The 42,943-nt window shown below is 66.0% G+C and carries 63 protein-coding genes and 1 tRNA gene (1 of these 64 cut by a window edge); 18 read left to right on the forward strand and 46 right to left on the reverse strand.

Going from position 1 to position 42,943, the window contains the following annotated elements:
- The 21 genes from N5D20_RS13390 to N5D20_RS13485 all read right to left on the reverse strand — a co-directional run.
- Positions 1–124, reverse strand: partial view of a terminase TerL endonuclease subunit gene (locus N5D20_RS13390; RefSeq protein WP_279914475.1) — the 5' portion only. 1,580 nt of this gene lie to the left of the window's left edge; 124 of the gene's 1,704 nt are visible here — the first part of the coding sequence; the start codon lies at positions 122–124; the stop codon falls past the left edge of the window.
- Positions 117–545: a hypothetical protein gene (locus tag N5D20_RS13395; protein ID WP_279914476.1), complete on the reverse strand. Its 429-nt coding sequence runs from the start codon at positions 543–545 to the stop codon at positions 117–119. Before N5D20_RS13395 ends, N5D20_RS13390 begins: the two co-directional genes overlap by 8 nt.
- Positions 546–688: 143 nt before the next feature.
- Positions 689–1,057 carry an HNH endonuclease signature motif containing protein gene (locus N5D20_RS24725; protein ID WP_343239048.1) on the reverse strand — a complete coding sequence of 123 codons (369 nt, stop codon included), beginning with the start codon at positions 1,055–1,057 and terminating at the stop codon, positions 689–691.
- The gene (locus N5D20_RS13400) at positions 1,057–1,338 is read right to left on the reverse strand and encodes a hypothetical protein (protein WP_279914477.1); all 282 of its coding nucleotides are present in this window, start codon (positions 1,336–1,338) and stop codon (positions 1,057–1,059) included. Before N5D20_RS13400 ends, N5D20_RS24725 begins: the two co-directional genes overlap by 1 nt.
- 1 nt (position 1,339) lies before the next feature.
- Positions 1,340–1,822 (reverse strand): hypothetical protein, encoded by a 483-nt coding sequence (locus N5D20_RS13405; protein ID WP_279914478.1) that lies wholly within the window; start codon positions 1,820–1,822, stop codon positions 1,340–1,342.
- On the reverse strand, positions 1,819–2,274 hold the full coding sequence (locus N5D20_RS13410) for a hypothetical protein (RefSeq protein ID WP_279914479.1): 456 nt from the start codon (positions 2,272–2,274) through the stop codon (positions 1,819–1,821). The genes N5D20_RS13405 and N5D20_RS13410 overlap by 4 nt, the downstream gene beginning before the upstream one ends.
- Positions 2,271–2,759, reverse strand: a complete 489-nt coding sequence (locus N5D20_RS13415; RefSeq protein ID WP_279914480.1) for a glycoside hydrolase family 104 protein — start codon at positions 2,757–2,759, stop codon at positions 2,271–2,273. The genes N5D20_RS13410 and N5D20_RS13415 overlap by 4 nt, the downstream gene beginning before the upstream one ends.
- A gap of 90 nt (positions 2,760–2,849) precedes the next feature.
- On the reverse strand, positions 2,850–3,704 hold the full coding sequence (locus tag N5D20_RS13420) for a hypothetical protein (protein WP_279914481.1): 855 nt from the start codon (positions 3,702–3,704) through the stop codon (positions 2,850–2,852).
- 2 nt (positions 3,705–3,706) lie between these two features.
- On the reverse strand, positions 3,707–4,414 hold the full coding sequence (locus N5D20_RS13425; RefSeq protein ID WP_279914482.1) for a hypothetical protein: 708 nt from the start codon (positions 4,412–4,414) through the stop codon (positions 3,707–3,709).
- The gene (locus N5D20_RS13430; RefSeq protein WP_279914483.1) at positions 4,411–4,824 is read right to left on the reverse strand and encodes a hypothetical protein; all 414 of its coding nucleotides are present in this window, start codon (positions 4,822–4,824) and stop codon (positions 4,411–4,413) included. The genes N5D20_RS13425 and N5D20_RS13430 overlap by 4 nt, the downstream gene beginning before the upstream one ends.
- Positions 4,825–5,028: 204 nt before the next feature.
- Positions 5,029–5,355, reverse strand: a complete 327-nt coding sequence (locus N5D20_RS13435; protein WP_279914484.1) for a hypothetical protein — start codon at positions 5,353–5,355, stop codon at positions 5,029–5,031.
- Positions 5,355–5,564: a hypothetical protein gene (locus N5D20_RS13440; protein ID WP_279914485.1), complete on the reverse strand. Its 210-nt coding sequence runs from the start codon at positions 5,562–5,564 to the stop codon at positions 5,355–5,357. Before N5D20_RS13440 ends, N5D20_RS13435 begins: the two co-directional genes overlap by 1 nt.
- A complete protein-coding gene (locus N5D20_RS13445) occupies positions 5,564–5,908 on the reverse strand; it encodes a Lar family restriction alleviation protein (RefSeq protein ID WP_279914486.1) in 345 nt (114 codons plus the stop codon). Before N5D20_RS13445 ends, N5D20_RS13440 begins: the two co-directional genes overlap by 1 nt.
- The gene (locus N5D20_RS13450) at positions 5,905–6,408 is read right to left on the reverse strand and encodes a hypothetical protein (protein ID WP_279914487.1); all 504 of its coding nucleotides are present in this window, start codon (positions 6,406–6,408) and stop codon (positions 5,905–5,907) included. Before N5D20_RS13450 ends, N5D20_RS13445 begins: the two co-directional genes overlap by 4 nt.
- Positions 6,401–6,784, reverse strand: a complete 384-nt coding sequence (locus tag N5D20_RS13455) for a Ref family recombination enhancement nuclease (protein WP_279914488.1) — start codon at positions 6,782–6,784, stop codon at positions 6,401–6,403. The genes N5D20_RS13450 and N5D20_RS13455 overlap by 8 nt, the downstream gene beginning before the upstream one ends.
- Entirely contained in the window at positions 6,784–7,002 is a 219-nt protein-coding gene (locus N5D20_RS13460; RefSeq protein ID WP_279914489.1) for a hypothetical protein, read from the reverse strand. Before N5D20_RS13460 ends, N5D20_RS13455 begins: the two co-directional genes overlap by 1 nt.
- A gap of 189 nt (positions 7,003–7,191) precedes the next feature.
- A complete protein-coding gene (locus N5D20_RS13465; protein ID WP_279914490.1) occupies positions 7,192–7,824 on the reverse strand; it encodes a hypothetical protein in 633 nt (210 codons plus the stop codon).
- Positions 7,760–8,635 carry a helix-turn-helix domain-containing protein gene (locus N5D20_RS13470; RefSeq protein ID WP_279914491.1) on the reverse strand — a complete coding sequence of 292 codons (876 nt, stop codon included), beginning with the start codon at positions 8,633–8,635 and terminating at the stop codon, positions 7,760–7,762. Before N5D20_RS13470 ends, N5D20_RS13465 begins: the two co-directional genes overlap by 65 nt.
- A 22-nt stretch (positions 8,636–8,657) precedes the next feature.
- Positions 8,658–8,969, reverse strand: a complete 312-nt coding sequence (locus N5D20_RS13475; RefSeq protein WP_279914492.1) for a winged helix-turn-helix domain-containing protein — start codon at positions 8,967–8,969, stop codon at positions 8,658–8,660.
- A complete protein-coding gene (locus tag N5D20_RS13480) occupies positions 8,966–9,409 on the reverse strand; it encodes a phage regulatory CII family protein (RefSeq protein WP_049469831.1) in 444 nt (147 codons plus the stop codon). Before N5D20_RS13480 ends, N5D20_RS13475 begins: the two co-directional genes overlap by 4 nt.
- A gap of 207 nt (positions 9,410–9,616) precedes the next feature.
- On the reverse strand, positions 9,617–10,108 hold the full coding sequence (locus tag N5D20_RS13485; RefSeq protein ID WP_279914493.1) for a helix-turn-helix domain-containing protein: 492 nt from the start codon (positions 10,106–10,108) through the stop codon (positions 9,617–9,619).
- 82 nt (positions 10,109–10,190) lie between these two features.
- On the opposite strand from N5D20_RS13485, the gene N5D20_RS13490 reads away from it, so the two are divergent.
- Complete coding sequence (locus tag N5D20_RS13490; RefSeq protein WP_279914494.1) at positions 10,191–10,853, forward strand: helix-turn-helix transcriptional regulator; 663 nt, start codon at positions 10,191–10,193, stop codon at positions 10,851–10,853.
- 1,188 nt (positions 10,854–12,041) lie between these two features.
- Here the strand turns inward: N5D20_RS13490 and N5D20_RS13495 are convergent.
- Entirely contained in the window at positions 12,042–12,482 is a 441-nt protein-coding gene (locus N5D20_RS13495; RefSeq protein WP_279914495.1) for a hypothetical protein, read from the reverse strand.
- A gap of 173 nt (positions 12,483–12,655) precedes the next feature.
- On the opposite strand from N5D20_RS13495, the gene N5D20_RS13500 reads away from it, so the two are divergent.
- The 12 genes from N5D20_RS13500 (at position 12,656) to N5D20_RS13555 (ending at position 17,202) form a co-directional block, all read left to right on the forward strand.
- Complete coding sequence (locus tag N5D20_RS13500; protein WP_279914496.1) at positions 12,656–12,868, forward strand: hypothetical protein; 213 nt, start codon at positions 12,656–12,658, stop codon at positions 12,866–12,868.
- Positions 12,865–13,128 (forward strand): hypothetical protein, encoded by a 264-nt coding sequence (locus N5D20_RS13505; RefSeq protein WP_279914497.1) that lies wholly within the window; start codon positions 12,865–12,867, stop codon positions 13,126–13,128. Before N5D20_RS13500 ends, N5D20_RS13505 begins: the two co-directional genes overlap by 4 nt.
- The gene (locus tag N5D20_RS13510) at positions 13,125–13,556 is read left to right on the forward strand and encodes a hypothetical protein (RefSeq protein ID WP_262222134.1); all 432 of its coding nucleotides are present in this window, start codon (positions 13,125–13,127) and stop codon (positions 13,554–13,556) included. The genes N5D20_RS13505 and N5D20_RS13510 overlap by 4 nt, the downstream gene beginning before the upstream one ends.
- 68 nt (positions 13,557–13,624) lie before the next feature.
- Positions 13,625–13,882, forward strand: a complete 258-nt coding sequence (locus tag N5D20_RS13515; protein ID WP_279914498.1) for a hypothetical protein — start codon at positions 13,625–13,627, stop codon at positions 13,880–13,882.
- Positions 13,882–14,124, forward strand: a complete 243-nt coding sequence (locus N5D20_RS13520) for a hypothetical protein (RefSeq protein ID WP_279914499.1) — start codon at positions 13,882–13,884, stop codon at positions 14,122–14,124. The genes N5D20_RS13515 and N5D20_RS13520 overlap by 1 nt, the downstream gene beginning before the upstream one ends.
- 87 nt (positions 14,125–14,211) lie before the next feature.
- A complete protein-coding gene (locus N5D20_RS13525) occupies positions 14,212–14,421 on the forward strand; it encodes a hypothetical protein (RefSeq protein WP_049427091.1) in 210 nt (69 codons plus the stop codon).
- Positions 14,422–14,477: 56 nt separating this feature from the next.
- Positions 14,478–14,912: a single-stranded DNA-binding protein gene (locus N5D20_RS13530; protein ID WP_279914500.1), complete on the forward strand. Its 435-nt coding sequence runs from the start codon at positions 14,478–14,480 to the stop codon at positions 14,910–14,912.
- Positions 14,912–15,244, forward strand: a complete 333-nt coding sequence (locus tag N5D20_RS13535; protein ID WP_279914501.1) for a hypothetical protein — start codon at positions 14,912–14,914, stop codon at positions 15,242–15,244. The genes N5D20_RS13530 and N5D20_RS13535 overlap by 1 nt, the downstream gene beginning before the upstream one ends.
- On the forward strand, positions 15,241–16,062 hold the full coding sequence (locus N5D20_RS13540) for a hypothetical protein (protein WP_279914502.1): 822 nt from the start codon (positions 15,241–15,243) through the stop codon (positions 16,060–16,062). The genes N5D20_RS13535 and N5D20_RS13540 overlap by 4 nt, the downstream gene beginning before the upstream one ends.
- Entirely contained in the window at positions 16,055–16,612 is a 558-nt protein-coding gene (locus N5D20_RS13545; protein WP_279914503.1) for a hypothetical protein, read from the forward strand. The genes N5D20_RS13540 and N5D20_RS13545 overlap by 8 nt, the downstream gene beginning before the upstream one ends.
- A complete protein-coding gene (locus N5D20_RS13550; protein WP_279914504.1) occupies positions 16,605–16,928 on the forward strand; it encodes a hypothetical protein in 324 nt (107 codons plus the stop codon). The genes N5D20_RS13545 and N5D20_RS13550 overlap by 8 nt, the downstream gene beginning before the upstream one ends.
- Positions 16,918–17,202, forward strand: a complete 285-nt coding sequence (locus N5D20_RS13555) for a hypothetical protein (protein ID WP_279914505.1) — start codon at positions 16,918–16,920, stop codon at positions 17,200–17,202. The genes N5D20_RS13550 and N5D20_RS13555 overlap by 11 nt, the downstream gene beginning before the upstream one ends.
- A gap of 5 nt (positions 17,203–17,207) precedes the next feature.
- Here N5D20_RS13555 and N5D20_RS13560 read toward each other — a convergent pair whose 3' ends face one another.
- Entirely contained in the window at positions 17,208–17,690 is a 483-nt protein-coding gene (locus tag N5D20_RS13560; protein WP_279914506.1) for a hypothetical protein, read from the reverse strand.
- 51 nt (positions 17,691–17,741) lie between these two features.
- On the opposite strand from N5D20_RS13560, the gene N5D20_RS13565 reads away from it, so the two are divergent.
- Together N5D20_RS13565 and N5D20_RS13570 are read left to right on the forward strand one after the other, a co-directional pair.
- On the forward strand, positions 17,742–18,032 hold the full coding sequence (locus N5D20_RS13565; protein WP_279914507.1) for a hypothetical protein: 291 nt from the start codon (positions 17,742–17,744) through the stop codon (positions 18,030–18,032).
- Positions 18,033–18,251: 219 nt separating this feature from the next.
- Complete coding sequence (locus N5D20_RS13570) at positions 18,252–19,304, forward strand: tyrosine-type recombinase/integrase (RefSeq protein WP_279914508.1); 1,053 nt, start codon at positions 18,252–18,254, stop codon at positions 19,302–19,304.
- A gap of 73 nt (positions 19,305–19,377) precedes the next feature.
- Here the strand turns inward: N5D20_RS13570 and N5D20_RS13575 are convergent.
- Positions 19,378–19,453: transfer RNA gene (locus N5D20_RS13575), tRNA-Lys, on the reverse strand.
- Positions 19,454–19,630: 177 nt separating this feature from the next.
- Here N5D20_RS13575 and N5D20_RS13580 point away from each other — a divergent pair.
- Positions 19,631–20,587 carry a DUF2268 domain-containing putative Zn-dependent protease gene (locus N5D20_RS13580; protein WP_197579535.1) on the forward strand — a complete coding sequence of 319 codons (957 nt, stop codon included), beginning with the start codon at positions 19,631–19,633 and terminating at the stop codon, positions 20,585–20,587.
- A gap of 202 nt (positions 20,588–20,789) precedes the next feature.
- Here N5D20_RS13580 and queC read toward each other — a convergent pair whose 3' ends face one another.
- From queC to aspS, 18 genes are all read right to left on the reverse strand, one after another.
- Positions 20,790–21,455 (reverse strand): 7-cyano-7-deazaguanine synthase QueC, encoded by a 666-nt coding sequence (queC, locus tag N5D20_RS13585; RefSeq protein ID WP_043400548.1) that lies wholly within the window; start codon positions 21,453–21,455, stop codon positions 20,790–20,792.
- 78 nt (positions 21,456–21,533) lie between these two features.
- On the reverse strand, positions 21,534–22,235 hold the full coding sequence (gene queE / locus N5D20_RS13590; protein ID WP_049435671.1) for a 7-carboxy-7-deazaguanine synthase QueE: 702 nt from the start codon (positions 22,233–22,235) through the stop codon (positions 21,534–21,536).
- Positions 22,236–22,411: 176 nt separating this feature from the next.
- Positions 22,412–23,230, reverse strand: coding sequence for a tol-pal system protein YbgF (gene ybgF, locus N5D20_RS13595; RefSeq protein ID WP_197579534.1), 819 nt, complete (start codon positions 23,228–23,230; stop codon positions 22,412–22,414).
- Positions 23,231–23,233: 3 nt separating this feature from the next.
- Positions 23,234–23,752, reverse strand: a complete 519-nt coding sequence (pal, locus tag N5D20_RS13600; RefSeq protein ID WP_005410748.1) for a peptidoglycan-associated lipoprotein Pal — start codon at positions 23,750–23,752, stop codon at positions 23,234–23,236.
- 64 nt (positions 23,753–23,816) lie between these two features.
- Positions 23,817–25,136: a Tol-Pal system beta propeller repeat protein TolB gene (gene tolB / locus N5D20_RS13605; RefSeq protein WP_032128528.1), complete on the reverse strand. Its 1,320-nt coding sequence runs from the start codon at positions 25,134–25,136 to the stop codon at positions 23,817–23,819.
- Positions 25,137–25,421: 285 nt separating this feature from the next.
- Positions 25,422–26,477: a cell envelope integrity protein TolA gene (tolA, locus tag N5D20_RS13610; RefSeq protein ID WP_054172361.1), complete on the reverse strand. Its 1,056-nt coding sequence runs from the start codon at positions 26,475–26,477 to the stop codon at positions 25,422–25,424.
- Positions 26,467–26,895 carry a protein TolR gene (tolR, locus tag N5D20_RS13615; protein ID WP_005410751.1) on the reverse strand — a complete coding sequence of 143 codons (429 nt, stop codon included), beginning with the start codon at positions 26,893–26,895 and terminating at the stop codon, positions 26,467–26,469. Before tolR ends, tolA begins: the two co-directional genes overlap by 11 nt.
- Before the next feature lie 24 nt (positions 26,896–26,919).
- Positions 26,920–27,699, reverse strand: a complete 780-nt coding sequence (gene tolQ / locus N5D20_RS13620; protein ID WP_006438802.1) for a protein TolQ — start codon at positions 27,697–27,699, stop codon at positions 26,920–26,922.
- Between the two features lie 10 nt (positions 27,700–27,709).
- Positions 27,710–28,141: a tol-pal system-associated acyl-CoA thioesterase gene (gene ybgC / locus N5D20_RS13625; RefSeq protein WP_071229045.1), complete on the reverse strand. Its 432-nt coding sequence runs from the start codon at positions 28,139–28,141 to the stop codon at positions 27,710–27,712.
- The gene (gene ruvB, locus N5D20_RS13630; protein WP_197579533.1) at positions 28,131–29,171 is read right to left on the reverse strand and encodes a Holliday junction branch migration DNA helicase RuvB; all 1,041 of its coding nucleotides are present in this window, start codon (positions 29,169–29,171) and stop codon (positions 28,131–28,133) included. The genes ybgC and ruvB overlap by 11 nt, the downstream gene beginning before the upstream one ends.
- A 410-nt stretch (positions 29,172–29,581) precedes the next feature.
- On the reverse strand, positions 29,582–31,501 hold the full coding sequence (locus N5D20_RS13635) for a potassium transporter Kup (RefSeq protein WP_019337542.1): 1,920 nt from the start codon (positions 31,499–31,501) through the stop codon (positions 29,582–29,584).
- 49 nt (positions 31,502–31,550) lie between these two features.
- The gene (ruvA, locus tag N5D20_RS13640; RefSeq protein ID WP_005410756.1) at positions 31,551–32,144 is read right to left on the reverse strand and encodes a Holliday junction branch migration protein RuvA; all 594 of its coding nucleotides are present in this window, start codon (positions 32,142–32,144) and stop codon (positions 31,551–31,553) included.
- A gap of 13 nt (positions 32,145–32,157) precedes the next feature.
- Positions 32,158–32,679: a crossover junction endodeoxyribonuclease RuvC gene (ruvC, locus tag N5D20_RS13645; protein WP_010481590.1), complete on the reverse strand. Its 522-nt coding sequence runs from the start codon at positions 32,677–32,679 to the stop codon at positions 32,158–32,160.
- 105 nt (positions 32,680–32,784) lie between these two features.
- A complete protein-coding gene (locus tag N5D20_RS13650) occupies positions 32,785–33,516 on the reverse strand; it encodes a YebC/PmpR family DNA-binding transcriptional regulator (protein ID WP_054172363.1) in 732 nt (243 codons plus the stop codon).
- Positions 33,517–33,691: 175 nt separating this feature from the next.
- A complete protein-coding gene (locus N5D20_RS13655; RefSeq protein WP_032128532.1) occupies positions 33,692–34,324 on the reverse strand; it encodes an alpha/beta fold hydrolase in 633 nt (210 codons plus the stop codon).
- A gap of 75 nt (positions 34,325–34,399) precedes the next feature.
- On the reverse strand, positions 34,400–34,921 hold the full coding sequence (locus N5D20_RS13660; RefSeq protein ID WP_049435678.1) for a GNAT family N-acetyltransferase: 522 nt from the start codon (positions 34,919–34,921) through the stop codon (positions 34,400–34,402).
- A 31-nt stretch (positions 34,922–34,952) separates the two neighbouring features.
- Positions 34,953–35,273, reverse strand: coding sequence for a hypothetical protein (locus tag N5D20_RS13665; protein ID WP_019337538.1), 321 nt, complete (start codon positions 35,271–35,273; stop codon positions 34,953–34,955).
- 16 nt (positions 35,274–35,289) lie between these two features.
- Positions 35,290–37,041, reverse strand: a complete 1,752-nt coding sequence (gene aspS, locus N5D20_RS13670; RefSeq protein ID WP_197579532.1) for an aspartate--tRNA ligase — start codon at positions 37,039–37,041, stop codon at positions 35,290–35,292.
- Positions 37,042–37,199: 158 nt separating this feature from the next.
- Here aspS and N5D20_RS13675 point away from each other — a divergent pair, with 158 nt between their 5' ends.
- On the forward strand, positions 37,200–37,943 hold the full coding sequence (locus tag N5D20_RS13675; RefSeq protein WP_197579531.1) for a DUF3011 domain-containing protein: 744 nt from the start codon (positions 37,200–37,202) through the stop codon (positions 37,941–37,943).
- A 49-nt stretch (positions 37,944–37,992) separates the two neighbouring features.
- Here the strand turns inward: N5D20_RS13675 and N5D20_RS13680 are convergent, their stop codons facing one another.
- From N5D20_RS13680 to N5D20_RS13695, 4 genes are all read right to left on the reverse strand, one after another.
- Complete coding sequence (locus N5D20_RS13680) at positions 37,993–38,634, reverse strand: hypothetical protein (RefSeq protein ID WP_049435681.1); 642 nt, start codon at positions 38,632–38,634, stop codon at positions 37,993–37,995.
- A gap of 55 nt (positions 38,635–38,689) precedes the next feature.
- Positions 38,690–39,904 carry a cation:proton antiporter gene (locus tag N5D20_RS13685; protein WP_010481576.1) on the reverse strand — a complete coding sequence of 405 codons (1,215 nt, stop codon included), beginning with the start codon at positions 39,902–39,904 and terminating at the stop codon, positions 38,690–38,692.
- Between the two features lie 85 nt (positions 39,905–39,989).
- A complete protein-coding gene (gene blaL2 / locus N5D20_RS13690; RefSeq protein WP_197579530.1) occupies positions 39,990–40,901 on the reverse strand; it encodes a L2 family extended-spectrum class A beta-lactamase in 912 nt (303 codons plus the stop codon).
- Between the two features lie 79 nt (positions 40,902–40,980).
- Positions 40,981–41,844 carry a hypothetical protein gene (locus N5D20_RS13695; RefSeq protein WP_143993769.1) on the reverse strand — a complete coding sequence of 288 codons (864 nt, stop codon included), beginning with the start codon at positions 41,842–41,844 and terminating at the stop codon, positions 40,981–40,983.
- A 229-nt stretch (positions 41,845–42,073) separates the two neighbouring features.
- On the opposite strand from N5D20_RS13695, the gene ampR reads away from it, so the two are divergent.
- Positions 42,074–42,937, forward strand: a complete 864-nt coding sequence (gene ampR / locus N5D20_RS13700; protein WP_010481573.1) for a LysR family transcriptional regulator AmpR — start codon at positions 42,074–42,076, stop codon at positions 42,935–42,937.
- The last annotated feature ends 6 nt before the right edge of the window (positions 42,938–42,943 follow it).

The following is a 42,943-nucleotide window of genomic DNA, read 5'->3' on the forward strand; positions in this document are numbered from 1 at the left end:
CTCGCTTCAGGTCCGCAAGGAACCGTTTCGCGGCCAGACGCACCCACTTCCCGAACTTCCGGCCCTTCTTGTCGGCTACGGCCTCTTCTGCATAGGCCGTGGCGATGCCAACGTAATCACGCACGGGGCTTCCGCTTCGCACCATTGCTGGCGAACGCGTTCCCCGCCTTCTCGACCTCCCCCGACGGCTTCACCTTGCCTTGGGCAACCGGCGTAAGGCCGAAGTCGTTCATCAGACCGCGGAGCTGGGAGACCATCGAGGCCACGGGCGCCAGCCCGGCGGCGTACAGCTGCACGGTGTTTCCGTGCAAAGCGCAGAGCTGTCCGAACGCCGAAAGCCCGGCCTCGGTGAGCAGCTTGTTCGCGTGGAGGATCGGCGCCAGCCGGTCCCACTCCTTGATGGCATGCGCATTCGGCAGCCAATCCGGTGCCGGTGGAACATCCGACACCAGCGGAAGGTCAGCGGCCGGCGCCGTCGGCGCGCGGTCGGGGCGATCCGTGCCGGCCACCACTTTCAGCGATGTCGGTTTACGCGGGTTCGCCATGGGTAGTCCAGGAGCGGCATCACGGCCGCGAAAAAATGGTTTTTCTCAACTGACGGTGCATAAAAACGTCTGGGCGCACGGTCAGGGAGGCGAACCGCCCCAACTTTTGCCCCTCCCCCCGCCCTATCTGCAGCTGTTGCGATTCATTCGCGTCCACGCGCGCATTTCGGGGTTGCCCTGACACCTCGATGCCAGTTCCCGAACCCGCCGTCCTCGGTCGCGGTCTTCCGGTCGTGGCAGGGCTTGCAGAGCGGCTGCCAGTTGTCGGTGTCCCAGAACAGCGCCTGGCTGCCCTTGTGCGGGGTGATGTGGTCGACCACCGTTGCGACAGTGACGTGGCCAGTTCGCTGGCACTCTGCGCAGAGCGGCTTCCTCAGCAGGAATGTCGCGCGGGCGCGCTGCCATCTGCTGCCATACCCGCGCTCCGCCGTGGTCTGCCTCACTGCTGCGGCCGGCACGTGCACGACCGCCCGCCTCGGCATGGCGTTGTGCTTCGGTGCCCGGCGCGGCATCAGCCGCCGTCCGAAGGAATAGGTTTCCCCTGTACCTGATCAATGGCATCGAACTGTGCCTCGTACAGATCGAGGCACCGCTTGCGGCCGTGGCTCACTTCGAACACGGCAGACGGCGCCGCCTCTTTCACCCACTTGCAGCGCAAGCGCAGCTTGGCGTCGATGGGAACATAGGTGGCCACCGGAACCTTGATGACTGCTGTTGGCGGCGGGTTCTGCTTGGTCGGTGCGGCCTGGCACGCTGCCAGTAGCGCAGCGGTTGTAACCACGATGACGCGCATGTCAGTACCCCTTCAGTGCCGGACAGGCGGAATCGAGCAGCTCCAGTGCTGCCTTGCAGGTGTCGGGTCGTTGCTCGTAGCGGCCGCGCCAGGTGGACGCCTCCTTCTCGGATGCCTCGATCTTGCCGGCCAGCTCCTGAAGTGCTGCCGCGCTCTCTGCCTTGAGCGCTTCCAGATTCTCGGCTTCGGCCCTCAGTGCGGCGGCGACCTCGGCCAGTCGCTGATCGCGGCTATCCACGTCGGCCTGCAATCGGGCGGCATCGGCCTGCCAGTCGGCCTGGACCTGGATGACCTGGGCGCTCAGGTCGCGGATCTTCTGCTCCTTCTCCCAGGCAGTCAGCCCGGACACCATGCAGCCAAAGGCCAGCACGGCGCACACCACCTTAACCTTGCTGCCCGGCTTGCTCAGCCACTGCAGCGCGTCGGCTGTGGCGCCTACGATCAGCGTCCACAGCGCGCTAAAGAAACGAATCAGTACGCTCATTGCTTCTCGCCTCCGATGGCACCGGTGGCCCGCTCCACCATGCGCACGTAGCCGGGCAGCAGCCGGCGGATCAGGACGCCGGACAGGCCGGCCAGAGGCAGCTGCGGGGCGCCCGCCAGCGCCGGCCAGATGGATGCGGCTACGGCGATGACCCATGCGGCCACAATGGCGTAGGCCACGACCGCCACGGCCAGGGCAGCCCAGCGCGCGGCGGTCTGCAGGAGGCGGTGGCCGCGACGGCGGCTGGCGTCAGCGGCTACCCGCTCCGCGTCCTTCTCCGGCAGCAGCAAAACGCCGATCAGCGCTCCCGCCATGGCAACCAGCAACACGGACTGCGGCACGCCGAGGATCACCCGTTCGGCCTCCCTCAGCGCATCAGCCGTCGCCGGTGCCACAACCGCCGCGGTGAACGTCCCGACAATGGTTTTTAGAGTGCTAACGGGCTCAGTCACGGCGCCACCGTTCCGCCGGCCTTGCGGTACACGGCCAACAGGTCGGAAAGTTGCTGTTCATGCTGGCCGTAGCCAGCGCCAGGCAGGCTCGCCCAGATGTTGCTGACCGCCTTGATGGCCTCCGGGATCTTGCCCGCCTGGATCAGCGGCAACGCGCGACGCTCCCGGATCTGCTGCAGCGCGATCAGGTCCTGGCTCAGCGGCGAGAAATCCTTCAGGCCGAGCGTCTTCTTGTACGCGTCGTAATAGCGGCGCAGCAGCTGGTAGCGGCCTGCCGCAGTGGACTGAATCTTGAGCTTCGGAAGGTCCACCAGCACGCGCGGATGGTCGGCGTAGCTCTCGAACAACTGCCCGCCGACGATCACGTCATAGCCGCGGTCCTTGGTGGCCTGCTTCCCATTATCCGTACCTTCGGACCAAGCCAGCATGTCGAGGAAGGCCACGACGTTCACGCCGCCAGCTTGTTGGTGGGTGATCTGTGCCATGGCGGATCCTGAAATGAAAAACCCCGGCTGGGTGGCCGGGGTCGGGTCGTGCGCGATGGTAGTGAATTTACCCCGGGATGTGCGGGAGCATCAATCCCGCAGCCGCGCGATCGTCCATGCCGTCCTCGCGGCAGTTACTGCGGAAGGCAGCGCAATCGACGATGCCCCGATGGCGGATGCCGCTCCCATGTATTCCAGAAACCTCGTCCATACCTTTTCGTCAGCCTCCAAGAACTCAGGGATTGAAATGCCGCCATACACTTCGAGGCAGTCCAAGTAGTACCCGACGTTATCCTGTTCGGCTGGGAGGTGAAAGCCAGCCTTCTCTGCCATTTGGAGCGCCAGTGGTTGAGCTTTGCTCAGTGCGTAAGGAGCCAACATCCTTGCCTTGATCACTACGCCATGCTGCCGCTCAATATCCAGTATCCGACTGCTGAGCTGCCACATCTCAGACTGGTCCGTTCGCAGCTGTGGGACCTTTGCGTGCAGAACAGTCCACCTCGCCGTGATTTCGTCCATCCGTCGGCGCGCCTCTTCCGGCTCCATTTGGCATTCCGGGTCAAAGGGAAGAAGCAACTGGCGAACTTCATACACGCCGGTTGCGAATCCCCGCAACCTCGTCATCATGTCCATACCGTCTTTCAAGACCAGCGATATGTCTGCCGCAGCGGCAAGCTCCAGATCCAATCGCTTTACCCGCTTGAATGCGAGCATCGAGGCCACAGCCACGACAGTGCCGGCGGCCGCCAAGGCCGCCTCTGGTTTCGACGCGACGATCTCGCCCAGCTCATACATTTTCAGTGGCGGCACACCGAAGATTCGTTCGGAATAGCAGTACAGCGCATAGACGATGGCTAACGTTACTGTAGGTCGCCGGAGAAATGCCCATACAGCACCAACAACAAGGACTGCCGCCCAGACCCTTCTACGCTTCTTGCTATCCATGATTACGCCGCCGTTGATTCTCCTTTCCCAAGCGCGATCATAAGCGCCCAGGCGGCCTCCTGCTCCGCCTCAGTCATCTTCTGCAGCAGCCACTCGTAGACCCCGCGCCACTTCGCCCGGTAGGTCGACTCGTCCCGTCCGATAGCGGCAGCCCGACGCCGGTCGCTGACCGGACCCAGCCCCGACCCACCGCACATCTTGCACGGCACCAGCAGCTCCCCAACCATCGCCTGGCCCCTACCCTCACAGGCCACACAGTGCGGGCGCTTGGCGATCTCGCTGATCACCGCCATCGCCAGCGTCGGCAGCGACTCCAGTGTGCTGATCGGCCAGCACTGAGTCTTAATCCGGCCCAGCCGCTGCTGGGCGGCGTCGCGGTTCGCCCGCTGCTCTGCCGTCGCCGCACCGCCCCAACCTATGCACACCTCGGCCAGGCCGAGGTCCGTCCGGGCCTCGGCAAGCCGGCGCTGCTGGCGCTGCAGCTCGGGCGTCACCAGCGCAATCACCGCGTCCCGCAGCTTGTGTCGGCGCAGCGCGGCGCCATCCGGCCACCAGCACGCCTCCAGCAGCTCCCGGCCCAGCCCCGCCGGCACCATGCCCAGCGCCGCGGCAATGTCCTGGTTCGTCAGGTCCGGCTTCCCGCCTCCCCGGCCGATGTCGAACTTCACCGTGCTCGGCCCCAGCCGTGCCATCGTCTCTCGTGGATTCATGCACGTTCCCCTGTCGTTGAGTGGCCGGCCGCCGCCGGCCCGCCCGTAATCCGCACCACCACCTGGCCGCCAGGCCGGCGCTCGCTGCTCACAACCGGATGGCTGATGAACCGTTTGTCGTCGATGCCAAGCACCTGGGCGATTCCGTCTCGGTATGCCTTGAACCGCCCCAGCATGTTGTCGTCGTCCGGCAGTGCCTTGCCCGGCGCCTGATGGAAGCTCACCCACAGGTGCAGCTTCCCCGCTGGCAGCTGCAGCGCGCGCCAGCCCGCCTCGTGCGCCAGCACCACCGCCGTCTGCCGGGCGTGCTTCGTGGCCTTGGCCTTCCTGCTCCAGTGCACCCGGCCATTCGGGGACAGGTCCTTGCTCGGCCAGGGCAGCACCAGCTCCAGCGCGCGGTCAGCCTGCATGAGCCTGCACCGCTTCGACGAAGGCCCGGCGCCACCGGTATGCCGTCGCCCTGCTGACGCCGAAATCTGCTCGCAACGTCTCTACCGATGGGACGCTATGCCCATACTTGGCCACCATCTGCAGAGCCAGCGTCAGGGAGGCGTTCTGCGTGTTCGGGCTTGGCCAGCCCGCCTGCTCGCACACGTGCTCCGAAGATCTCGCCATCACGGCACCTTCCTTCTCGCGGGCATCGACTCGACCAGTGCCCACGCCTGGTCACTGACACGACGTGACAGGGGTTTGGACTGCCCACGCCCCGCGATGAACTCGACCGAGGTGATTGCATCGCTCAGGAGGTGGCGCAGCTGGGTCTCCTGCACCATCACGTAACCCTCGGGCAGCGTGAGGGCGGCGCGGATCGCCGCCAAGGCAAGGCCATGGTCAATGTCGAATGTGGCGTTAAGCCGTATCTCGTTCGCAAGCCCAGTCCAACCGGCGTCGGCATGCACCTTTGCCAGCAGCTCCCGCGCCCGCTGCTCGATGGCGTCCATCAGTGCCTCCCTTTGATTGCAGGAACCGGCTCAAATTGCTCGTAGGTCCCCTTGAACCGGCCCAGGTGGTCGCTGACCACCTCCATCCCGATCCCGTCCATGCAGGGAACATCGAGAACAGAAACGCGTGCGATCTCGCCACAAAACGGGAACACGTCCGGATCTTCCTTCACCATCACCAGCTGGCCCACGTGGAAAGCGGTGTCCATCAGACCACCTCCGGGCCAGCCGGCTCGGCTGCAAAGTGCGTGATCTTGGGGTTTTCACCCCGCCAGCTGCCGAACACCGGCCGCTTGCTCACCGAGTCCCACAGCATCAGCCGCGTGCCGTCCTGCGGCGCCTCGACGATAGGCTTCCAGTCCACCACCGTGGCAGTTCGCTTGTTCCAGTTTTCAGCGGCTGCAGACTGAGACCACGCGATATGCGTCATCGGGCTAGGGCTGCAAGCCTCTTCGTCGCCCGTGCACCAGACGTGCCAACCTTTGTCGGCGCTGCCGAGCATCTGGGCAGGTGCACCGCAGAAAGGGCATGACTTCAACGTGGGCGAGCTCATGCTGCCTGCTCCCAGCTGGCCGTCAGGCGCTGCACCCGCCCGCCGCGCGCCAGGAACTGCTCCACCGTCTCGGCCGGCCGCTGGCCCGCCTTCTCCTTTCCCCACGGCTTCGCCGGCGCCAAGTCCGCCAGGAGCGCCACGCGCGAGCGGTTGATGGTCATCTTGTCCACGCGCGGTGCCTTCGGCTGGGCGCCGTTGCGCGCACGGTAGGCTCGGCCGCGCTCGATGCGCCGCTCGCGAAGTTCCTCCGCTGTCGCCTTGTGGAAGCGCGTGCCCTTTCCGCTGTAGCGGTACGCGGCGGTAGCCCGGGCGCCCGTCTTCACCAGGTAGCCGCAGCTCACCAGCCACGTCAGAACATCGCGGACGCCGTTGCGCTCCTTCGTCTTGTCGACGCCGGTCACGTCCATCAACTCGAACACCTGCTGGTGGCCGAGCGACTGGCCCTTCCGCGCTTCGAAAATGGTCCTGACCTCGTCGGACAGGCCTGTCGGCTTAGCCATTGGTGCCACTCCTCAGTTCGTTGATGTACGTCTGATTTGCAATCAGCTCGTCGTCGGAGCCGTACGTCTCGTGGAAGGTCCGCGAGCCATCCATCAGGCTCGGGCCGTAGATCTGGCGCATCGTCGCGAAGGTGTTCCCCTCCATCGGATGCCGCATGTGGTGCCACTTGCAGAGCGCGAAGCCGAACATGTGGCCGCGCCGCAGGTTCCCGCTCTTGGCGTGGTTGTAGTCGCAGCCGTAGACCACCAGCTCGGGGTCCAGCAACTGCTGCTGCAGCAGCGCCAGACAGGCCATGCACGGGCCGGTCTTGGCCAGCTCCATCCGGGCCCTTTCCTCTTGGGTAGGAGGCGGGCCAAGCGAAAGCGACCACCACATCAGCGCACGCCCTGGTCGGCCAGCCACCAGCCGTGCTGCCAGGCTTCCGCCTTCTCGCTCAGCGGCCCCGCCCTGCGGTTGGCGCCGTCCTCGGTCTCGCATTCGATCCAGACCAGGTGCGGGTTGTTGCTCAGGCGCATGCCGTTGAGCCGCGCCGAGTAACCGGCGTTGATCTCCTTGGCGAACCTGCTGCGCGTGCTGTAGTTGGTGAAGTCCATCAGCGTCTGTTCCTCGTCGTGCTGCGCCGTGCGGCGCTCAGTTCCTGGTCCCGCTTGTCCCACCCGGTCTGCCAGCGGCGCCGCCGCGTCACACCGTCCTGCCCCATCTCGTACCGCGGGGCCGATTCCCGACTACGGCAGGCATCGCGTGCCCAGCGGCCGGCCTGCTCCGCCTGGGCCAGCTCCGCTTCAGTCACCATCGAAGTTCAGCTCGGTCGCTGCCCGCTCCATCGCAGCGCGCGCCGACTCCCGGTCACGCACCGGCCGCACCCCGTGCTTCTCCTGCTCGATCGCCAGCACCGGCTGCGGCAGCGGCTTGCCGTCGACCACATGCTGGACAGCGCGCGTGTAGGCCTCCTCCAGCATCCGGCGCTGCTGCGATCCGTGGTCGGCCGAGGCGTACACGTGCAGGTCCAGCAGCGAGCGCACCAGCACCGTGAAGCCGCTCTGCGGCCGCCCCGGCGCCATCTCCCGCTCCACCGCCGCCATGACCGGAATGTCCAGGCACATCGTCAGGAACCTCGGCGGGTTCGGCGGCCACTCCCGACCCTCGGTCAGGCAGCAGGCCAAGCCACGCGCGTGCTGTGCCCTGCTGCGGCCCTTCAGCACCTGGAACCACGTGCCGGCCGCGATGGTCAGGCTGCCGTCCTTCTTGAACGGAGCCGCGCCGTTCTCGCGCTCCCACTTCCCCGGGAACATGGCCGTCATCTGCTTCCAGAATTCCCACAGGTATCCCGACTGCGCCTCGCTCAGCGGCTCAGCCGACGACGGCAAATTCGGCGTCGACGACATCGCCTGGCCCGAACCCAGCGCCGCCGCCATGGCCACCGCCTCGGCGTTGGGCGTAGAACTGCTGTTCGAGCTGCTCGGTGCGGTCGGCAGAACCGTGTTGAGGGCTTGCATGGGTTGCTCCTGCGGATGGCTGGGCGACAGGGATCACGGGCAGCGACAGGCCGGCGGCCATCGTCTGCTTCAGGGATTCGTTCGGGTCGTGGCCGGCGGCGATCAGGTCCAGCAGCTGCTGGCGCACCTGCAGCCAGCCCTGGACTGACAGCGGGCGGCGGATCGCGGCGCGGTGCCGGACGAACCGGGCCAGCTGCTCGCGGTCGACGCCGGTCGGCGTGCTGCCGAAACCGGCCAGCTCGCGGTCGACCTGCTCGGCGGTCAGCGCCAGCGGATCGGCCTCGCGCTCACACTCGCGGTGTGAGGGTTGCTCTTGGTTGCTTTTGTTTGCTCTTGGTTCGGGTGCAATAGCTGTTGCACCCTTTCCGACGCTGTTTTGCACCCTTTCCTGCGTCGTTTTGCACCCTTCGGAGGCCTGTTTTGCACCCTTTGCAAAGGGTGCAATATCTGCACCCTTCATCCATTCAGGGTTGATCCGGTACTGGCGGGTACGACCGCCTTCACCGAACCCGCTGCGACGGCCACCGATGCCGGCGTTCACCAGCACCAGCCACCCAGACTGCTCCATGCGGCGCAGCTGGTACTGCACCGAGCGCTCCGACTGCCGGGTCTTCTCGGCCAGCCGCGCGATCGACGGGAAGATGTGCGTGCCGTCGTCGTGCGCGTGATCGGCCAGCGCCAGCGCCAGCAGCATCTCGCCGCCGCCGTTCGGGTAGCGGTCGAAGACCATGCCTGTAACTCGTGCGCTCACGTCAGATCCCCAGGGCCAGGTTCTGGCCCGGAGCTACCGGCCACCAGGTGCATGCCGTGCGTCCGCTGACCGCGCATGGCTTGTTGGGGCCTCGCCACACGCGGCCGGCCTTGATCAGCTCAGGCAGCCGCCGGGCCAGCATGTACCGGTCTAGGCCGGTGGCTTGGGCCAGCTCATTGCTGGTCATGCCCGGGTTGTCCGTCACTGCCCTGGCGCTCTGGTCGTGCTGATGCGCCTGCAGTCCGCTGGAGACCACGTAGTGCGCCGCGTCGTGGCTGGTGCTCAGGTCGCTGGAACGAGCCGGATGGTTCATTGCGCATCCCTCGCAGCAGCGTTCGCCGCATGCTGAGCAAGCTCGGCAAAGATCTCCTGCAGGCGCGCGCAGTGCTGCGCGATGGTGCTGGCCTCGTTCGGCGTGATCCGCTGGTCAGCCATCGCTTCGGCGATGACCTCGGCCAGATCACCCTTGGCGCCGGCTGCAGCAAGCAGCGCGCCAATCAAGCTGCCGCTGGTCCTGCCTTCCATCTTGCTCAGCGTGTAGCCGTGCTCGCCGGCCAAGGCGTGCAGGATTCGATAGTCACCGGTCACGCCCATCACCTCGCTGGCTTCGACCAGCGTCAGGTGGTGCGTGGAGTTGTTCGGATTGACCTTGTTCCGGAGCACCGCCGCTGACATGGCAATGCGCGGTGCCAGAGACTCGCTACCGCCTGGATAGGCATGCACGGTCTTGTGGGCTGCGTCGATGATGTTCATTCGGGGCTCTCGTGAACGTGGTTTCAGGCATTCGTGCGGCGCAACATGTGCGCCATGGACATCAACTACTCATGGATGACAGGCGCCTACGGCGCCCGGAGCGCGTCACCCGCGCTGCCGGAGACCAAGGTCTTCACCAACACACCCCACTGCTGGAACGCCAGCAGCCGGCGATGGATCGCCAGTCGTCGCTTCAGCGTGCGCATGTCAGGCAACCTCCAGGGGCGCGTAACGGTTCTCGTCGGGGTCATGCGGCGCGGGCAGCGCCTGCGGCTGTTCCTGGACGCCCAGCAGCTGCTGGATCTCCGGCAGCGCCGGCAAGGCGCCCTCTTCCGGCCAGCCCTCAACCTGATCGGTCGGCAGCTTCAGCACCTTGGCCAGAAGCTTGTCGTTCGCCACGCCCAGCTTCGCGCGCAGCGCGCGCTTGCTCATCCGGCTGTCCACCTCGCTGCCGATCTGCTCGGCCACCGTCGGCCGGTGCTCGGCCCTCTCAGAAGCTGCGTCCGGCCCGAACACGTCGGGGCGAAGCTCGTGGCGGGAAACGCCGGTGGCCTTCTCGATAGCAAGAACGTGCCGTGGGGGAACCGGCCTGTTGCCGTTGACCCACTGGTTCACCGCCTGGGGCGATACCCCAAGAAGGCGTGCCAATCCGGCTTGGCCGGTTCCCGCTTTCTCTACGGCGGCAGCGATATGGTTCATGCGCCCATCTTAAGCGTCGCTTTAGTTGGAGGTCAAGCGATGCTTTCTTACAAAGCGGGGTGCCTCGTTGGACAATCAAGCAATGCTTGACAACTCCGCCATGGCGGCCGCCATTCGCTCGGCCATCGAAGAGTCCAAACTCACTCAGAAGGGGATTGCAGATTCCTTTGGGGTGACCGAGCAGGCGGTGTCAGGATGGCTGCGAACCGGCAAGGTCGATAAACGGAAGTTGCCTAAGCTGGCCCAGTTGACTGGAAAGCCTCTATCCCACTTCGGGATGGGCGAAGCGGCCGCACCCGTCTCCGGTCCTGCGACCGTGCATAGCTATGTTCGCGTCCAGCAGCTGGATGGAGATGCCGACATGGGGGACGGGGCAGTAAACGAGGATTTTCCCGACATCGTTCGCGCAATGGACTTTGCGCCAACATACATACGGTCCGTAGTTGGCTTCGTACCACCGCCCGGACGGTTGGTTCTGGTGACCGGTCGCGGCGATTCGATGATCCCTGTGATCAACCCGGGCGAATCCTTGATGGTAGACACAGGCGTCACGGCATTCGACGGCGACGGAATCTACTTGCTGAACACCGGCAACGGCCAGCAGGTTAAAGCCCTGCAGGATCGAGGTGACGCTGTGTATGTAGTTAGCGCAAATGCGGGGCTGTATCCCGCGTTTCCAATGCCACCGAACACTGTCATTGGCGGCAAGGTGTACCTGCGCAATCGGATTGATCGTTTCAACTGACGGATCAGAACAGGGGGATATTGTGGCGCTTATCGCGTGCGAGGAGTGTGGGCGGCAGATCAGTGATCAAGCCGAGGCGTGTCCCAACTGCGGCCACCCAAACAGGCCCAAAGCGGTGGCCACTGCGGCTCCAACAGCCAATCCGTCAAGCAGTCGATGGGCCACCGGATGGGCCGTAGCTGTGTTCATTGGTGCGCTAGTAGTTCTGGTCGCCATGTGTTCGCCGCGTGTCGATCACACGGCCAGCAGTCCTGGGCAACCATCAGGGACCGCTCCCACCGAGACCGATGAGCAGAGGAGAGCGCGCCTATTTTCGGAATTGAACGACGCTAGCCGTTACGCCGAAGCCCGCCTTCTAACGGCAAGAGAACTTGTAGCCTCATTCCCGGACTCGTCTGAGGGTGTAGCAGCTTCGCAGGCGATTCCGCAGCTGGAAGAAGACGTGCGGAAGGCAAATCTGGGAAAACAATGGGCCTATCGCTCCTCTGAGGATCCCATGACCGGCAAGCCATGGACCACGGCGGAAGTGACGAGCAGCAACACCCACGAGTTCGATCGACCATATTCCCAGCCGCAACATGCGACGCTCACCATTCGAAAGCACCCCCAACATGGGAGTGACGTGATCCTGAGTATCGAGCGCGGTCAGCTGCTATGCAGAAGCTATTCCGGATGCAGGGTTCTGGTCCGGTTTGACAATGACAAGCCGCGGACCTACCAGGCTACCGGTCCGAGCGACAACTCGACAACGCTCCTGTTCATCCTCGGGTACGCTGACTTCGTCCGGAGAATGGGGTCTGCAGACCTTGTAAGGATTCAAGCTGAGGTCTACCAAGAAGGTTCACCCGCTTGGGAATTCGACGTGTCGGGATACGATCCCTCCAAACTCAAGTGACCTTTCCGAAAAGAGCCCGGCCCTCGCCCAGGGCTCTTTTTTTACTGCCGACCTAAAGCGTCGCTTGACTTCTGGCTAAAGCACAGCTTTACTATCTCCAAGCCGCCCATGAAGCCCCACCCCGGGGCCGGCGGCAGGAGATCCCAGCCATGGCCCCGATCAACCTGGAACACGCAGCGCTGGCCCTTGCCGTCATCGGCATGGCGGTCAACGCATGGGTTCTGTGGCGCATCCGCGTTCGGAAGATTGAGTGCCGAGTGGTCAAACTCGGCCCGAATGAGGCCCTGCAGTTCTCAGCCTTTCTTCCACCGGATCTTCGAAACGACCTTCACGCCGCACGCTGTGACTGCGCTGCAGTGGGTTGCCTGATGTGCATCCACCACAGCAACGAAATCAGGAGGCGTAGCCACGGAGACGCTACTCCTGGCGTCCAATCGGACGGGCAAGGTCACCAGACCCAAGTGGTCTTGCACGATCGGATACCGAGCGCTCGCGAATCGCCCATCCTGAAATGCAACCTCTGTGATCGTGACAGGGAGATGCCCGACGTTCACGACCTCCACGGCCATCGTGAAGTAGTCCACGTGACCTGTTTGCGGGACGGTAATGGCCAGCATCCGGCTACGAACGCTGATCCGCACCGTGTCCTTGCGGATCAGCCACACGGCGTTGAACACGCCGAGCGTAGCGCCCAGCACCGCAATCCCTAGCGTCAGCCAGTTCGTCCATTCCATGGCCGAAGCATAGCTGCGGCCGACCGAAACGCGAATACCTCCCGGAGACCTCCATGCAGCGCCGCAAACGGCCCCTGTGGGCATTGATCATCACCATCTACGCCCTCGGCGCCCTCGCCGTCGGGGCAGGCATCGGCTTCGGCCAGCGTCTGTTCGGGCAGGAGTGCTGAGCCATGGCCCTCCTCGCCCACCACTCAAACGAGCAGCGCGCCGCTGCCGCCGCAGGCATCGTCGCCCGTGCCGGCCGCCGCTGGGGCCTCCTCCCCAACCAGGTCATCGCCGCCGCCAGCATCGCCGCCAATGCCGTCCTGCGGCAGGGCAAGAGCGCTGCAGGCGCTGTCGCTGCGGCCCGCCGTGCAGCGCGCGCGCAGGCAGGTGCTGCATGAGCTTCCCCGTAGACGCAATGCATGCCATCCGCCTCGCGATCGCTGACCTGGAAGAGGAAGGATTCGGTACGGAAGATCTGCGCGAGGGCAGCGATGCGCTCGCTGAGCTGGTCAAAGCGGGCGATCGCGTCACTGCAGCTTTCCGCGCATTGGGCCTCGACAACAGCTTGATCAACCGATCCCGGCTGTCGAAGGAATGCGAAGACTCCATGGTGGCTCTCGACACGGCCCTCGCCCGTGTCAAAGGCGGTGCCGCATGAAGATAAGCGCGCAGACCATCGTCCTGCCCTGCGGCGACGACGCGAAGAACCACGATCCGGACAACGCTCGGCAGTTCACCGGGTTTGTGATCGGCACGCTGTTCTGCCACCACGCGATCAGCGACGACGAGTCGCTGCTATTGGCTGACCACGGCCAGGCTGAGTACGGCGACTGGGGCATCACGCACCTTCCGAGCGGAGCATCCATCCAGCGCGCGATCCCGAGCCACTATCGGGCTATCTGGCTTACCCGCCAGCTCCTCGCGATGCCAGGAATGGACGGCACATCCGCGGCTGAAGTACGCGCGGCGGTTGCAGATCGAATGGGCGAGATCAATGCCCTTCGCTTCGATGCCATGAACGGTGACTGCCAAGGCCAGTGCGCGATGCGCTTCGACCTGACCGCTGCGCAGGTAGCCGTGCCGTGACCGACCACGACTTCTTCGCAGCCATGGCCGTTGGCATCCCGCCCATCACCCCGCCAGGAGCAATCCCCATGACCCAGCTGAAAGCCTTCTACGTCGACGACATGCCGACCATCTACGCAGCCGAATCCATCGAGCACGCCGCCGAACTGTACGAAACCGATTGCGGCGAAGCGCCCGCAGACGGCTACCCCTATCAGGCATCGGAGCAGGATCTGGATATGCCGGTGCCGGTGACCGACGAGGACGAGCAGCCCACCGGCGTCATGACCACCATGCGCGCGTGGCTGGCCGAGGCCGAGCCGGGCTTCTTGTGCGGAGCCGAGTAATGCGCCACCTGGCCCTGCCCTTCTTCTGCGCCGTCGCCGTCGGCCTGCTCCTCTCCCTGCTCCATTGGGCGCTGCGCAACAACGTCGACCAGGTCGCACTGGCCTGCTCCATCGGCGCCGTGTTCTTCGCGTGGCGCTGCTGGGAAGACCTCCGCACCAGCTGGCCGGCCTTCAAGGCCGAGATGCAGCGCCGCAGCGATGAACGACAGCGCGCGCCGCTTATCGCTGACGACACCCACTGATCCCCTGCCCTGCGCTCTCCCCCTGTAGCGCAGGGAACCCGCGCCGGCCGGGTTCCACCAGCCGGCAACCCATTCCAGGAGTCCAGCGTGCGTAACCAGCTCGACATCTTCGATCACGACCCAGCCCGCATGGCAGCGGCCAACCGCGCCGCCGCCGAGCGCGCACTGCACGACGTGCAGTTCACCGCCACGGTCCGGCAGGAACGCCACGAGTACTACCTGGGCGAAGCCGAACGCTGGGAACACCTCGCCGCGCACAGCGCGCGCTCCACCAACAGCAAGGACATGCAGGCATGAGCGAAGTCCGCCGAATTCACCAAGTACCGCCCCACTACCGAACAGGAAGCCGCCTGATGAACAACTTCTCCGCTGTAGGCCGCATTGGCCGCGATGCCGTCACCCGCTTCACTCAGGCAGGCAAGGCCGTCACCAGCTGGGCGCTGGCAGTCGATTCGGGCTGGGGCGACAACAAGAAGACCACGTGGCTGGACTGCACCCTGTGGGGTGAGCGCGGACAGAAGCTGGCCGAACACATCCGCAAGGGTGATCGCCTGGGAGTGGTCGGCGAGATCGGCACCCGTGAGCACGATGGCAAGACCTACGTGACGCTGGACGTGAAGGACGTGGCGCTACTGGGCGAGAAGAAGGAAGGCCAGTCAGGGGGCACAAGCTCCCGCCGAGGCGGTCAGGAGCAGCGCGAGCGGCCGCAGAGGGCTACGGACAATGCGCCGCAGAACGAATTCGCCGACGACGATCTGCCATTCGTGACCATGCAGGGGGGCTGGTGATGAGCGAGATCAAGCGCTGGGACGCAACAGGCCCGGATGAATATATGGAGTCGAATCGCCATGGGATGTTCGTCCTCCACTCCGACCACGAGGCAGAGGTAGCCCGCCTGCGCGCTGAGCTTCAGAACGCCGCCAAGGCCGCGCTAGATGCCGTGGCACTGTCCTGCGAGAAGGAGCGCGAGGCTGATGCGCTGCGGGTGGATGCGGAGCGATATCGGTGGCTGCGTGACGAACCGTGGCGCGACAACGAAGATCTGGAGCCAGTCATCCGCCTGCAGCTGAACGCGCTGTGGGATAACCGAATCGACGCCGCAATGGGAGAAGGGAAATGACCACCGACAAGACCCTGGCGGACGTGCAGCCCGGTGGTAGGGTGAGGCTGGGGGATCAGGCAGAACGGGCGCGGTTTGAGGATTGGGGCCTAACGGAAGGCCTGCCGCTTGCCCGGGGCAAGTTCGGTGGCTATGCCTTTGAGGTCACGGCGAAGGCGTGGCTCGCTTGGCAATACCTCTCCGCCCAGCCCTCCCCGGGTGGTCAGGGGGATGCGCTTCGCGTGATCGCAGAGAGACTGCGAGGAGCGGGGGCAAACCTTCCTGCCCCGCCAATTACCGGCACTATCGAGGGCAGTATGGTCACCGGCCTGAGCATTGCGCTTGCGCTGGTGGAAGAAGCCCTCGCCGCCCGCCAGCCGGTGGGGGAGCCGATTGGCTGGTATACCGAAGATCACCTCACCGACCGCTCCGCGACAACCTACGACCGCACCGTCGCAGATCGCTGGCGCGCCAAAGGCTGGCCGGTATCCCCGTTGTACGCCGCCCCCGCGCAGGCCGTGGACCTGGGCACAGGCGTCAAGGCCATCGCCGCCGAGCGAGAGCGCCAGCTGCAGGCAGAGGGTTTCACTCGCGATGGCGACCAGCAGTACCGGCGCGGCGAGCTGGCCAAGGCAGCAACCGCCTACGTCCAGCTGGCCGCGATGGATCTGGAAGCCGGCACCCGCAACCATATCGCATGGCGCGCGCCCGCCGCCGTTTGGCCCTGGGCCCCTGAGTGGTGGAAGCCAGTCGACGCTCGCCGCGACCTGGTGCGTGCTGGCGCGCTGATCGCCGCTCAGATCGACGCGATCGACAGCCAGGCGGTGGGCAATGGCTGAGCAGACGATCACCCACATCGTGGTGAAGAACGAGCAGGCGCGCGAGCATGGCACCTTCTTCGTCGTGGAAGGCTGCGAGCGGCACGGCAACGGTGACACCCGCTATTGGGCCCAGCTGACCTGCAATACGCCCTTCGGTGTGGTGGGAACCTTCTTCGGTTCCATGGGCGCGCCAGCGGCAAGGTTCCTGCGTCGCTGTGGAAAGGGGTACATCCTCGGCCGGCTGTGGGGAATGCAGACCGAGGTCTACGACGGCCAAGTGGCGAAAGCCAACCTGATCAAGTGGGTTCTACGGGAACGGAAAAACCGCGAGCTGAGCCACGACGAGGCCAGAGATCTCCTGCAGGCCATCGACTGCGCCGACTTCGACAACGAGCACGGCTTCCAGTCGCTGGTCTACGGCCATGCGCCGTTCTATCAGGTGTTCTCCGAGGGTGGTGGTAGCGACTACAAGGTGCCCAACCCGCAGGCCGAGGGCTTCTGGGAGCATCTGTGGCCCGGCTTTCTGGCCGAGTTGGCACAGCGCGCAGAGACGGCTGCCCATGGCTGACCAGCTGCTCACCGCTGCAAAGGATCAAGACGAGTCTATCCACTCCGCCTACGCCCATGGCCCCGTGTGGGATGCCTTTGGCTTGACCCGCGCCGCATACCTGGTCGTTCCTCGCAGAACTCTCCAGTCCATGCCGCTGGAATGGCAGGAGCGCTTCGTCGCGCTGATGAATGAAGCCCACGCCCATCTGCCAGCCGACGCGTTCCCCGAGTACACCGTGCGGCGCCAGGACAACGGCAAGTTCGTTGCCGACCCGCTCCGTGACTACCGACACACCGGGCCGATCCCGCCCAAGGAACGCCGCGATGAGCCCTGATCAGCTGCGCGCCTTCGCCCGCTCGATCCTCGACCGCAAGCTGCGCGCTGGCTGGCGCCGAGAGCAGATCCTGCGCATCGAGTACGAAGGGTTCACGGGGCCGGCGCACGCCGGCTACCTGATCTCGGCGGGGAAGATCTCGGTGTGCCAGGAGAACCAATACCTGATCCGACATACCGACGCGTGGGCCGTGACATTCCGAATGTCCGAACTGCTGCGTGATGAACCCGCACCACCGCCGGCTGCGCCGGCCCAACTGGACCTGTTCGCATGACCGCTCTAGCGCTTCCGCTCCGCCTCAAGCTCGCCCAGCACGGCCGCCAGGCCGCGATTGCTGGCAATAGCTCGATCATGCCGGGTCTCCCCGGACTTTCCCGCATTGAGCCACTCCTTCGCTCGCGTCCGAAGCACCAGGTTTGCCGCTTCCAGAACTACATGGTGGCGAGCATTCCTCTGCCCAATCGCGAGCCGCGGGCCGAACACAGTCAGCAGCGTCGCGCCCGGCTCCAGAAGCTGTTGCGCCGCATCGCCCTCCAGGTGCTCACCGTGGTGAACCTGCCTGGCCAGTGCGTCCAACAGATCGGCCAGCGACCGGTCAGCGCCCGGAGCCATGGCGGCTCGGATCTGCTGCCGCTGCCAATGCGTCGTCGGCCTCTTGGCCAATACCAAGTCCTGAACGTCAGCGCTCTGTCGAAGAGCGCCCGCCTCAGCCTTGGCGCGGAGCCACAACTCCGCATGCGTCGAATTCGCATATTGACTCATGCACCCCAGTGTAGCGCCAGCCATTCCCCGCATTTCCATCGGAGCTGACACATGACCCAGGAACATATCAGCCACCCGGAAGGGTTGCCGAACTGCGCCGCCGGCCACCGCGCGCGCCACATCCACGACAAGCGCTGCGCCTCCGCCGGCGGAGGCCACCTGGTTGAGTGCGCCTGCAGGTCGACCAGCAAGCATGCCGATCCAGACGCCGCCATTGCAGCGTGGCGTAGGCTCAACCGCCCCGCCCGCAGCGCGCGCAAGGCGGAACCAGCGCTGCCAGAGAATGTGCTGCAGCTCCCACTGCTGGGCTCGCCGCGGGAGGTGCGCCGTGTCAGCGGCTGACAAGATCATGCGTCCTGGCGCGCACGGCGATGTAGCGGAGCTGACAGGCGCACACACCAAGCGCAGGCAGATCCAGAACCTGGCCCGGAACGGCATCCCCCATACCATCAATGCCGCCGGTTGGCCCGTGGTGATGTGGTCGGCCGTCGATGGGTCTGCGAAGAAGGCGCCCGATGTTGACGGTGGCTGGTCAAGCAACGCTATGAGGCCCGCAGCGTAATGGGACGACGCTCTAAGGATCCTGGTGCCATCCCACACATGCGGAAGCGTGTGCGGGGCAAGACCACGTATTACTTCTTCGACCACGGCGGAAGACCGCGCCGCGAAACGCCCCTGGGCAAGAGCTACCCGGAGGCGGTGCGCAAGTGGGCGGAGCTGATGGCCACCGAAGCAGCTGTACCGGAAATTGTCACCTTCAGGGACGCCGCCGCACGATACAAGCAGTTGGTGATCCCCAAGAAGCGCGCATCAACAGCCAAGGTCAATCTGGCAGAACTGGCAAAGCTCGAGGAATTCTTCTGCAATCCGCCGGCGCCGCTGGCCAAGATTCGGCCACTACATGTTCGGCAGTACCTTGATTGGCGAACCAATAACGGGGCGGTCGCAATGGTCAGCGCCAATCGAGAAAAGGCGCTGCTGAGCCATCTGTGGAACAAGTGTAGGGAATGGGGCTTCACCGACGCGGAGAACCCTTGCAAGGGCGTGCGTGGTTACGGCGAAGCAGGCCGCGATGTGTACGTCGAGGACGACGTATACCGGGCAGTGTGGGATGCGGCAGATCAGCCGCTGCGTGACGCGCTGGATCTGGCCTATCTAACAGGTCAACGCCCTTCGGACGCCCTCAGCATGGACAGGCGGGACGTGCGCGATGGCTTCCTGCATATCAGCCAGAGCAAGACGAAGCACAAGCTGCGCATTGCCATTGAGGGGGAGCTGGCCGAACTGCTGGTGCGCTTCGGCGCCAGGACGTTCAAGCGGCGCGGAAAGCAAAAAGGTGCGGTGATTGTGCACACGGCGCTTCTGCTGGATGAGTACGGGCAGCCGCTGAGCAAGGGCCAGCTTCGAAGCCGATTCGATGCAGCGCGCGCACGTGCAGGCGTTGCCAAGGCGGCATTCCAGTTCCGGGATCTGCGGGCCAAGGCCGGCACGGACAAGGCAGATGCGGCGGCGGACATTCGCCAGGCGCAGCGACAGTTGGGCCACTCGTCTGTGGTGATGACCGAGACCTACACGCGAAAGCGCAAGGGCGATCGGGTAACCCCTACGAAGTGATTTTGCGGAAAAGCCCAGCGATTGCGGAAAAACAAAAAGGGCTTCGGATTGCTCCGAAACCCTTATGTAGCAATGGTGGGCCGTGAAGGATTCGAACCTTCGACCAAAAGATTAAAAGTCTTCTGCTCTACCGACTGAGCTAACGGCCCATTGCACTGCCCCAGCCTTTCGGCGGGGTGGGCATTCTACCCTACTTTGCCGGGCCGGGTGAAACCCTGGTGCGTCGAGGTTGCCGGCCAGCGGCCGGCACTACCCGATCTGGGCCGCCGGCTTAAACCTTCCGGGCCGTCGTCGCATCCATCTGTGATCCTTCCCCGGAGCCACGGATGCGCCTGCCCCTCTGCCTCATTGCCGCCCTGCTGCTGCCCTGCGCGGCACTGGCCGCCCCGCCCCAGGTCGTCACCGACGACATCGGCCGCTTCTGGGCCACCTATGACGCGGTACGCGCCGAGCCCTACGTTGAACGCCAAGTCGCACTCGTGCAGGAGCGCTACATCGATCCAGGCAGCCCCGGCCTGCATGCGCTGATGCAGGTCCGCAACTACACCGCCCGCGAATACGCCGAGGCCATGCGTGCGTGGCCGCGCTTCTGGACGTCGGTTCGGCCGTTGACCGCCAACGCGCAGCAGGCCAGCGCCACACTGGAACGGGATCTTTCCAAATTCCGGGCGCTCTACCCGGCTTTGCGCCCGGCCACCATCACCTACGCAGTCGGTGTACTGCGCACCGGTGGCACCACGCTGGGCGACAAGGTGCTGATCGGTGCCGAGATGGCGCTGGGCGATGAGCGCGTGGACGTGAGCGAACTGCCCGAAAAGATGCGCGAGCGGCTACGGATCTTCTACGACAGCCGTCCGGGGGCGAACAACGCGCAGAACAACCTGCACGAGTACGTGCATACCCAGCAGCGCGAGACCACCGGCAGCCTGGCCCAGTACGCGGTGCGCGAGGGTGTTGCCGAGTACGTGGCCGAACGGCTGAGTGGGCGTCGGCCGGCGCTTCCGCTGTACAGCTACGGACCCGCGCATGAGGCGGACATCCGCACGCGTTTCATTTCCGAGATGGACGGGGGTAACCTCGACAACTGGCTCTACAACAGCGCCCGCAATCCATTCGGGGTGAGTGATGTGGGTTACTACGCCGGGTATCGCATCGCGCAGGATTACATGCGCCAGCAGGCCGATGAGAAGGCGGGGATCGCGCGGATGATCGAGTTGGACTATGCCGATCCGAAGGCGGTGCGGGCGTTTATTGACGCGTCGGGATGGTTGCGGCAGCGGTAGCGCCGGGCCATGCCTTGCGGGCCAGGGAGTGCGAACCAACGGTTCGCACCCACCAGAGTCAGCCCCCCCAGTAGCGCCGGACCGTGTCTGGCGGACAGTGCCAACCAAGGTTCGCACCCACCGAGGGAGCGGTTGGCATCCACCAGGTCCATCGGGTTCGCACCCACAGGGACGCCGGCCAGCGGCCGGCTCTACCGAGCGATCAGGCGTACAGCGTCGGGTCCGGCACGCCGGCTTCGGTGAAGCCCTGCGCGCGCAGGCGGCAGGCGTCGCAGTGGCCGCAGGCGGCGCCGTTGGCGTCGGCGTTGTAGCAGGACACGGTCAGGCCGAAGTCCACGCCCAGGCGCACGCCTTCGCTGACGATCTGGCCCTTGCTGAGGAACTGCAGCGGCGCGTGCACCTTGATGCCCGCACCTTCCACGCCCGACTTGGTGGCCAGGTTGGCCAGTGCCTGGAATGCAGCCACGAACTCGGGGCGGCAGTCCGGGTAGCCGGAGTAGTCCACGGCGTTGACGCCGCAGAAGATGTCATTGGCACCGAGCACTTCGGCCCAGCCCAGCGCCAGCGACAGCATGATGGTGTTGCGCGCCGGCACGTAGGTGACCGGGATGCCGGCGCCGCCGGCCTCGGGTACGTCGATGTCGTCGGTCAGTGCCGAGCCGCCGATGCTGCGCAGGTCCACGTCCACGGTCTTGTGCGCGACCACGCCCTGGGCCTTGGCCACGCGGGCGGCGGCATCCAGTTCGGAGGTGTGGCGCTGGCCATAGCGCACGCTCAGGGCATGCACGGCGAAGCCCTGTTCCTGGGCCATGGCGATGACGGCGGCTGAATCCATGCCGCCGGAGAGAAGCACGACTGCCTTCTTCATGGGTAAAACATCCGGTTGGGAGGGGAAAGCCAGCACGCTGTCCCGCGCCGGAGCTACATCAGGGAACGCTGCGCAGGCTCATCGGCCCGGCTCGTCGTTCCACAGGATTTTATGCAACTGCATCTGGAAGCGCACCGGCAGCCGGTCTTCAACGATCCAGTCGGCCAGCTGCCGCGCGGTGATCTCGCCCTTGCTGGGCGAGAAGAACACCGTGCAGCGCTTCACCAGGCCGTGCTCGGCGACCATGGCCTTGGCCCATTCGTAGTCCTCGCGGTTGCAGATGACGAACTTGATCTGGTCGCGGGCGGTCAGCAGCGGCAGGTTTTCCAGGCGGTTGCGGGCGGCTTCGGCCGAGCCCGGGGTCTTGATGTCGACCACGCGCGATACGCGCGGGTCCACCGCGCTGACGTCCAGCGCGCCGGAGGTCTCCAGCGAAACGTCCATGCCGGCATCGCAGAGCTTCTGCAGCAGCACCAGGCAACGCTTCTGCGCCAGCGGCTCGCCGCCGGTCACGCAGACGTGGCGCACGCCCTGGGCCAGCACCTCGGCCACGATGTCGTCGATGTCCCACCAGGTGCCGCCGTGGAAGGCATAGGCGGTGTCGCAGTACTGGCAGCGCAGCGGGCAGCCGGTCAGGCGCACGAACACGGTCGGCCACCCGGCGGTATCGGCTTCGCCCTGCAGCGAGGTGAAGATCTCGGTGATCTTCAGGCGTGGCAGGGGCGACTGCACGATCTCACTGGGCGTGGCGGCGGCGCTGGACGGGGTAACGGCGGTCATGGCGGGGAGTTCTTGGTGGGACACGTGGCGGGTGAGCTACCGTGGCCGGTAACGAAAGCAGCCGAGCATGGCTCGGCTCTACAACAGCAACCGGACGGGTTTGCCGGTCCGGAAACGAAAGCAGCCGAGCATGGGCTCGGCTCTACAGGGCACCCATTGTACGCCCGGTCAGCGGATCAGCGGATCTGCTTGCCGAGACGGATGGACTGCAGACGGTCCTGCGCGGTGCGCGCGGCGTCCGAGCCCGGGTACTGCGCCACGACGGTCTCCAGCGTCTGCTGGGCCTGGTCGACCTTGCCCTCGCCGTATTGCGAGAGGCCGACCTTGAGCAGGCCGCCAGCGGCCTTGTCGTGGGTCGGATAGCGCGCGAGCAGTTCACGGAACTGGGTCTCGGCCATCGGGAAATTGCGGGTGGCGTAGTAGCTCTCGCCCAGCCAGTACAGCGCGTTCGGCGCGTAGACGCCGTTCGGGTACAGCTGCAGGAAGCTCAGGAACAGCTGCGCCGAATCATCGTACTTGCCGGCCTTCAGCGAATCGAAGGCGACGTTGTAGGAGGTGCGCTCGTCGCCGGTGGCGGCAAGGCTGCCGGCATCACCATGGACGGAAGGCGGCCGCTCGGAAGTGGCCGCCGTCGCGGGTTTTGCCGGGGCCGGCGCGGCCTTCGGCGCGCTCGCCGGAACGGGCGGCAGGGCCGGGGCGGCATTGCCCCCTTCCAACCGGTTCAGGCGGCTGTCCAGATCCAGGTACTGGTCCTGGGCGGACTGCTTGAGCTGGGCGTTGTCGTGCTGCAACTGCTCGATCGAGGCCTGCAGGCTGGTGACCTGCTGCCGCAGCTGATTGATCTGGTTCAACAGGTCCTGGTTGGCACTGTTGTTGTACATCTGCTGCTCGATCGCGCCAACGCGGTCGGCCAGGCTCTGTCGCTGTGCATGCGCCGGTGCGGCAGCCACGAGGGCTGCCGCAACGACCAGCATCAGTTTGATGCCAATGCGCATGGATTACTGCGCGGTGTAGACGATTTCGACGCGACGGTTCTGCGACCAGCAGGACTCGTTCGACTCGGTGCAGACCGGACGCTCTTCACCGTAGGACACGACGGTCAGCTGCGAAGCCGAGCCACCGTTGGCCTGCAGGGCCGAGTTGACGCCGTTGCCACGACGCTCACCCAGGGCCTGGTTGTACGCGCGCGAACCGCGCTCGTCGGTGTGGCCCTGCAGGGTGATGCGCGAGGACGGACGGTCACGCAGGTACTTGGCGTGGCAAGCCATGATGGCCTGGAATTCCGGCTTCACGTCTTCCTTGTCCAGGTCGAAGTAGACAACGCGCTGGCGCAGGCAAGCGTCGGTGTCCAGGTCGCCCGGGCCGTACAGGCCGGAGGTCGACGGACCGGTCGGGGTGGTGGTCGAGGTGCCGGTGTCAACCGGGGCTGCCGGCTCTTCCTTCACCTTCTTCGAGCAACCGGCCAGGACGGCCACAGACAGCAGGGAAACAAGCAGAACACGGGTGGACTTGTTCATGGCGATACCTTTGTGGCTCCTAGGCCGATGAGGGGTTCAAGACAGCGAAAATATTAACACTCTTTTAGCGCTGGGTACGGTATGGGGACCATGCCGGTTCGCGCACATCACCATCGGCCAGGACCAGGCGCTGGCGAACCCGCGCATCGGCCGAAACGGCATACAACACACCACGGCCACCTTCGCGGGCGGCGTACAGCACCATGCTTGCGTTGGGCGCAAAGCTGGGCGATTCATCCAGCGAACCCGGGGACAGCGTGCTCCAGCGGGGCGAACCCAGCGAGCTGTCCATCATCGCGATCTTGTAGCTGTTGCCCGAGCCCTGGGCGACGGCGATCTTCTTGCCATCGTAGGACACCGAGGGCTTGGCGTTGTAGTTGCCCTGGAAGGTCACGCGCTCGGCGCTGCCGCCGCCCGCACCGACCTTGTAGACCTGCGGACGGCCGCCGCGGTCGGAGGTGAAGTACACCGCGCTGCCGTCCGGCGCCCAGGTCGGCTCGGTATCGATGGCGAAGTGGTTGGTCAGCTGGGTCAGCTGCTTGCTGCCCAGGTCCATCACGTAGATTTCCGGGTTGCCCGAACGCGACAGGGTCAGAGCCAGCTTGCGGCCGTCCGGCGAGAAGGCCGGGGCGCTGTTGATGCCACGGAAGCTGGTGACCAGCTCGCGCGCGCCAGTGCCGATGTTCTGGATGTAGATCGCCGAATTGCCACGTTCGAAGCTGACGTAGGCCAGCTTGCTGCCATCCGGGCTCCACGACGGCGACAGCAGCGGCTCGGCCGAACGCACGATGGTCTGCGGGTTGTAGCCATCGGAGTCGGCCACCATCAGCGCATAGCGCATGGCGTCGCCCTTGCCGCTGGCGGTCACGTAGGCGATGCGGGTCCAGAAGGCGCCGCGCACACCGGTGATCTTCTCGTAGATGGCGTCGGCCATCTGGTGGGCGACATCACGCATGGCATTGCCACGGGCGGTCATCGCCAGGCCCAGCAGGCGCTCGCCCTTGGGCACGTCGAACAGTTCGTACTCGACGCGGTAGGCACCGGCACCCGCGTCGAGCACGCGGCCGACCACGATGTAGTTCTGCTTCAGCGCGCGCCAGGTGGCGAACTGGATGTCGCCGCCACGCACGGGCTTCTCGACGATCTGCGCTTCGGGCAGCGTGCGGAACTGGCCCGAGCGCTCCAGGTCGGCACGGACCACGCCAGCGACGTCGGTCTGCGGTGCAGCCGCCGAACCCTGGTAGGGCATCGGCACGATGGTGATCGGCAGCGCGGAGGCATTGCCGCCGATGATGTCGATATCCAGCCCCTTCTGCTGCGCGACGGCAGCAAAGGGCAGCAACAGGGCCGCAAACACGGCAAGCCAGCGAGGCATCTTTTTCATGGAGCGCTCAATAGGGGGAAACCGGAACGAGGGATAACAAAGCGGAAGTGAACCGCTTCGCAATCATGAACCAAGGGTACGTGAATTCCGGGTCAGTTCCAGCCCGTCCTCTCACGCACCGTTAACGTCGTGGCTAACATCGCACTCGCCTGCCCCGGTCACGCCGCCCTGGAGGACGGTGTTCGACAGCAGCCCACAGCCTGCCCGGCCGAAACCGGACCTGCCAGAGGCGAGCGCGACATCCGTGGGCGCAGGTGGCCCGGGAGCCACCCTGCCCTGCCCGCCTCAGCGATCCTGGGCGGTAAAGGTGAAGTTGAGCGTGCGCGCGAATACCGACTCGAAGCCGCGGTATGGCAGCGGCTGCGCGTTGAGCACGGCGGCCTCGATCGAACGCTTGCCGGCCTCGTCGTACGGGCAGTTCGGGCTGACCTTGGCCTGCATCACCGTGCCGCCCGGAATCTGGGTGATGGTGATCTGGCAGCGCTGGCCCAGCGGCACCGTATCCGGGCGCACCCACTGCGACAGCACCTTGGCCTGGATCGCGGCGGCGTACTTGGCCGAAAGATCGTCGCTGTTGCCACCACCACCGGCGGCCGGCTGGGACGCACCGCTGGAACCGGCAGCGGCACTGCCGGCGGCATTGCGCGCGGCGGCCACCTGGCGCAGCTTCTGCTCGGCCAGCTTGGCTTCCTTCTCGGCCTGCTCGCGGCGGGCACGGATCTCGGCGATCTTCTTCTGCTTCTCGGCCTCGGCCTTGTCAGCGGCCACGCGCTCCTGCTCGGCCAGCTTCTTCTTCTCGTCCGCTTCCTGCTGCTTGGCCAGGCGCAGCTTCTGCTCCGCTTCTTCCTGGCGCTTGCGTTCGGTCAGGTCGATCTGCTCCTGGCGACGCTTGGCTTCCTGCTCCTGCTTGGCCTTCTCCTGCGAGATGGCCAGTGCGCTCACCGCTTCCTGGTCCTTGGTGTCCGGCTGCGCGACGCGCTCCTGCGCCTGTTGCTGCTGGGGCGTGGGAGCGTCCTGCGGGCGCGGTTCGGGAATCGGCTGCGGCGGCGGAATGGTGTCTTCCGGTACGGGGATCGGTTCGGCCACCGGCGGCGGCAGGTCCTCCAGCTTCTCCGACTGGCGCAGCGCTTGGCGTGCGGCGGAGGCCTCGGACGCGGACAGCGCCAGGCTGGCCTCGACCGAGGGATCGCCTGCGGCGGCGTCGGTGTTGCGCTCGGGCGACCAGAACCAGGCCACGATGAAGACCAGCGCGACCAGCAGGTGCACCAGCAACGCCAGCGCCAGGGGCAGGCCCCAGCCGGGTTCGCGCTGCTGTGGAGGTGGCAGGGCGTCAGCGTGCATCGGTGGCCAGGCCTACCTTGTCTACCTTGGCGCGCTTGATCACATCCATCGCAGCGATGACCTTTTCATAGGCCACGGCACGGTCGGCGGCGACGATCACACGCACGCCCTTGTCCTGGGCGGCGATGCCGGCCAGGCGGCCTTCCAGTTCCTCGGCCGACACGGCGGTCGGTTCCTTGGCGTCGGGCAGCTTCAGGCTGAGCTGGCCGTCCTGGCGCACCGAGACGATCACCGGGTCCTGCTTGCTCTCCAGCGCCTTGGCGTTGGACTGCGGCAGGTCGACGTCGAAGCTCAGGGTGAGCAGCGGCGCGGTGACCATGAAGATGATCAGCAGCACCAGCATGACGTCGATGTAGGGAACGACGTTGATTTCCGATTTCAGCTTGCGGCGCTTGCGGCGACCGATGGCAGCGGACATGGCTTGGACTCCCGGGTCAGGCGCTTACTCGTCGCCAGCGCTCTGGCGCTGCAGGATGGAGCTGAACTCTTCGGCGAAGGTCTCGAACCGCACCGACATGCGCTCTACGCGGGTGGTGAAGCGGTTGTAGGCCCACACTGCCGGAATCGCCACGAACAGGCCGATGGCGGTGGCGAACAGGGCTTCGGAGATGCCTGGCGCGACGGCGGCGATGCCGGCCTGCGCACCGCTGCTGATCATGTCGTGCATGGTCACCATGATGCCGAACACGGTACCGACCAGGCCCACGTACGGGGCGGTCGAGCCGATGTTGGCCAGCAGTTCCAGGTTGCGCTCGAGCTGGTCCACTTCGCGGGTGTAGGTGGTGCGCATGGCACGCTGCGCGCCTTCCAGCTGCGCACGGCCATCCAGGCGGCGCTTGTCGCGCAGGCGGGTGTATTCGCGGAAACCGGCTTCGAAGATGGCTTCCAGGCCGCCGACATTGCGGCTGCGGTCGGTGGCCGAGCTGTACAGCTTGCCCAGGTCGGCGCCGGACCAGAAGCGGTTCTCGAACTCGTCGGCTTCGCGGGTGGCCTGCTTGAACACGCGGGCCTTGCGGAAAATGATCACCCAGCTGACGAACGAGCCGACCAGCAACAGCAGCACGATGATCTTCACCGGCAGGCTGGCCTTGGCCATCAGTTCGAGGTAATTGATGCCGCCGCCGGTGGTGGCCTGGGCAAGGGTCTGTGTCGCGGCGTTGCTGACGTCGGCCGGCAGTGCCTCGGTGACCGTGGCCTGCAGGGCCAGGAGCGTTGCGATCATCCGTTGTTCCTCAGTGTTCGGATTCGGGGTGGAGGTGGGGTTGCAGCACGGCAAGGACGGCCTCGTCCATGCCACGCGGGCGGAAACTGGCCGCTTCCAGTGCGGCGATGCGGACCTGCGCCGACAGCAGCAGCTCGCCGTCGCGCAGGATCTGCTGGTCGAAGACCATGCTGGCCTTCTTCAGCTGGACCAGGCGGGCACTCACCTGCAGGGTGTCATCCAGCCGTGCCGGCTTGATGAAATCCATCTGCATCGAGCGCACCGCGAAGACCATCCCATGCTCGGCGCGCATGCGCTCCTGGCCGTAGCCCAGCGCACGCATCCATTCGGTCCGGGCCCGTTCCATGAAGGCCACGTAGCGGGCGTGGTAGACCACGCCACCTGCGTCGGTATCTTCCCAGTAAATGCGTGTCGGCCAACTGAATCGGGGCTCAACCGACATCGGGAACCTCCGCGAACAGGTCCTGCGGCGGGTTCTTTGGCTTCAGGCCCATGTGCCGGTAGGCCTTGTAGGTGGCCATGCGGCCGCGCGCGGTACGCACCAGGAAGCCCTGCTGGATCAGGTACGGTTCAACCACGTCTTCCAGCGTGCCGCGCTCTTCGGACAGCGCCGCCGCCAGCGATTCGATGCCGACCGGGCCGCCATCGAAGTAGTCGACCATGGTCTTGAGCAGGCGCCGGTCAAGCTCGTCGAAGCCCTCCGGGTCGACCTTGAGCATCTTCATCGCAGCCTGGGCCACGGCCTCGTCGATGTGGCCGCCGGCCTTCACCTGCGCGTAGTCGCGCACGCGACGCAGCAGGCGGTTGGCGATACGCGGGGTGCCACGCGCGCGGCGCGCGATCTCCCCTGCCCCATCGGCGGTGCAGTCGATGGCCAGGATGGCCGCCGAACGGCGCACGATCCGGGTCAGCTCTTCAACGCTGTAGAACTCCAGGCGCTGGACGATGCCGAAGCGGTCGCGCAGCGGCGCGGTCAACAGGCCTGCACGGGTGGTGGCACCAATGAGGGTGAACGGCGGCAGGTCGATCTTGATCGAGCGGGCCGCGGGGCCCTCGCCGATCATGATGTCGATCTGGAAGTCTTCCATCGCCGGGTACAACACTTCCTCGACCACCGGCGACAGGCGATGGATCTCGTCGATGAAGAGCACATCGTGCGGCTGCAGGTTGGTCAGCAGCGCGGCGAGGTCGCCGGCCTTCTCGATCACCGGGCCGGAGGTCACGCGCAGGGCCACGCCCAGTTCGTTGGCGATGACGTGGCTGAGGGTGGTCTTGCCCAGGCCCGGCGGCCCGAAGATCAGTACGTGGTCGAGCGCGTCGCCACGCCCCTTGGCCGCCTGGATGTAGATTTCCATCTGCTCGCGCACCGGCACCTGGCCGAGGTAGTCGGCAAGGCGCTTGGGGCGGATGCTGGCGTCGGCGGCGTCATCCTCGCGGGTGGCGCCGGCGCCGATGATGCGGTCGTCGGTCATGTGCTGATTATGCGGCAAAAGTACGGGTTTCGGCCGGGCTGCGCCCGGCACCCGCAGAGGCAACGTCAACATCCAGAGCAACAGCCGAAGCGGTCTTCCTGGGGATTGGCGGGGTGGGTCCGGTTGCGGGGGACGCCGTAAACCCATCCATGGGGGCTTGGTCGCGGCTTGCTCGTGTGCGCAATCCTGCGCACACGGCAAGACCGGGGTTGGGCGTCCTGCCCAACCCGCCCGAGGCATGCCTCGGGCCCATGCGGCTCACACCCCCTCAACCGGACCCACCCCGCCTTCGACAGATGGCCGCGATCCGTCGGAATGGCATGGCCTGCTCTTGGTGGGTGTCGACCTTGGTCGACACGGTAGATCCACGCTATGCGTGGATGGATCTCTGGATGAATCGACGGTGGAGATTAAATCTCCACCTGCGCGCCCAGCTCCACCAAACGATTGCCCGGAATCCGGAAGAAGCCGGTCGCGGGAGCGGCGTTGCGATGCATCAGCGCAAACAGCTTGTCGCGCCAGATCGGCATGCCGCGGTTGGCGGTGGCGACGATGGTCTCGCGGCTGGCGAAGAAGGTGGTGTCCATCGGGTCGAAATAGATGCCACCGTGGTCGCACGAGCGCATCAGCGCCAGCGGTACGTCCGGGGTCTCCATGAAACCGAAGCGCACGTAGACGCGATAGAACTCGTCGCCTACCGATTCGATCTTCAGCCGCTGCCCTTCCATCGCATACGGAATCGGCAGGGTTTCCACGTGCAGGAACACGTTGCGCTCGTGCAGCACCTTGTTGTGCTTGAGGTTGTGCATCAGCGCATGCGGGGCCACGGTCGGGTCGGCGGTGAGGAATACCGCAGTGCCCGGCACGCGTACCGGCGGTGCCAGCATCAGGCCCGGCAGGAAGGTATCCAGGCGGATGCCGTCCTTGCGGATCTCATCGCGCAGCAGCTCGCGGCCACGGCGCCAGGTACGCATCATGGTGAACAGGAAGATGCCCAGCACCACCGGGAACCAGGCGCCCTGCAGCAGCTTGGCGCCGTTGGCGATGACGAAACCGAGGTCGATGATGAAGAACACCACGCACAGCGGCAGGATCCACTTGCGGGCCTTCGGCCACAGCGAGCGTGCCACCAGGGCCAGCAACAGGGTGTCGATCAGCATGGTGGCCGACACCGAGATGCCGTAGGCCACGGCCAGGTTGGACGAGCTGCGGAAGGCCAGCACCAGGCCGATCACCATCACCGCGATGCCCCAGTTGATGCCCGGGATGTAGATCTGGCCGATGGTGTCGTGCGAGGTGTGCTTGATGCGCATGCGCGGGATGTAGCCCAGCTGCATGGCCTGGCGCGAAACCGAGAACGCGCCGGTGATGACCGACTGCGAGGCGATCACCGCGGCCATGGTGGCCAGGATGATCATCGGATACAGCGCCCACGGCGGCACCGCCTCGAAGAACGGATTCTTCAGCGCCTCGGGGTGGTTGAGCACCAGTGCGCCCTGCCCCAGGTAGTTCAGCACCAGGCACGGCAGGACGAAGAAATACCAGGCGTGGCGGATCGGCTTGGCACCGAAGTGGCCCATGTCGGCGTACAGCGCCTCGCCACCAGTCACTGCCAGCACCACTGCGCCGAGGATGAAGATGCCGTGCCAGCTGTGCTCCATGAAGAAGCGGATCGCCCACCAGGGGTTGAAGGCCTTCAGCACTTCCGGCGCGTCGACGATGTTGTAGATGCCGATCGCGGCCAGCGAAATGAACCAGACCGACGTGATCGGGCCGAAGGCCTTGCCGATCTTCTCGGTGCCAAAGCGCTGCGCGGCAAACACCATCAGCAGTACCACCACGGTGATCGGCACGATGAAGGCATGCAGGCCGGGCGCGGCCACCTCCAGGCCTTCCACCGCACCCAGCACCGAAATCGCCGGCGTGATCACGCCATCGCCGAAGAACAGCGAGGCACCGAAAATGCCGAGGATGCCGACCACGTACGCCGAGCGTGACCCGTTGCGCAGCGTGCGCTGGGTCAGCGCCATCAGCGCCATGATGCCGCCTTCGCCGTCGTTGTCGGCGCGCATGATGATGGTCACGTACTTCAGCGTGACCACGATGTTCAGTGCCCAGAAGGCCAGCGACAGCACGCCCAGCACGGTATCGTGGTCGCTGTTGAGCCCGTAGTGCGGCGAGAACGCCTCCTTCAGGGTGTACAGCGGACTGGTACCGATATCGCCGAAGACCACGCCGATCGCACCAATGATCAGCGCCAGGCCTCCGGCTGGAGGGGCGTGACCATGGCCGCCTGGGGCGGCTGCGTGCGGGGTTTGACTGCTGGACATGGGACTCCTGGCGAAGCTCAGGCGGTGGGTTGGGGGAAAGAAAGGTGGGTCAGCGCAGCGCCGACTGCAGCGCCTTGCGGATCACGGTGGCCACTTCGTCGCCCTCATTGAAGGCATCGCGGGCCATGCGCGCCGCTTCGGCCGGCTTGTAGCCCAGCTGCTGCAGGGCCACGGTGGCATCGGACAGCGGGTCAGCCGGGGCCGGGCCACTGCCGGTCGGCAGCGCGCCGCCGGCACCAAACTGAGCGGCGCGGTCACGCAGTTCCAGCACCATGCGCTCGGCAGTCTTCTTGCCGATGCCCGGAATACGGGTCAGCGCAGTGATGTCGCCGGCCTGGACCATGCGCGCGAACTCCTCGACGGTGACGCCGGACAGCACGGCCAGCGCGATCTTCGCGCCGATGCCACTGACCTTCTGCACGTCGCGGAACAGGCGCCGCTCGCCCTCGCGCAGGAAGCCGTACAGCGAAACGCTGTCTTCCTTCTGCGAGTAATGGGTGTACAGGGTGACCTCGCGGCCGAGCTCGGGCAGGTCGTAGAAGGTGCTCATCGGCGCCTCCAGCTCGTAGCCCACTCCGTTCACGTCCACCACCAGCCACGGCGGCGCCTTGTAGGCGACGATGCCGCGCAGTCGACCGATCATTGCGTGCAGCTCCTCATTTGCGGCCCCACGCCTGGCGGGCACTGAGCCCCAAGCGGTTGGCCGTCGCCCTTACGTGGGCATGGGTGATCGCCACCGCCAACGCGTCGGCCGCGTCGGCCTGCAGCTTGGTTTTCAGGTTGAGCATGAGCCCGACCATGTGTTGAACCTGTTGCTTTTCGGCGCCACCACGCCCGACCACCGCCAGCTTGATCTCACTGGCGGCATATTCATGCACCGGCAGGTCGCGCAGCACCACGGCGGAAATCGCCGCGCCACGGGCCTGGCCCAGCTTCAGTGCCGAATCGGGGTTGCGGGCCATGAACACGCGTTCGATGGCCACTTCCTGCGGCTGGTACTCGCGGCACAGGTCAGCCAGGCCCAGCACCAGCAGCTTCATGCGCTGCGGGAAGTCGTCGGCGCCCAGCAGCACCAGCGGCTGGTGATGCACGTGGCTGACCTTTCCGGTGGCGTCGACATCAATGATGCCGACCCCGGTCCGCTGCGAACCGGGGTCGATGCCGAGGATGCGGGTCATGCTGCACTCCTGGCGGGGTGGAACGGAAAGCGCTGGCAGGCGTATGGGCTCATGACTGTCCGCGGTGACCGTTCAACGGCCCGCGCCCAGGCCGTCGTGGACGGCTCAGGCGTAGGCGTCGGCGCCGAGTTCGGCGTTGGAATACACGTCCTGCACGTCGTCCAGGTCTTCCAGCATGTCCAGCAGCTTCTTGACCTGGAGGGCAACCTCGCCCTCGACCTTGATGTCGTTGTCCGCGCGGAAGGTGATTTCGGCGTGGTCGGCGACATGGCCGGCGGCGGCCATCGCGTCCTTGACCGCGTTGAACGCGTCAGGGCTGGTGACCACGTCGATCGCGCCGTCTTCCGGGTAGACCACGATGTCGTCGGCGCCGGCCTCGATGGCGACCTCTGTGATCGCTTCTTCATCGGCACCGGCGGCGAAATGCAGCACGCCCAGGCGCTTGAACATGAAGGCCACCGAGCCCTCGGTGCCCATGTTGCCGCCGCACTTGCTGAACGCATGGCGGACATCGGCCACGGTACGCACGCGGTTGTCGGTCAGGCAGTCGACGATCACGGCCACGCCGCCCGGGGCATAGCCCTCGTAGCGGATTTCCTCGTAATCGACGCCTTCCAGTTCACCGGTGGCCTTCTTGATGGCGCGCTCGATCACGTCCTTGGACATGTTCACGGCCAGGCCCTTGTCCATGGCCACGCGCAGGCGCGGGTTGTTGTTGGGGTCGCCTCCACCGCCGCGCGCGGCAACGCCGATCTCGCGGATGATCTTGGTGAAAATCTTGCCACGCTTCGCGTCGGACGCGTTCTTGCGGGCTTCGATGGAGGGGCCTCTACCCATGGGTGCTACCGTCTGGCTGCTTCAGGATCAAGGCGCGGATTCTACCTGATCGGGGGCGGCAACCGTGTCTAGGGCGCATTGTTGTAGAGCCGAGCCGATGCTCGGCTCAGCGGCGCCTGACCGGACAGCAGCTGAGCGTGAGCTCGGCTCTACAGAACGGTCCCACCGCCGGGCCTTACGCGGCGGCGGCGTCGCGGCTGTGGTCGAACTGGCCGTGGCGCAGGAAATGCGCGGTCTGCCGCGCGGCATCGGGCGACACCACCAGGCCGCTGTGGCTGGTGCGCACCACGCAATGGTCGGCCAGGCCCGGCAGGCGGGTCTCGGCCAATGCCACGGTGCCGTCGGAGGCATCGTCGATGGCGCCCAGCAGGCTGCCCAGCCCATGCGGCACCGAACCGGCGATCAGGCCAACCTCGGCCCTGCCCTGCCAGTCCGGCAGGCCATCCAGCAGCAGGTCGCTGCTGCGCCCCAACGCCAGGCCCCAGCCGTGCTCGGACAGCGAACGCGCAGTGCCACTGCCGCGCAGCGGCGAGCCCAGGCAGACCACGCGCTGCACATCCAGCTGCGGCTGGCGGCGCAGGGCCTCCAGCGCCAGCAATCCCCCCAGGCTGTGGCCGACCAGCGACAACGGGCCGGCATCGGCCAGCCGCTCCAGCAGCTGCGGCACGGCCACGTCGGGACCACCGAATACCGAGGAATAGCCGAACGCGTGCACCTGGAAACCACGTGCGCGCAGGCGCCAGGCCAGCGGCCCGACCCAGGCACGGGCATTCCAGATGCCATGCAGCAGCAATACGGGGGGAGTCATGCAAACAGCCTGGCGGTCAGCGGGGCGGGAACGTACGGTGATTGAACACGCGCGCGCAGCAAGCGGCGGTGAACGTCAGGCTGCGCGCGGTGTGCGGCGCAGGATGAATTCAAGATCGTGGGTGTCGCCGACCGGGAACAGATATTCGCCCGCCTTCTCGAATCCATAGCGGGCGTAGAAACGCTGTGCGCCGAAGTTCTCCGACCACACGCCCAGCCACAGCGTGCGCGGGCCTTCGTGCTCCAGCCAGGCCAGCGCGGTTTCCAGCAGGCGGCTGCCCCAGCCACAGCTCTGCTGGGTCTTGATCAGGTACAGGCGCTTGAGTTCGCCGTCACCGGGTTTCACCTCGGGATGCGGAAGGCCACAGGGGCCGGCGGCGGCATGGCCGACCGCCTCCCCGTCCAGCTCCAGCAGCCACACCGCGTAATCCGGGTGGGCCAGGATCACGCGCTGGCGCTCGACCGTGTAGGCCTCCTCGAGGAAGGCCTGCAGGTCCTGCGGCGGATACAGATGGCCGAAGGTTTCGGTGAACGTGCGGGCAGCCAGCGCCGACAGGGTCGGCGCGTCGTCCACAGTGGCGCGGCGGATCGAATACATGCAGGAAGTTGACGTCAGGGCGAAGGGCGGGTCAAGCCTTTTCAGGCGATTCCGCTTCTTCTTCCTCGTCCTCTTCCTCGTATTCCTCTTCGTCCTCGTCCTCTTCTTCCTCGCCTTCCTCGTCCTCGTCGTACTCTTCCTCTTCGTCGTCCTCGTAATCCTCGACGCCGAAGTCTTCACCGTCCCAACGGCCTTCGCCGTCGGCGACGAAGGTCAGGGCCATCGCCGCCGGGTTGGTACCGACGCGGACCAGCCACCCCCCGAACACGCGTGCACGCTCGGTGACCAGATTGGCCTCGGCGCCTTCATTGCCCAGCTTTTCCCACTCCAGCGAAAACGCGAACTCGGTCATTGCCTGGATCTCCTGATCAGTTGGTCTTGGGGCGAACCTGGATGTGCACTTCGGCCAGCTGCGCGTCGACGATCGGCGACGGCGCGTCGGTCATCAGATCCTGTGCACCGGTGGTCTTCGGGAACGGGATGACGTCGCGGATCGACTCGGTGCCGGCCATCAGCGCGGCGATGCGGTCGATGCCGAAGGCGATGCCACCGTGCGGCGGCGCGCCGTAGTTCAGCGCGTCGAGCAGGAAGCCGAACTTGGCGCGGGCTTCTTCGGCGCCGATGCCGAGCAGCTCGAACACCGCGCTCTGCATGTCCGGACGGTGGATACGGATCGAACCACCGCCGATTTCATTGCCGTTGAGCACCATGTCGTAGCCGCGCGAGACGGCGGTACGGGCATTGGCGCGCAGGTCGGCGATGTCGTCCACGGCCGGTGCGGTGAAGGGGTGATGCAGGGCGACGTAGCGCTGTTCTTCCTCGTCCCACTCGAACATCGGGAAGTCGGTGACCCACAGCGGTGCCCAGCCGTCGGCGACCAGGCCGAAGTCCTTGCCGGCCTTCAGGCGCAGCGCGCCCATGAAGTCGGAGACCTTGTTGTAGCCACCGGCACCGAAGAACACGATGTCGCCGTTGCCGGCGCCGACGTGCGCGACCAACGCGGCGAAGGAGGCTTCGCTGAAGAACTTCTGGATCGGCGAGCTGACTTCGCCGTTGTCGGCGATCTTGATGTAAGCCAGGCCCTTGGCGCCGTACTTGGCGGCATGCGCGGCGTACTCGTCGATCTGCTTGCGGCTGAGCGATGCACCGCCCGGGATGCGCAGCGCGGCAACGCGACCCTCGGCATCGTTGGCCGGGCCGGTGAACACGGCGAACTCGCTGTCCTTGACCAGTTCAGCCACGTCCACCAGTTCCAGCGCGATGCGCAGGTCCGGCTTGTCCGAACCGTAGCGGCGCATGGCTTCGGCCCAGGTCATGCGCGGGAAGCTGGTGTCCAGCTGCACGTCCACCACTTCCTTGAAGATGGCGCGGATCATGTCTTCGACGAAGTCCTGCACGTCGCGCTCGCGCACGAAGGCGAACTCCATGTCCAGCTGGGTGAATTCCAGCTGGCGGTCGGCACGCAGCGCTTCGTCGCGGAAGCAGCGCGCGATCTGGTAGTAACGATCGAAGCCGGCCACCATCAGGATCTGCTTGAACAGCTGCGGGCTCTGCGGCAGGGCGTAGAACTCGCCCGGGTGCATGCGCGCCGGCACCAGGAAGTCGCGCGCGCCTTCCGGGGTGGCCTTGGTCAGGATCGGGGTTTCGATGTCCTGGAAGCCCTTCTCGTCCAGGTGGCGGCGCAGCGCCTGCACCAGCTTGATGCGGGTGCGCTGCATGCGCTGCATTTCCGGGCGGCGCAGGTCCAGGTAGCGGTATTTCAGACGGGTTTCCTCGCCCGGGTTCTCGTGGGCGTGGAACGGCAGCGGCGCGGCCTTGTTCAGCACGGTGATGGCGGTGGCGATCACTTCCACCTTGCCGGTGCGCATCTTGTCGTTCACCGCGTGGCGGGCGCGCACGACGCCTTCAACCTGCAGCACGTCCTCGTAGCCCAGCGACGCGGCCACGGCGAACACTTCGGCATTGTCGACCTCCACCGTCACCTGCACGATGCCTTCATGATCGCGGAGATCGATGAAGCAGACGCCGCCCTGGTTACGGGCCACGTCGGTCCAGCCGGCGAGGGTGACAGTCTGGCCAATCAGGGTCTCGTCGACCAGGCCGCAGAAGTGGGTACGCATGGGGGGAAGCTCCGCTGGAGAACGCCGGCACCGGATGGGGGCCGGAAAGCCTCGTATTCTGCGGCCGAGGCCCCGGCCGGGGCAAATCCGGCCAGTCACACCGGCTTGATCGTCCCCCTCCCTATAGTCGGGCACCTGCCACCGTATGGGATGCCGCCATGAAACCGCTGTCCCTGGCCAGCCTGGCCGTGACCCTCAGCCTGGGTGCCCTGGGTACCCTTGCCCTGCCCGCCCCTTCCGCACATGCGCAGAGCGGCGTGGTCCGCTGCGAAAGCCAGAACAACCGCGAACGGGTCTGCAACACCGGCTGGCGCAATGCGCAGCTGGTGCGCCAGCTGTCCGGCTCGGACTGTGATGAAGGACGAACCTGGGGCAGCCGTAACGGCAGCATCTGGGTCACCAACGGCTGCCGAGCGGAGTTCGCCGAGGCCCGCGGTGGCTGGGGCGGCGGCAATGGCGGTGGCTGGGGCGGCAACAACGGCCGGCCCGGCGAGACCATCCGCTGCGAGAGCCAGAACAACCGTGAGCGCAGCTGCCCGGTCGGCTGGCGCAATGCCCGCCTGGTCCGCCAGCTGTCTGGCAGCCCCTGCAACGAAGGGCGTACCTGGGGCGTGCGCAATGGCGCGGTCTGGGTCAGTGGCGGTTGCCGTGCCGAATTCGCCGAAGCCCGTGGCTGGGGCGGTGGCGGCGGTGGCTGGGGCGGCGGAAACAGCAATTACACGGTGACCTGCAGCAGCAACAACAATCGCTCGCAGACCTGCGACTGGGATGAGCGCCAAGGCCGCCCGGTACTGCAGCAGCAGCTGTCCGGCAGTGCCTGCCAGGAAGGCCGCAGCTGGGGCTACTCACGTGGCCAGGTGTGGGTGAGCAACGGCTGCCGGGCGCGTTTCGGCACGCGGTGACTGCAGGGTCGGGGTCAGAACCCTCCGCAGGAGGGATCCGACCCCGGGATCACGGCGCGGGTGCTTTGTCGTCGCCCCACGGTGCAGGCGGCAGGTCGACCGGCTTGCTCAGATCGAACTGCACGCGGAAGCGGCGGCCCTCCGGGCGGGTCAGCTCGTAGACGAACGTCTGGTCGGGATCGATTTCCATCGCCCAGGTGTTGTGCGTGGAGGCCAGCATGTCGGCGCGGCGGAACATCGCCACCGAATCGGCATCGGCCGGGAACTGCTGGCGCTCGGCGGTGCCCGGCGGCGTGCTGTCGCCACCGTACAGGGTGATCGCGTCGGGGCTGCCGTCTTCGTGACGATGGTCGTGCTTCAGGCGCAGCCCGTTCGGCGTGCGGGTCAGCACCCACGTGCGCGAGTGGTCATCCCCCACGTGGAACGGGATGCGCAGCTCATGTGCCGGGTCGGCACAGCCGCGCACATGCATCACCAGGCGCTGCCCGGCGAACGGATCCTTGCCGGTCGGTGCCGGCGTGTCCTCCACCACCTTGCCGGCGTATGCCTGGCCGCAATGCGCGGCGATGGCGGCCATGAAGGCATCGGCCGGTGCGGTCGCCAGATCATGGGCGACCGTGTCGGAGCGCTGCGTACAGGCAGCAAGGCTGAGCAGGAGGACGGAAGCGGTGACGGCGGCAGGCAGTTTCATACCCCAACCCTAACGGCCATGGCCGAAGTGCGCAAACCGCACGCGCAGCATCCGCTCAGCGATCGAGGGCAGATGCCGCCGGCAGTGTTTCTGTGGCTGCCACCGGCGCGGCTTCGCCTTCACCCGCAGGTTCCTGCTCGACCGGATCGACATCGAACGGGGTACGGAACACCAGCGACGGCAGCAGCGTGGTCAACGCCGCATACAGCAACAGCGCGCCGAACAGCACCGCCGGAATCTGGAAGCGCTCGCGCATGATCGCCGCCAGCACCAGGGTGAAGATCAGGGTCGGCGCCAACGCCAGCGAGACCCGCAGGCTGCTGCGGAAGCTCTCGCCGAACATCACCCGGCGCTGCAGCCAGACCACGCCGATGCGCAGCGGCAGCACCACCAGGGTGATCACGATACCCAGCCCCAGGGCCTCGAAGCTGAGCGCTTCGGCGGGCACCTTGGTGCCGGCGTTGAAGAAGTAGAACGGCACGAAGAACGAGGCGAACAGGCGCAGCGCATGCAGGTTCTCGTGCGAGGCCAGCAGCGGCATGCGCTGGTGCAGCAGGCGCGCAACCAGCCCGGCGATGAACGCGCCGACCAGGTAGTACACGCCCAGCAGGTAGGTGATGTAGGCCGCGACCATGCCCACCATCACCAGCAGCGAGAATTCCGAGCCCGGCGCGTGCGGCGCCACCCAACGGCCCAGGCCGATGAACAGCAGCGGCAGGCCGACCATCATCGCCAGCAGGGCCAGGCTGGACAGCGCCATATGCCCCGGATCGCCCGCCTGCAGCACGATGAACAACGCCGCCAGCGCCAGCAGTTCGCCGGCGATGGCCTTGCTGGTCACCCAGAACCGCTCGTCCTCGCTCAGGCCCAGCCGCGACAGCGAATCCATGATGAAACCGGTGGAGGGCGTCAGCAGCGCCAGGGCCAGCAGGCCGGCAGCCTGCCAGGGCAATCCCGCGTAGCGCCAGGCCAGCCAGCCTACGCCGAACAGCGTGCCGGTACGGATCACCAGATGCGCCAGCAGCGGCCACATGCCACGGCGCAGCGCCTGCAGGTCCACTTCCAGGCCGGCGAACAGGAACAGCGAGGAAATCCCCAGCGTGGCCAGCAGGCCGATCACCGCATCGTGGGCCTGGTCGCCCAGCCAGAGCATGCCGATGATGCCGAACAGCAGGCAGGTCAGCGGTGCGGGCAGGCTGAAGCGCTGCAGCGCGCGCGGGATCACCAGCAGCGCGAAGATCAGCAGCAGGTAGATCAATTCATGGCTCATCGGGGTCTTCCGTGGGGTTCGAACGCGCGCAGGATGCGCGCGCCGAACCGATCCGGCAAGCCACGTTTGAATGACCCCGGTTACCTCATCCAATCAGTCGATCGGCGATCCGGCCCACCTGGGCCAGCACCAGGGCGCGCTGCTCATTGCTGATCGCGCCGGCCTGCGGATAGGCGGTCAGCACCCACGGCGCGCCGCCCGCGCGCGGCCACAACACGGCGATGTCGTTGCGCGCGTCCTCGCCATTGCTGCCGGTCTTGTCGCCAACGCGCCAGCGCTTGCCGAGGCCCGCGCGCAGGCAGGCGTCGCCGGTCTCGTTGTCGATCAGCCAGTCGGCCAGCTGCTGCCGCGATGCCGGCTGCAGCACTTTCCCCAGCACCACACGCTGCAGCGAACCAGCCATCGCCGCCGGTGTGGTGGTGTCGCGAGGGTCGCCTTCGGCGAAGCTGTTCATTTCCGGCTCCAGCCGGTCGCTGCGGCTGACCGCATCACCGCTGGCGCGCAGGAACGCGGTCACCGCCGGCGGGCCACCGACCACGCCGAACAACAGGTTGGCGGCGGTGTTGTCGCTGGTGATGATCGTGGCCCGGCACAGGTCGCGCACGGTCATATCCTTGCCGGCATGACGGCGGGTGACCGGTGCGTGCGAGAGCAGGTCGGCCTCGCGCACCGGTACGCGCCGGTCGAGCAGCGCGGGTGCGCGCTCGGCCTGGCTGAGCACGGTCGCGGCCAGCATGCTCTTGAAGGTGCTGCACATCGGGAAGCGCTCGTCCTGGCGATGGCCGACGCGGCGACTGCTTGCGGTATCGAGCAGGGTCACGCCCAAGCGTCCTGCGCAGGCCTTTTCCAGCGCGGCGAAATCACCGGCGGCGTTGATGGCGGCATCTGTGGGTGCGTTGGCGGCGGCCTTGCCCGCTGCACGTGCCAGCAACGGCAGGGCAAGCGAAGAAGCAACGGCGGCACCACTGAACTGCAGGAATCGACGGCGGGCGTGCATGGGCGGGCTCCTCGGGGACGTGCGAGCATCTTTCCCGATGCAGAACCCAGCGACCAGCTGATTCTCCTTCATGCTGCCATCAAGGTTTCTCATCACGCAGAATGCGCTTCAATGGCTTGTCCAAGCTTGCAGGACAAAAACTCGCCCCGGCCCTTGCTGCATCCACCTTGGTTGAGTCGATCACCGCCCCCGGTACGACCCGGATCAGTCGGCTGGCAAGCAGGACTTCTACATGCCGCTCCGGAATGACCGCGCAATAGGTCCCGCCGCACTCGATCAGGGGTGCCTGAATCGGCTCGCCCGCGCCTGCAGATTGGTACTCCGCCCAGGCAATGGATCCAGGATCCTTCGCGCAGAACTGCAGCGCACTCCGCTCGCCCACCGATTCAAAGGGCCCGGCGACCATCATCAGACCGAACAATGCCACCACCGCAATCATCACCAAGGCCAACGCAATGGTCACCGGACCGGCGATCCACATAACCACCGCGCCCAGCAGCCGGCCATACCAAGGCCAGGCCATCGGAGGACGGCGCAGAGTCGCCCGGATCTGCTCGGCCAGCGCACTGAGCCTCCCTGTCGGCTCAGTGGCGGCACTCACGGGTGATTTCCTGAACTGGGTGCCCCACAGGGGCGCCGACAAGGCCATTACCACAATGAGCAGCAACACCCACCAGGTTTCACGAGCCATTGAGAACAAGCCGGGGCCGATGTTCTCCAGCACGGTAGCGCTGAAGCCGACCCAGCCATGGGCAATCATCAGTTCAAGACCGCCGCTGTCGATGGGGAATTGGAGCGGATCGATGCCGAACGTTCCCAGATACGCACTGCGGTAAAGGCTGCCCTGCAGGGACAACACCGCCGTAGCGATGGCGAGGAAAATACCCGATGTGACTGCAAACCGGCCCATGCGGCCCATGAAACTGGGTTCAGCCGTACTCATCCAGTGCTCCCTGGTAACAATTTCGCCCGTGTGCTGAAGGCCAGCGTACCGGTGGAGCCATGGCCTTCAACCGCCAAACTGCGGAATTTCGTAGAAATCCTATATCGACGCATCCGCAGGAAACTGGATACGCATGAATTTTTCTTGCGCCTTCTGCAAAAAAAACCCGTGTATTGCAGACGGCGCCCGCATTGCTAGGATCAGCCATCACCCTGCCTCATACCTAGTCATGCTGCACCCGACTCTGCCACTCAACGCGCTGCGCGCCTTCGAGGCCGCCGCCCGCCACCAGAACTTCACCCGTGCCGCACTGGAGCTGTGTGTCAGCCAGGCCGCGCTGAGCCACCAGATCCGTGGGCTGGAGGACCGGCTCGGCATCCGCCTGTTCCACCGACTGCCTCGCGGCGTGGCGCTCACCGACGAAGGCGCGGCGCTGTATCCGGTGCTCAACGAATCGTTCGAGCGCATCTCCGCCAGCATTGCGCGCTATACCGGCGGGCCGGCCCGTGAAGTGCTGACGCTGGGCGTGGTCGGCACCTTCGCCACCGGCTGGCTGCTGCCACGGCTGGCCGCATTCGAGGCCGCGCACCCGGACATCGAGCTGCGCCTGCAGACCCACAACAACCGCATCGACCTGGCCGGCGAAGGCCTGGACCTGGCCATCCGGTTTGGTGATGGCGATTGGCAGGGCCAGGCCTGCACGGCGATCCTCGACGCGCCGTTCGCGCCGCTGTGCGCGCCGGCACTGGCGCGGCGGCTGAAACAGCCGCGCGACCTGGGCACGCTGCCGCTGCTGCGCTCCTACCGCAGCGACGAATGGCCGCGCTGGTTGCAGGCGGCAGGAGTGAGTGGCGTGGAAGCCCGCGGGCCGGTGTTTGATTCGTCATTGACAGTGGCGATGGCCGCGGTCGGCGGCGCCGGCGTGGCGCTGCTGCCGCTGCGCATGTTCGAGCAGGAGCTGGCCGAAGGTCGTCTGCTGCAGCCGTTCAGCACCACGCTGGAGCTGGGGCGCTACTGGCTGACGCGATTGCGCTCGCGCGCCGAGCGTGAACCGGCGAAGCGATTCCGCGAATGGCTGCAGGCGCAGGGATGAAACGCA

It is taken from the genome of Stenotrophomonas sp. GD03877 (assembly GCF_029840555.1).
Lineage (GTDB): Bacteria > Pseudomonadota > Gammaproteobacteria > Xanthomonadales > Xanthomonadaceae > Stenotrophomonas > Stenotrophomonas geniculata.

Excerpts from the sequence above, each read along its gene's own strand:
- N5D20_RS13395 (WP_279914476.1), bottom strand. The coding sequence starts at position 545 with ATGGCGAACCCGCGTAAACCGACATCGCTGAAAGTGGTGGCCGGCACG.
- N5D20_RS24725 (WP_343239048.1), bottom strand. The coding sequence starts at position 1,057 with ATGCCGCGCCGGGCACCGAAGCACAACGCCATGCCGAGGCGGGCGGTC.
- N5D20_RS13400 (WP_279914477.1), bottom strand. The coding sequence starts at position 1,338 with ATGCGCGTCATCGTGGTTACAACCGCTGCGCTACTGGCAGCGTGCCAG.
- N5D20_RS13405 (WP_279914478.1), bottom strand. The coding sequence starts at position 1,822 with ATGAGCGTACTGATTCGTTTCTTTAGCGCGCTGTGGACGCTGATCGTA.
- N5D20_RS13415 (WP_279914480.1), bottom strand. The coding sequence starts at position 2,759 with ATGGCACAGATCACCCACCAACAAGCTGGCGGCGTGAACGTCGTGGCC.
- N5D20_RS13420 (WP_279914481.1), bottom strand. The coding sequence starts at position 3,704 with ATGGATAGCAAGAAGCGTAGAAGGGTCTGGGCGGCAGTCCTTGTTGTT.
- N5D20_RS13425 (WP_279914482.1), bottom strand. The coding sequence starts at position 4,414 with ATGAATCCACGAGAGACGATGGCACGGCTGGGGCCGAGCACGGTGAAG.
- N5D20_RS13430 (WP_279914483.1), bottom strand. The coding sequence starts at position 4,824 with ATGCAGGCTGACCGCGCGCTGGAGCTGGTGCTGCCCTGGCCGAGCAAG.
- N5D20_RS13435 (WP_279914484.1), bottom strand. The coding sequence starts at position 5,355 with ATGGACGCCATCGAGCAGCGGGCGCGGGAGCTGCTGGCAAAGGTGCAT.
- N5D20_RS13440 (WP_279914485.1), bottom strand. The coding sequence starts at position 5,564 with ATGGACACCGCTTTCCACGTGGGCCAGCTGGTGATGGTGAAGGAAGAT.
- N5D20_RS13445 (WP_279914486.1), bottom strand. The coding sequence starts at position 5,908 with ATGAGCTCGCCCACGTTGAAGTCATGCCCTTTCTGCGGTGCACCTGCC.
- N5D20_RS13450 (WP_279914487.1), bottom strand. The coding sequence starts at position 6,408 with ATGGCTAAGCCGACAGGCCTGTCCGACGAGGTCAGGACCATTTTCGAA.
- N5D20_RS13455 (WP_279914488.1), bottom strand. The coding sequence starts at position 6,784 with ATGTGGTGGTCGCTTTCGCTTGGCCCGCCTCCTACCCAAGAGGAAAGG.
- N5D20_RS13460 (WP_279914489.1), bottom strand. The coding sequence starts at position 7,002 with ATGGACTTCACCAACTACAGCACGCGCAGCAGGTTCGCCAAGGAGATC.
- N5D20_RS13465 (WP_279914490.1), bottom strand. The coding sequence starts at position 7,824 with ATGGCGGCGGCGCTGGGTTCGGGCCAGGCGATGTCGTCGACGCCGAAT.
- N5D20_RS13470 (WP_279914491.1), bottom strand. The coding sequence starts at position 8,635 with ATGGTCTTCGACCGCTACCCGAACGGCGGCGGCGAGATGCTGCTGGCG.
- N5D20_RS13475 (WP_279914492.1), bottom strand. The coding sequence starts at position 8,969 with ATGAACCATCCGGCTCGTTCCAGCGACCTGAGCACCAGCCACGACGCG.
- N5D20_RS13480 (WP_049469831.1), bottom strand. The coding sequence starts at position 9,409 with ATGAACATCATCGACGCAGCCCACAAGACCGTGCATGCCTATCCAGGC.
- N5D20_RS13485 (WP_279914493.1), bottom strand. The coding sequence starts at position 10,108 with ATGAACCATATCGCTGCCGCCGTAGAGAAAGCGGGAACCGGCCAAGCC.
- N5D20_RS13490 (WP_279914494.1), top strand. The coding sequence starts at position 10,191 with ATGCTTGACAACTCCGCCATGGCGGCCGCCATTCGCTCGGCCATCGAA.
- N5D20_RS13495 (WP_279914495.1), bottom strand. The coding sequence starts at position 12,482 with ATGGAATGGACGAACTGGCTGACGCTAGGGATTGCGGTGCTGGGCGCT.
- N5D20_RS13500 (WP_279914496.1), top strand. The coding sequence starts at position 12,656 with ATGGCCCTCCTCGCCCACCACTCAAACGAGCAGCGCGCCGCTGCCGCC.
- N5D20_RS13505 (WP_279914497.1), top strand. The coding sequence starts at position 12,865 with ATGAGCTTCCCCGTAGACGCAATGCATGCCATCCGCCTCGCGATCGCT.
- N5D20_RS13510 (WP_262222134.1), top strand. The coding sequence starts at position 13,125 with ATGAAGATAAGCGCGCAGACCATCGTCCTGCCCTGCGGCGACGACGCG.
- N5D20_RS13515 (WP_279914498.1), top strand. The coding sequence starts at position 13,625 with ATGACCCAGCTGAAAGCCTTCTACGTCGACGACATGCCGACCATCTAC.
- N5D20_RS13520 (WP_279914499.1), top strand. The coding sequence starts at position 13,882 with ATGCGCCACCTGGCCCTGCCCTTCTTCTGCGCCGTCGCCGTCGGCCTG.
- N5D20_RS13530 (WP_279914500.1), top strand. The coding sequence starts at position 14,478 with ATGAACAACTTCTCCGCTGTAGGCCGCATTGGCCGCGATGCCGTCACC.
- N5D20_RS13535 (WP_279914501.1), top strand. The coding sequence starts at position 14,912 with ATGAGCGAGATCAAGCGCTGGGACGCAACAGGCCCGGATGAATATATG.
- N5D20_RS13540 (WP_279914502.1), top strand. The coding sequence starts at position 15,241 with ATGACCACCGACAAGACCCTGGCGGACGTGCAGCCCGGTGGTAGGGTG.
- N5D20_RS13545 (WP_279914503.1), top strand. The coding sequence starts at position 16,055 with ATGGCTGAGCAGACGATCACCCACATCGTGGTGAAGAACGAGCAGGCG.
- N5D20_RS13550 (WP_279914504.1), top strand. The coding sequence starts at position 16,605 with ATGGCTGACCAGCTGCTCACCGCTGCAAAGGATCAAGACGAGTCTATC.
- N5D20_RS13555 (WP_279914505.1), top strand. The coding sequence starts at position 16,918 with ATGAGCCCTGATCAGCTGCGCGCCTTCGCCCGCTCGATCCTCGACCGC.
- N5D20_RS13560 (WP_279914506.1), bottom strand. The coding sequence starts at position 17,690 with ATGAGTCAATATGCGAATTCGACGCATGCGGAGTTGTGGCTCCGCGCC.
- N5D20_RS13565 (WP_279914507.1), top strand. The coding sequence starts at position 17,742 with ATGACCCAGGAACATATCAGCCACCCGGAAGGGTTGCCGAACTGCGCC.
- N5D20_RS13570 (WP_279914508.1), top strand. The coding sequence starts at position 18,252 with ATGGGACGACGCTCTAAGGATCCTGGTGCCATCCCACACATGCGGAAG.
- N5D20_RS13580 (WP_197579535.1), top strand. The coding sequence starts at position 19,631 with ATGCGCCTGCCCCTCTGCCTCATTGCCGCCCTGCTGCTGCCCTGCGCG.
- queC (WP_043400548.1), bottom strand. The coding sequence starts at position 21,455 with ATGAAGAAGGCAGTCGTGCTTCTCTCCGGCGGCATGGATTCAGCCGCC.
- queE (WP_049435671.1), bottom strand. The coding sequence starts at position 22,235 with ATGACCGCCGTTACCCCGTCCAGCGCCGCCGCCACGCCCAGTGAGATC.
- ybgF (WP_197579534.1), bottom strand. The coding sequence starts at position 23,230 with ATGCGCATTGGCATCAAACTGATGCTGGTCGTTGCGGCAGCCCTCGTG.
- pal (WP_005410748.1), bottom strand. The coding sequence starts at position 23,752 with ATGAACAAGTCCACCCGTGTTCTGCTTGTTTCCCTGCTGTCTGTGGCC.
- tolB (WP_032128528.1), bottom strand. The coding sequence starts at position 25,136 with ATGAAAAAGATGCCTCGCTGGCTTGCCGTGTTTGCGGCCCTGTTGCTG.
- tolA (WP_054172361.1), bottom strand. The coding sequence starts at position 26,477 with ATGCACGCTGACGCCCTGCCACCTCCACAGCAGCGCGAACCCGGCTGG.
- tolR (WP_005410751.1), bottom strand. The coding sequence starts at position 26,895 with ATGTCCGCTGCCATCGGTCGCCGCAAGCGCCGCAAGCTGAAATCGGAA.
- tolQ (WP_006438802.1), bottom strand. The coding sequence starts at position 27,699 with ATGATCGCAACGCTCCTGGCCCTGCAGGCCACGGTCACCGAGGCACTG.
- ybgC (WP_071229045.1), bottom strand. The coding sequence starts at position 28,141 with ATGTCGGTTGAGCCCCGATTCAGTTGGCCGACACGCATTTACTGGGAA.
- ruvB (WP_197579533.1), bottom strand. The coding sequence starts at position 29,171 with ATGACCGACGACCGCATCATCGGCGCCGGCGCCACCCGCGAGGATGAC.
- N5D20_RS13635 (WP_019337542.1), bottom strand. The coding sequence starts at position 31,501 with ATGTCCAGCAGTCAAACCCCGCACGCAGCCGCCCCAGGCGGCCATGGT.
- ruvA (WP_005410756.1), bottom strand. The coding sequence starts at position 32,144 with ATGATCGGTCGACTGCGCGGCATCGTCGCCTACAAGGCGCCGCCGTGG.
- ruvC (WP_010481590.1), bottom strand. The coding sequence starts at position 32,679 with ATGACCCGCATCCTCGGCATCGACCCCGGTTCGCAGCGGACCGGGGTC.
- N5D20_RS13650 (WP_054172363.1), bottom strand. The coding sequence starts at position 33,516 with ATGGGTAGAGGCCCCTCCATCGAAGCCCGCAAGAACGCGTCCGACGCG.
- N5D20_RS13655 (WP_032128532.1), bottom strand. The coding sequence starts at position 34,324 with ATGACTCCCCCCGTATTGCTGCTGCATGGCATCTGGAATGCCCGTGCC.
- N5D20_RS13660 (WP_049435678.1), bottom strand. The coding sequence starts at position 34,921 with ATGTATTCGATCCGCCGCGCCACTGTGGACGACGCGCCGACCCTGTCG.
- N5D20_RS13665 (WP_019337538.1), bottom strand. The coding sequence starts at position 35,273 with ATGACCGAGTTCGCGTTTTCGCTGGAGTGGGAAAAGCTGGGCAATGAA.
- aspS (WP_197579532.1), bottom strand. The coding sequence starts at position 37,041 with ATGCGTACCCACTTCTGCGGCCTGGTCGACGAGACCCTGATTGGCCAG.
- N5D20_RS13675 (WP_197579531.1), top strand. The coding sequence starts at position 37,200 with ATGAAACCGCTGTCCCTGGCCAGCCTGGCCGTGACCCTCAGCCTGGGT.
- N5D20_RS13680 (WP_049435681.1), bottom strand. The coding sequence starts at position 38,634 with ATGAAACTGCCTGCCGCCGTCACCGCTTCCGTCCTCCTGCTCAGCCTT.
- N5D20_RS13685 (WP_010481576.1), bottom strand. The coding sequence starts at position 39,904 with ATGAGCCATGAATTGATCTACCTGCTGCTGATCTTCGCGCTGCTGGTG.
- blaL2 (WP_197579530.1), bottom strand. The coding sequence starts at position 40,901 with ATGCACGCCCGCCGTCGATTCCTGCAGTTCAGTGGTGCCGCCGTTGCT.
- N5D20_RS13695 (WP_143993769.1), bottom strand. The coding sequence starts at position 41,844 with ATGAGTACGGCTGAACCCAGTTTCATGGGCCGCATGGGCCGGTTTGCA.
- ampR (WP_010481573.1), top strand. The coding sequence starts at position 42,074 with ATGCTGCACCCGACTCTGCCACTCAACGCGCTGCGCGCCTTCGAGGCC.